The organism is Paenibacillus sp. ACRSA, assembly GCF_022346845.1.
Lineage (GTDB): Bacteria > Bacillota > Bacilli > Paenibacillales > Paenibacillaceae > Paenibacillus.
In genome coordinates this window covers 749,729-807,399 of record NZ_JAKRNP010000001.1, presented here as the reverse complement: position 1 = coordinate 807,399, position 57,671 = coordinate 749,729, and the positions used below count along the sequence as shown (strand labels likewise).

Here is a 57,671-nt window from a genome sequence, read left to right as displayed (position 1 = left end):
ATGATAAAGCTTCATGAGCGCCCTTTTCTCAATCCGCGACACATAAGAACGGGAGATGCCCAGTTCCTTGGCGATTTCACGCTGAGTCCGTTCTTCACCACCTGCTTCCAGGCCGAATCGACCAATAACGACTTCTTTCTCCCGATCATCGAGAATATCGAGATTACGATAAATTTTGCTTTTCTCAATTTTGAGTTGAACCCGATCTACGACATCATCTGCTTCTGTTCCTAGGATATCTATTAGTGTAATTTCATTGCCTTCCTTATCCGTACCGATGGGATCATGCAGGGATACGTCTTTACGTGTTTTTTTCAGGGAACGGAGATGCATCAGGATTTCATTCTCAATACAACGAGCCGCAAACGTAGCAAGCTTGGTTCCTTTTCCTTGCTGAAAGCTTTCAATAGCCTTAATCAAACCGATGGTTCCGATTGAAATCAGGTCCTCCTGATCTTCGCCGGTATTATCAAATTTCTTAACGATATGTGCGACGAGGCGCAAATTGTGTTCGATCAACAGATTTCGAGAATGGGCATTGCCTTCAGCCATGAGGCGTAAATGTTTGGCTTCGTCATCCTCAGCGAGTGGCTGAGGGAATGCATTATTTTTGACATACGAGACGAGCAACGTCAACTCTTTGATGAATAGGGCAATTGCAGTAAACAATCCGGGCACAGATGACACCTCCTGCAGTTTTACAACGATCTGGCCTGAGCACATAAGGGAACAGGGTCGATTTATTGTATGTAGGCTGTTGCCCAGAAGTGCACGTACACGTGAAAAAGGGTTTGAATCTCCAAGCAATCTTTGATATCTCTGCAGAAGGGATTCGACAGTCTTAAAAAATAATCAATCAGGGATTGTATTCTGCGCAGATTATTATATGATGGGGTATAACTATTTTAGCAACTTAGAGAGCATGAGCAGAAAGAGAGTGGTTGAGTACGATGCAAGAAGAAACATTAACGCGGGGGTTAAAAAATAGGCATGTGCAACTGATGGCCATTGGGGGAGCTATTGGTACGGGGCTGTTCTTAGGGGCAGGCAAAACCATTCAATTGGCTGGGCCGTCAATCCTACTTGCCTACATCATAACAGGAATCGTGCTGTTCCTGATCATGCGTGCATTAGGAGAATTGTTGTTAAGTAATTTGAACTATCATTCGTTTGTGGATTTTGTACGTGATTATCTTGGCGAGATGGCGGCTTTTGTTACCGGATGGACTTACTGGTTCTGCTGGATATCGATTGCGATGGCAGACGTTACAGCGGTTGGGCTATACACACAATTTTGGTTTCCGAACATCCCTCAATGGATGCCGGGCTTAATTGCACTGGTCCTTCTGTTGATTATGAATTTGGCTACAGTCAAATGGTTTGGAGAAATGGAGTTCTGGTTTGCTTTAATTAAAGTGATTGCCATTGTGGCGCTGATTGTCATTGGGCTCTTCATGATTGTCAAAGGATTCTCTACGGATTTAGGCCCAGCAAGCTTCACAAATATCTGGAGTCATGGTGGACTATTCCCACATGGGTTACATGGGTTCTTGCTATCGTTCCAGATGGTTGTCTTCGCCTTTGTCGGTATTGAACTTGTAGGTCTAACAGCTGGGGAGACAGAGAATCCAGAGAAAGTCATTCCTAAGGCCATTAACCAGATTCCGATTCGCGTATTGTTATTCTACGTAGGCGCTTTGCTGATCATTATGAGCATCTATCCTTGGAACGCTATCGTGCCGAGTGAGAGTCCATTTGTGCAAGTATTCGCTGCTGTCGGTATCGCAACAGCCGCAGGGATTGTAAACTTTGTCGTGCTTACGTCGGCGGCTTCAGCATGTAACAGTGCTATTTTTAGTACAAGTCGCATGGTATTTTCGATGGCGAAGGATCGCAATGCACCGTCTACATTTGCACGTGTTAATCGGAGAAAGGTACCGTCCAATGCGCTGTTTTTCTCGACGTTAATCATTCTGCTTGCGATTATATTGAATTATGTCATGCCTGAGGGTGTGTTTGTTCTAATTACGAGTGTGTCGACCGTTTGCTTTATTTTTGTGTGGGGCATCACCGTGATCAGTCACCTGAAATATCGCCGTACTCAGCCGGAACTTGCTAAGCGTGCGAAATTTAGATTACCGTTATATCCTTTCTCGAATTACATCATTCTCACTTTCCTGGTCTTTGTTCTGGTGATCCTCGGATTCGCAGAAGATACCCGGGTAGCGTTGTTTGTAACGCCGGTGTGGTTCATTCTGCTGGTGGGCGTATATCTTATGCAAAAGAGAAGACGTGGTGTGATTAAGAGCTGATTGGTAGAATAGGGCGTAACGTTAAGCAGTAATGTATTAAGAAGCGAAGCAATAAGCAAAAAAAGTGAAAATCAATAAAAGTAAAAAAGCCAAAAGTAAGCTGGAGTAAATAAAGAGTTGTCTCAAAAGTCGTTCATATGACTTGGGGCAACTTTTTTTGTTGAGTGCTAACCTCCATCCCTAACGAACTCAGTAGGCCTTATTGGCGGGAAAATTGCATTCCTGAAAAGATAACGAATCGCTGACACGCTAATACGCCTTTTGAGAGCGGAAATTGGATCCATTCTGTGATATTGCGTCATATAACGATTCTCACATTCCTTACTATTTCCATTCCTCGTGATCCGATCAAATAAGGTCTCTCAGATTCGTTAAAATCGACGGTGTATGCAGAGGAGATCGTTGATGAATATACTTTATCTGCTCGTTGCACGATTCGTTTGTTCTCAAATTACACTACATTATGTAATCCTTTTCAGACACGTATTACGTAGTAAAATCCCAAAGAAAAAAGAGCAGTGAGATTAACATCTCCTGCTCTTGTCATATAGCATTGCGTTGTCCAGCATATTAACTGATTAAATTCATTTCATAATTTAGCTATTTCAATCAAGATGAACATGCTTGTCATTGAATTGGGTTTTCATTCATTTGCTGCTGCATCTTTTCGATGCCATCAAGAATTTGATGCCCATAACCCCAGAACTGACCAAAATCAGTGACATAGATTTGTTTGTTCTTGATCGCATTCATACTTTGTAAGGCAGGGTTAGCATACAGATTCTGAATCAGTTTGTCGATATCCGGGGAACCGGTATACGCAGACAACAGCAGATAGTCTGGGTTAGCTGTGATCAATTGCTCTACACTTACTTCGCCCTGTACGCCATCGAACGTATTTTTCAATTTCAGCAGGCTGAGTGCATCCAGTTGATATGTATCATTTTGCATGCTGCTTACTGTAATGGAATCTTCTGAAGCAGGTACGATGTAAGCAAATGTATGCTCAGGCTGATCTGCAACACTTGCCTTGATCGCTTCAGCACGAGCTTTCAGGCTCTCAGTGAATGATTTGGCATTTTCCTGTACATCGAAGATCTGTCCAAGCTGTGCAATATCACTATAGAGGCTGTCCAATGTGCCTTTATGGTTCGTCGTTTGCAGGAATGTACGGATATTCATGTCGTTCAGTCCATCCACGGTACCCACGCCCCAGTCAGCATCTGCGAACAGGTCACCGCGACCCAACACGATGTCTGGGCTTGCGCCCACAACGAGCTCTTTACCTACATAGTTTTCGGATAGGACTGGAATTTTAGCGAAATCATCAGCAACATCTGGAGTTACTGAGCCATACAATGCAGCAACACCGACCATTTTGTCTGTTAGACCGAGCTTGATTAACATCTCAGCTACAGATTGTGTGTTGGCTACAACGCGCTCAGGTGCTTTTTCAAACGTCTGGGATTTCGGTTTCCATTCTCCGCCTTCACCGGAGATACTGAAGTTTTCGATCGTTAGTGGATAGGTTGTTTTATTGGTATCTCCAGCGGTAGTGGTTGATTCTGAGGTGCTGGTTGTATTTTCTCCTGATGCGGTGGTTTGCTCCGTATTGGAGGTTGTGGCATTGGAACAAGCAGCGAGAAGAAGTAGCATAAGACTTAGACAAGTGATGAGTACTTTTCTGGATGTAAATTTCATAATGAGAGAGAGCTCCTTTTCTGTAATGTAAATTGACAAAGATAATCATTCTCAATTATAATCCGAGAAAATACTTTGTAAATAGCTAAATTCTTTTTATTTTATTTTCGAAGGAAATGATGGGGGACAAGATGGCACAGACAGTTCAGCTTCAGACACCGCGTGTGGGGAAAAAAGAATCTCTTATTCACAGTAAATCTGGCTTTACATTATTAATCGCGCTTCTAATTGGTGTGATGGTTATTTCTGTTGGCGTTGCCGTATCCATTGGGCAGGTAAATATCCCACTTGCTGATTCCTATCGCATTCTTATATACAAATTAACAGGATTCCAAATCGGTCAAGCTCCGATCGAGGCAGGATCATTTACCGATATTATCTGGCAGATTCGTTTTCCACGTGTTCTGATGGCGATGTTTATTGGTGCGGGTCTCGCGATGTGTGGTGCAGTTATGCAGGCAGCTGTACAGAACCCGTTGGCGGATCCATACATACTAGGCATATCCTCGGGAGCTTCACTCGGAGCAACGTTTGCGATCTTAATCGGATTCGGTGCCATTAGTTGGTTAGGTCAGACGGGAGTGGCCTTCTGGGCATTTGCTGGAGCCATGGGAGCTTCCTTGTTGGTGCTGACGTTAGCAGGCATACGGGGCAAGATGACCTCAGTCAAGCTAGTGCTTGCTGGGATGGTTATTAATGCGCTGTGTACAGCCTTTTCTAATTTTATTATCTATTTTGCTAACAATGCTGAGGGGATCAAAACGGTAACGTTCTGGACGATGGGCAGTCTCGCGGCCTCGGGATGGAATAAGCTACCTTTGATCGGCATCGTGGTGATTGTGTCAATTGTGTTCTTCCTATTGCAATCTCGTGTGCTGAACACCATGTTACTGGGTGATGAAGCAGCAGTTACGCTTGGCATTAACTTGAGTGTGTACCGTAGGCTCTATATGTTATTAACGGCGCTGGTGACAGGCGTTATGGTGGCGAGCTGTGGCATGATTGGTTTTGTCGGACTCATTATCCCACATATCGTTAGAGGTCTGGTCGGTTCAGACCATCGCAAAGTCATGCCTGTATCCGTGCTCTTTGGTGCGATCTTCCTGATCTGGACAGACGTTATTGCAAGATCTCTGATATCCAGTGTAGAACTACCAATCGGGATCATTACAGCGATGATAGGTGCACCGATGTTTATGTATATGTTAGTCAAAAAAGGCTACGGTTTTGGAGGAAACTAACCATGGAACTGAATGTAGAGAACGTATCCATCACGGTGCAGAACACAGATATTATTCGTAATATTTCTTTGCAGGTAAAAGAAAAGCAGTTCGTTGGCTTGATCGGACCTAACGGTTGTGGCAAATCCACACTGCTCAAGAGCATCTATAAGGTCATTAAGCCCCAGCAGGGCAATGTATTTTTGGATCATACAGATATATTGAAGTCCAGTCCCAAAGTCGTGGCTCGGCATATGGGTGTAGTGGGTCAGTTTAACGAGTTAAGCTTCGATTTTACGGTGCGTGAGATGGTCATGATGGGACGTACCCCACATAAGAAGTTACTGGAGACAGATAATGGACGGGATCTTGAAATTGTAGAGCAGGCTTTGGAAAAGGTACATCTAACCGGACACGCAGACCGTAACTATATTTCGTTGTCCGGCGGGGAGAAGCAGCGTGTTGTTTTGGCTCGTGTGTTGGCTCAGCAACCCGAATTTCTGATATTGGACGAGCCTACCAATCATCTGGATATTAAATATCAGCTACAGATTCTCAATATCGTGAAAAGCCTCGATATCGGAATTCTGGCTGCGCTGCACGATCTTGAACTTGCCGCTTCGTATTGTGATCATCTCTACGTTGTGAAGCAGGGACAGATTGTGGTTCATGGTAAACCTGCCGATATATTAACCCGTGAGATGATTGGTGAAGTGTTTGAGGTAGATTGTGAAATCTACCAAAATCCCGTAACAGGAGGGCTTGGGATCGCTTATCTAAGCACGCGGTAAGCTCAAGAGGATAGATCATATTCATTCAAGTGTGACTATTAGACCATACATTACACAAGGAGTGAACTTATGAAGGTCAATCAGCTAACACCCGTAGCACAGACGATTACGAATCGCAGGACAATCAGGCAATTCAAGAGTACTCCCGTTCCTCAGGAGCTGTTGCTGTCGTTGTTAAATACAGCTAACTGGGCACCTAATCATGGCTTGCGTGAGCCTTGGCGTTATATTCAATTTTCGGGGGATTCCCGTCATTTATTTACAGAAGCAGTACTGGATGCCCTGTCAGCCGACGACCGTCGTAGATATGAAGAGTCACGTAGAGCCGAGTATGCGATTATTCCGCTGCACTTAATTGTGGTCATGAAGGAAGACCCTCGTCCCAAACAATGGATTGAGGATTTTGGCGCAGTATGTAGCTGGATACAGAGTTTTCAGTTGGCTGCGTGGGAGCAGGGACTTGGGGTTGTGTGGAAAACGAATGCGTACCAATTCTCTCCTAATTTCCGTGAGATGGCAGGGGTGCAGCCGGGTGAACGCATCGTAGGTGTACTGCACATTGGTTATCCCGAAGTCATTCCTCAGCCACGTCCGCGAACTGCTGCAGAAGATAAACTAACAATATTTAATTAGGGCGTGTCTCAAAACTCGCTGAAGTGCATCTTTTACCGCCTTTTCGCCCCCTGCTGCGTCACTTTCCCTTGACGTGCCCCGGCACGCCTGCGGAAAACTTTCTTGCTTGGAACGAAAATTCGTCAAAATCTGCTTCCTTCGGAGTTTTCAGACACACCCCTAGCTGGAGCCCTATGGCTTCGGCTTTTTTTCTGTTTATTAATTTTGAACGATACGGAGAAGAATGGAATGAACATAACAGCAAAAACCGTCCCGATTGCAATGTGGCGTTGCCTTGCTGGAATGGTCTATTTGGTCAGACTAGATGAGTCAGCGTAGCATGGGATCAACCGACTGTTGATGCTCACCATGACGAACTTCTTGGAAAATATCACTGGAATTATCCTGCTCTACTTTGGTATTCTGACCCTGAAGCAATACCTCTAAATCTCCAATCGTGACTGGACGCGCATGTCTTTTCAATACATAGCCCAATTGACCGTTTGGTTCTACAGTTGCCGTTTCCAGGTCTTCCACACTAGAGATGCCACTTTGGCGCAGATGCATCTCTAACTGATCCACGGTATAACGCATCTTTTTCAGATTGGGCACAATGATTTTGCCGTCTTCAACGACAATTTTGGAGCTACCACTCATCAGCCGTTCGAAAAAATTGAATTTCAACTGAAGCACCTCTACAACCAGTAAAGTCGCAATAAAAACAGTTGCTGATCCAATGGCTTTACCAAGCTCATGATTCGCAATAGGCTGTACAATCGTTGTTCCGATTGAGATCATAATGACCGTGGTTGCAACACTCATCTGTGAGATGGACTTACGTCCCGCAATGCGCAATAAAAGCATACCCACCAGAACAAGTAAGATCGATTTCCATATCCAATCCATGTACTTCGATCTCCTTTCTACTACAAGTCTTTTCCATCATTAGGATTAGCGTGTTCTGGACAAGGGGAATTTATACAAAAGGGAAAATACAAATCTACAATGTTCAACATGTTCTTTTTACTTGAATACCCGTTGCCTCATTCCCACTTCCTTATCGTTTGGGCACTAACCTCTAATAACTTGGATCCTGTTGTACAGTTCATTGCCTGGGAAATTTGAAGTTCAAACTGTTAGTGGAGATGGATTGTTATTTATTATAAACAGAAAAATCTAGTGTTCGTTAATGCGATCATGATAGGAATATGGCTTCATTTGTGAATAGACTTTGGAGAGTGATTGTATGTTTAGAATTATTTTGGAGACAGATGAGGGTAAGCAACTGGAGGAAATGCATGAGGAGAATAATGTAAACTATTTACCGCGAGAAGAAGAAGGTTTCTTCATTTTAGGCGAACTCTCAGTGCATAGTTATGATGTGTTCTCGTGCAAAGATATGGATCAATTGCAGTTGGAGCTTGAAAGATTAAGGAAAATACTTATACATCAGGATGATATAACTCACATAAATGAATTAATCGTGTTATCCGAAAAATGCAAATCAATTACAGGAAGTAGACTAATATTTACACCTTTTTAAATTTAAATGTTCTTTTCTAAAAGAAGATAATGTAACTTTGTCTGAAGTTCAGAACTACCAACAAAAAGAATGATTAGATAATTAGCATGAAAGGAGATGCCATATTAATATGCATTACGAAGATATCCGCAAATTACCTGATCATTGTGCTGCAGACTTTTTACATACGCTGTTCCATGACGCACTTCAACATTTTGAGAACGGTACAAACGATAAGCAAGAGTTCTTACTGATTCTTAGCGAGCTAACTGATCGACAAGCGATGACGTATGAGTTACTAGAAAAGGAACTACGAGATAATATAGACCAGGTGCTTCGAAAGCTGTGGAATACGGACTCCTATGATGAGGTAGACATCATGCTATCCCTAATAGTGAATCTAGGGTTAGAAGAATGCTTTGCACAAGTGCAAAATTCTTTACATCAGGATAATAAGCTAGACCCAGCCATTCGTAGTGAAATCGAAGAAACCATTGCAGAGGTTGGGGAACATATTGCCAATCCCCTTCATTCGTTAGAGAGATATAGGTAATAGGTCTTTGCATCCGCTATGCGATAAATAAGATATAAGCTGGATGGTTGAAGTATACATCATATGTTAACCTTTCTGTAAACACAATCTGACGGATCGATCCAATTATTAAGAGAGTTACACAATTGATGTAGAAGGAATTATTCAAAGGAGATCCATATGGAGAAGAACTACCCTAAGTATGTTACAGGACATGCAGTAAAGAGCCTGTGCAGTAAATTGAATCTTAAAGCACAGGGTGAATTTACACAGGACTGGGAGTATGAGGTTGCGGATGCTTCTAGGATAACTGAATTTCTGGATGCGTATGAACAATACCCATGGGATGTTGAAGAAAAGTTCGCGCTTATGATCATTATGATTGAATCTTGTAACGATGCTCTTGTGGAAGGAACGTGCAATCCAGAGATAATCAATGTACTGAAGCATCATCTCATTCTTGATGCGGACATTCACTACAATACGCTACGTTACTGGGCGCTATTAGACGAACCTGAATTGGACAACTGCTTCGCAATAACTCCCATTATAAGAGAGATCATATAATTACTTTTCTATGAACTATCATTAACTTTCAATCCACCCTGTAGTTCGTATACAATAGGGTATTGAACGTAAGCGAATAAGGGAGCGGGTAACGATGGCCAAATCTAAATATTATGTTGTCTGGGAAGGCAAACAGCCAGGTGTATATAGTACGTGGGCAGAATGCAAGGCACAGACAGATCAATATACTGGGGCTAAATATAAGTCATATGAATCCAAAGCTGCGGCAGAAGAAGCATACCGTGCAGGTTGGAAAGGCAATTGGGGCACTGGTGCTAAGGGTTCATCCAAGACGAAGGCAGGAAGCAGTGGACGTAGTGCTGGCATGGAAACTTCAGAAGAAGTCGATTATGACAGCATTTCGGTTGACGTAGGTACACGAGGTAATCCAGGGCCGGTCGAGTATAAGGGGGTTGATACCCGTACAGGTGAGATCATCTTCTCGGTTGGCCCAATCTCGAAAGGCACCAATAATCTTGGAGAATTTCTGGCGATTGTACATGCACTGGCTCATCTTAAGAAAGAGGGCAGTAATAAGACGGTGTACACCGACTCAGTCAATGCGATGAAATGGTTGAAGCAAAAGGCGGTATCGACCACATTGCCGCGAGATTCTTCGACTGAAGAAATTTGGCTGATGATTGACCGTGCAGAGCAATGGCTGCGAACCAACACATACAGCAATAAAGTACTGAAATGGCAGACTAAACAATGGGGCGAAATTAAGGCGGATTATGGCCGAAAATAACCTACTGATGCGCTCTCTAATCATGATATTCCTTGTCTATTAGAAACGATATTTACAATTTCCAATTTCCATTCTATAATCAGTCAATATGATAAGTTGCACATATGGAGGAGCCTGCCGTCTGCAGGCCCTCTTTATCTTTTTGGGTCGTTATTTTTACGGTTTATATGAAACAAATATGATGAAAATGGGTTATTTGAGTACACATTGCAGGAGGCAGACATGAGTTCCATTTACAGAAGTGAAGAAGGTAAGAGTTGTATTCTTGAGGAATACGAGGCATATGTAGATCAGTTGGGTGAAGGTATTACGCGTGAGTATGTTGAGACACGTTTTGGACAGACACATGTGTTATTGACTGGTCCTAAGGATGGCAAGCCGTTATTTATTCTCCAAGGCATGAATTGTGTGAATCCGATGACGCTGTCATGGTTCTCTTCCTTATTTAAGGATTACAGAATTATCGCACCGGATACGATTGGTCACCCAGGTTACAGTGAGGATACCCGAATCTCAGCGAGGTTTGATAGCTTGGCGATGTGGGTTACGGATCTGCTAGATCACTATGAGATTGATCAAAGTGCCTTTATCGGGCCTTCCTTTGGCGGCGGAATTATTCTGAGACTGGCGACGTATATCCCGGATCGAATTGCGTGCTCCGTTCTAGTTGCACCAGCGGGACTGATTGCTCGTTCCAAAATGAAAGTGGCTCAGGACTTCATGCTTCCGATTGTGACTTACCGAATGACTTCTTCACCAAATTCACTGCAAAAAATTGCAGACACCATGTCTTGTAACTGTATGAAGGAAGTAGATAAGAACATCATCGGCAAAATTTTCAAACATGTAAGTCTAGAACAGGATATGCCGAAGCTGACTGACCAAGAAGAATTGGTGAACTATACTGCTCCAACCCTGCTCTTGGCAGGTGAGAAGGATATCTTTTTCCCAGGAGATAAGTTGATTGAGAGAGCACGAAAGATTATCCCGAATGTAAGAACCGTGAAGTACGATACAGGACATTATCCATCCCAGGATGTGCTGGTTCAGATGAACGAGGAGATCAACCTGTTTTTACAAGAGAATTATTAAAGATTATATAAATGGTATAGAACATATAAACAGATGTATTTACATTTTTTCTTCAAATGCATTCATTAAATGTTCCGTTCTGTCGATAACATAAATAGAAGATAGAAACAATTATGGTATGAGTAAGGTATGAGTAGTATAAGAATGCAGCAAGTGTAGCACTAAGATAAAATAATTATATTTTTTTCGCAGGGATATGATTCATCTTGCATCATTTGGTTTATATATATGGTTAGCGATCCATTAGCTTGCTGACTGAACCAAATGATGCAACCTGCGGAAAGTTCCTCAGTTAGATAGGGGTGAGACGAAGGAAGTTATGAGAAAAAATAACTACAAAATGGCACTGCAACGCAATGTTATATTGAACGATACATATCAAGTAAGACAAGTCCTAGCTTGCAGCGAGCTGGCTATTGTATACATAGGAAGAGATCGGAATACAGGCGCAAAAGTGGCGATCAAAGAATTCTTCCCTCAAAGTCTGGCTTCTCGTCAGTCTGACAAACGGAGTGTGTACTGTTCCTCACGAGGATACAGTGGACAATATCAAGAATTACTAGCTTCTTTCCTGATTGAAGGAGAGCTGCTATCTGGTCTGAATCATCCTCATATTATTCAATATGTAGATCATTTTGAAGCGAATGATACTGGCTATCTTGTGATGGAATACTGTACGGGGATCATGCTGAATGATTATTTGAAAGAACGTAATCATGCATTAGATGCTGCTTTTATCAAAGGCACGCTTCTTCCTATTATCGATACAGTTGAACATATACATAAGCAAGGTATTCTGCATCGGGATCTGAAACCTTCTAACATTATGGTGATGGAGGATGGTACACCTAAATTACTAGATTTCGGTTCTGCTGTTCGCTGGCCGATGCCGTCCGGTGAGAAACAGGTCATTTTCACATCTGCTGGATATTCTCCGCTCGAATTTTATTCAGAAAAGTCCAGTCAAGGGCCGATGTCTGATATATATAGTTTAGCAGCACTGCTTCACTATTGGACATGCGGACAGCCACCGATGGATGTGAAGCAACGTCTGTTCCAGGATGAACTCCCGTCAGTGCGTTCGCACAATGAATATGTGAATCCATGGCTAGCGCATGTCATTCACTGGGGACTATCCGTTCGTTCTGAGAAGCGTTGTGCTTCTCTCAGGTGGGTGAGAAGATCATTGCAGATGCAGGCATTGGTGTGGAAAGTGCGTAAACCAGGGACGGTGGAGTGGTCATTGGCTGAAAATGAACATACTCAGGTCTATGAAGCGGAGTCAGGCAAACAACATGTGACCGCCTGAACCATATCGCGGGTATACGCTAAGTGTTACATATCATATGCATACGAAAAAAACAGGTTAGATTAACCCCGGTGGGTTGTATCTAACCTGTTTTATTTATAGGGTAGTCAATTTATAGTACCTATAGCTGCTTCAATCAGGATAAGTATCTGTGTGCAACAATCCTCGATTTCTCGAACGCTCAAGTCCTTCCGCTACGAATATCTCTAGTTGGTAGGTGAGTTACAATTCGTTCCCAACAGAGCACATCATAGTTAACTAAGACTGGTACGGTTCTCTCCGTTGCCCAACTGAAATATTAGTACTCGGTTTAATAGGCTTGTAACGAATTTCAATCTCGGTAATTCCATCCTCGAAGGTAACATACAACTTCTCATTATACTCCAGAGCCTCCGTATGGCGCCGTTTCACAGGTGTTCGACCTCGAACGACGGTGCAATTCGTATCATGCCGGATCAGCAATGTTTCTTTTTTACCTGCTTCCAGCCAGATTCGACCTGCTTCGGGTACCCTCACCCCGATATCCATTCGAGCAAAAAGCTCACTTAAGCTAACCTTTCGACTGTTCAGCGAAGTTAGAGGCCAATGGGTAACCGGAATATCTTCACCACTCGCTGTTGCAAGAAAATAACCCTCCAACCTGCCGCGAAACACAGGCTTAGGCTTCAACACAAACCAATACAAAGCAAAGATCCCACCTGCGGCAAGGATCCCCAAGCCAGTAAATAAGAAAATCTTTTCACGTAAAGAATGAATCCGCAATGGGATGTCTGTGGTCACACTCGCGCCTTCGGAATCCGTTGCTGTAATCTGAACGAACGAACTACCGGTGTGAAGAGAAGACAAGTGCAGCATATTTCCATTAATGCTCGCATTACCAAGGGTACTGGCATCCTGAACTGCACCGAGCGTATAAGTTAAAGGGTCATTATTGGCATCTTCAAAATATGTATTTAGATCCAGATAAGCATCCCCATCATCTTTGGACAAATCCATGGAAGTGCCTGTACTAACAGGGGCTTGGTTCGTAATATCTACTTCAACCGGAGTGATCTCTCGATAAAAGTCTGGACCGTCGATGCGGAGTCCCCACGTATATAGATCAGACTTCGGAAACGTATAATTCCCCGTAAACCCACTGCCTGTATTCGTTAGAGCTACGCGTTCACTCGTTCCTTCCGATGTGCTCACGATTAGCTCAGCTTCAAGACCTTTGTATACATCCAGATCCTGAATTGGCTTTGGCTCGGCAGCTTGATCGTATAACGCGGCGTTAAATGTAATGCTCTGTCCTTTGACTGGCAGCTCCGTTGCCATATTTGCAGATGCAGAAACGTTGTAATTGCCGAGCAGGTTAATCTTCACAAGATCTCCGCTACGTCCTTTGAATTTCAATTTGAACTGTCCTTTAACCGGACGAATGATCTTCATCAGAGCATATTTGTCTGAACGGATAAAGCTCACATTGCTGGATTGATAGTAGAGCTGAGCCTCAGAGACGGCATGATCCGAGAGCATAATGATATTAGCATCTGCCATACTTGAATTCGGAATGTCTACTGTGACCTCTTGCATTGCTCCGGTTGCCGTAACAGCAGCTACAGAAACGAGAACGGATTGAATCTGATCGGCAAAAATTCGATTGAAAATCTCGGGTAAGTCATCTGCACTTCCGGTGATAAAGGACGAACCACCTGTTTCTTTGGCAATTCGTTCAAGTTCAGCAGGATTTACAGTTCCATCTCGGTTAAGCCCAACCGTATAGATCGGGTAATCAGCTTGTTGTGCCATTTGAATTACCTTGTCGACATCTTTAGAAGAATCGGTAGGTGTTCGATTGGTTGAACCTCTTAGGTCTGTCTCCCCATCAGATAACAAAATCATAAATGGTTTACGTTGATCTGTCTTCGATTGTTCAAGCAAGCTGGCACCTCGGCGTAAACCGAGTCCAAGGTCTGTATAACCTGAACGTTTCAATCCATCCACACGGCTGCGAAGATTATTGCGAGCTCCGGAAGATGAGATATCCATTAACGGTACAGATGATGTGATCTTGTCGTTATAGGCTACAAAGCCAAGTCGGGTCTTAGGTCCACTACTCATATCCATAAACATATGTATAACTTCTTCGGCAATGCGATCTTTGTCAGTCTCATTCATCGAGTAGCTAACATCTAGAACAAACATAGCATCTAGGCCTTCATAAGCCTGGGTCTTGACGGATGAATCTGCGTGCACGTTTCCTGTGTACCAGTTGGGAAGTAAGATGCTCACCACCAATAGGGTAAGCCATGCTTTTTTGAATTTAATTAATATCATGTGAGGCTTCAAGTCTCCTTTCTGTTTGCACACAACTAGCTTATGTTGCTTGAAGTAAATCTACAAAATCTAATTTTTTTCTACTTTCACACGTTTCAACGTGGTTATGCGTAGTTTTGCATAGTCAAAAGAAGTGCAACCTCGCATAGATTATGTGTTTACATGCTCGAATAGGGGGAATACTCCATGGGTCTTAAATCCTTGAACAAGATCCAAATTATAGGATATTCTATATCATCGGTTCGACTTACAAGGAAATGAAGCGAATTCCAAAAATTAGTTCTATAGGTATATCGAAGGTTGTAAAATGAGCTTTTAGACCTATAGTGGGGAATATTGACAAAACATGTCGTTGATGATTAAGATGAATTCCATAAATCTCCAAAGCAAACGGCATAAACTGGTACATAAGTTCCAGTTACATGTTGACAGCTCGTTCTATCGATCGTCTTCCTTCTGCCTATTTTGATTCTTAAAGATCAAGACCAAAGGCGGAAAAGACGTGCGGAGTGTCAAAAATTGATGGAGGGGGGAAAGCATTCGCCCGAATTAAGTCTGCTCGTGGGGATGCTGCCTGAATGGACATTATTAATCAAACGAACCGAACGATGCTTTTTGAAGAGATCAATCCCGAGAAGTTGGATCTCATCACAATCGTTGGTGACGTGAAGGGCATTGATAGCCTGAGCGATGACAAAATCAAAGAGATTAACGAGCACTTGCTTGTTCGCAGCTTTGATGAGTTTCTGGATAAGTTCTCACCGAGCGTATATTCATTTTTCAATGCGGTGAACCAGAAAGTCATGTATACGCTTAAAAAACCGGAAGGTATTCCGGATGAAGCCATCTCGGAGATCAAAATTGATCAGAGTAACGATTTTCTAAGAATGTTGTTTACCCTGATCGATACGAAGCGTAGCCAAGGCATTACCAACGTAGATTTCAAGTTTGAGAATTTGCTCGACATGATCTCCCCGAAGAAAGTGATGGATGACATCCGCCAAGTGCGGAAGGAAATTCACTACATGTATGGCCAGCATGAGAAGCTGGATGATGGAGATCCGAAGAAGCTGGATATCGGCGACAAATTGAATGTGATGTTTGAGGAAGCTAGCCGGAATTACAACAACGTTATGGCTATGCTGCCACTGGCAATCGAAGATATCAAAACCCGTTTGTTATTGGGTCGTGCACAGGAAGAGACTTCTTCCGAAGCGATTCAAGTGGGTCAACTGACCATCGGTGAGAGCGGAGAATTGAAAATTATCGAAGCTCCTAAATCGGATAACAACGAGTTGATGTTATTGGATGAAGCGAGTAGTACAGATCTGACTCAGGTATTTGCCGAGGATTATCATTCATTGTCCGAGACACCTTCGCCTTATGTTCAGGATCTGGTTGTTCGTACATTCTCCCCACTTCCTGCGGTACAGACCGATGTGGATACATCCATGGAGGTACAGAACTACAATACATACCTGGAGTTTTACAAAAACGCCAAGGATGACTTTGTCAAAACAGTGAAGCCGTTGGTAGAGAAGATTTTGGGTGTCAAAATGTTCTTTGATCAATATGCAACGAAGAACAAAGGTATGGTTCCTTCCATGCTGATCTCCAACACGAAGCTGGATATGCTTGTGAAGAGCAGCAATATTCCACGGCTAGAGACGTACCTGAACACGGTTAACGCGAAGAATGACTTTTCGGATACGATCTGGTTCGGGATTGTACCTTCGGTTGAACTGGAGAATACAAGCCAAGTGAAAGTCAGTCGTACTCGTTTCCGTGGTAATGACAAGGTGGTTAAGCAGGACGGGAATAGCATGGAATCCCTGACAATGCTTCTGCAAGTCGTGAAGGACTACAAAGTCCAGGTCTTCTTCAGTTTTGAATCCGGGGAAGAGACGACGTTCAGTAGTATGGCTACCGCTGGCATTGATAAGTACATTGAGAAATGTTCTGTGCTAACCCGGAAGGAATACAGTGAGTTTGCGATTCCAAGTGCACCGAATTTCACCATTATTCCGAAGGAGAAGTCAGGTGTAGTCATCGATAGCCGTATGCTTCAAACCGAGCATGGTGTTGAGCTTTCGAAGGAAAAAGAAGATATCCTGAGACTTTGGATCGAAGGCGTTTATGTAGGAGCATCTTATGTATCTGCTGGTATTGTGGCAGCTTATCAATGTCCAGAGTACCTGCGTGGAGCATTCAAAACGGTCAACCGCGATTATCCGGGGGTACGTTTCGATATCGAAGCTGGCGATAACAGTCTGCGTGTCGTTACGACGATGACCAAGGAAATTTCGGGTTTCACGAATACCATTAAGGATTCCATTAACCGAAAGAACTTTGGATTTATTTTCTCATCGGAAAATGCTCAGATTCAGGACAGTGATATCAAACGAATCACCGTGTATAAAGCTAGAAGCATGGCGATGTCCGAAGATGGTTTTGACTCCTTGTATAAGACACTTGTTAGCACCTACATTGAGCGCTTGCTCCGTTTCCAAACCGGTGATTTCAAGCATGAAAATATCGTCAAATTCTTCAGCAACAATCCGAGCAGTCAAAAGAGCCGGTGGCTGGGGACTCGTGGATCGATCAATTCGATCATTCAAGAGGGTGATGACATGAGCTTTATCATCGATGAGAAGAGCAATATGTGCCATATCGACCTTGTCTTCAACGGCAACGTGAAGAACCTTGAGGTCATGATTACCAAAGGCACGAGTGCAATGAAAGTCTAGCTAGTTTAAATATATGAGTTTTAATAGTGTATATAGTTCTTTAAACAACGTATTAAAAACATTAATTTGGTGTTAGAGGCTGCCTTTACCGGCTTGCCTTTATACATATATTTCGTTGTCTTTCCTCAGATTTTGAAGCAGGATAGCGGACACATTTTTCCTAATCTTAAGGAGGTTTTTATTAATGGGTTTTGTATTGAAAGTAGAAGGCGCAGAAACAATCGAATTGGGAATGGATAATATCCGTACAGTCGTATACGACACAGATACGCCGGATGATTCCAATGCACGCTCCACAGATGTGGGCGCAACACTGCGCATTAGCGGCAAAATCATTACAGCAACGGATGGTGACAACGCAGATGACACGATGAAGCTGGCGCTGTGGTCCCTTGTTCCTGCTGAAAAAGCAGATTGCTATCGCAAAGTAACCCTTGAAGTTGTTGCAGCTGACCAAGTGGTACGCAAAATTTACATGCCTAACGCGTTTGTAGTGGATTACACAGAGCGTTTCGGAGATACCGAAGGTGTGGGCGAATTCAGTTTGTTCATCAAACAGAAAAAAGACAAAACGGAGTTCACGAAAATTGAAGGTGGATTCCCGGTTTAATAGGAAACATCTGATGTCCCAGACGAGTGCTACTGGCACTTGCATGGAACAAGCATCATAAGTTAAGGGGCCTTGTGCCCCTTAATCTTTATTTTGCACTGATAACAGTAAGGAGGGAGGAACAATCAAATGAGTGATTTTTATACTGTTCTTGGGGTAAGTCGAGATGCTTCGCCTGAACAGATTAAGAAGTCTTATCGCCAATTAGCCAAAAAGTATCATCCTGACGTGAATGGTGGCGATGCTCAGGCCGAAGCGCGCTTTAAGCAGATTCATGAAGCTTACAGCACACTTGGCAATCCAGAGCTTAAGGCTGCGTATGACCAACAATCTCGATCTGGAGGAAGTAGTAGCTCCAAGGGACCAGGCTCTAATCATGCAACAAGGGAAAACAAAGCGACTTCAGGCGGAAATCCGGTAACTGGCTGGTCAGATCCTTCGCGAATGCATGAGCAATTTGAACAATTTTTTGGGATCCGACCCAAGGGGAAAGAAAGTCCGAACAGTGGGAATAAAGCCGATTCTCATAAGGGAATGGATATGTCCGCCATGTTTGACCGTTATTTCGGAGTTCGAAAAAAGTAGGATGTTAACAATTTATAAGTGATTTTGGCTCAGGCGGAGGTTATGAAAGTGAGACAAGGAAGGTCGGTATTGACGATAGGGCTTGATGCATGTGTCGCCATCATTTCGTTAACCGTGCTCTATTACATATTTTTTGTGAACCGGGATATGGGTGCCCAGTGGATTACTGGAAGCATCGTGATTCTCTCGGGAGCGGCTTATCTGTTTTTTAAATACATGCCTGCTACCAAGGCGGAAAAGAAGAAACTATCCTCACGCGTTGTAAAACTTGTACTGCTCGATGATGACGGAACAAGTGTGAAGGAATGGTACATCCAGGGTGAGACCAGTGTGCTTATCGGTAAAAGTTCGAAACATAGTGAGGCAGATATCGATCTGTCAGATACACCATATGCATCTCTAATCAGCCAACAACATGCCGTGCTTAATAAAGCATCAGGCCAATGGTTTATCGAGGATATCGATTCAGCCAGTGGTGTAGGTGTGCGTAAGGGCAATCAGAGCCGAGCATCCAAATTGGAAATCGAGGAACCCAGTCTAATTGAGGCGGGGGATTTAATTTATATTGCCAATACCCGAATTCTGGTGAAATGACGTTGGCGTACCATCATACAAGCTTACGGGGGAATGAAACGAAATGAGTCTGACAAGATGCGGAAACGGACATATGTTCAGCACGAGACGGCACGGAAATACGTGTCCATATTGCAATCTAGCAGTGGAATCACCAGCTTCAAGTAGTAGTGATGGGGCGGGTGCAATCCCGCGGGCACCTCGTACATCTGAGGAAGACAAAACCATGCCGTATTTGGGAGAAACGACGGGGATTGAACCAGTCACAGGCTGGCTCGTGTGCATTGAAGGTGCACAGATGGGTCAGGATTATCGGATTATGGCAGAGAAGAACTTTATTGGACGTTCAGAAGAGATGCATGTTCGCATCCTCGGAGATAACACCATTTCTCGGCGTAATCATGCGGTGATCGTATATGATCCCAAAAAGAGAAATTTTTACTTGTTGCCCGGTGATGCCTCTGGCCTTGCGTATCATAACAATGAAGCGGTCTATTCTCCGGTGGAACTGGCTGCATACGATGTCATTCAATTAGGTCGAAGTAAATTCATCTTCATTCCATTGTGCGGAGTGCACTTTGAATGGGAGCAGCAGTGAATACGTTCATGATTCTCTGGAACGACAAGGAGCTAACCCCTTATTGGGTAATCTTAGCAGGCTGTCTGTCCATTGGATTACTATTATTCGTCCGAAGCCGGATTCCGGTAAGGCAGCGTGACGATAGACCGGTTGGAGTTCAGATTGGGAATGGACAGACCATTGGAGCCCGAAGTGAGCAAGACGATTATTTTGCCTGTGCTGTAGAGCCCTATGGCGTGCTTGCGGTACTTGCTGATGGAATTAGTGGATTATCGGGTGGAAAGGTTGCGAGTACCACAGCCGTTGAAACCTTCATCCGTGAGTTTGAGGCACTGGATCGATTCCCAGATCCGGACGAGTTCTGGAATGAGTCTGCGCACTTAGCGAATCAAGCTATTCTCCGTAATCTGCTTGGTGTTCCAGGAGGCACAACCCTAGTTTCGGTCATGATTCGGGGAAGAAATCTCTATTGGGGAGCCGTTGGAGATAGTATTTTATCTGTATTTCGCAAAGGTGAACTTATTCCGATCAATCACAAACATACGCTGGAAAGTCAGCTTGAAGAACAATATATGTCTGGAGAGATATCGGAGCAAGAAGCGCTCGATAACCCGCAGCGCAAAAGGCTGGTCAACTATTTGGGATACGACCATTTCAAGCAAATGGAAATCGCGGACGAGCCGTTTGCGTTGCATCCGGCGGACAAGATTGTGTTATGCAGTGATGGTGTATATAACTCGCTCACGGAGATGGAACTGGAAACCATATTGGCGCAAAGTATTCCGCCATTTGATGCTGCACAGGCCATTATTGATCTAATTGAAGAAAAACAGCTCGTGCATCAGGATAATGCCACGATTATCATTTTGGAGCAAGGATGGTAAGGGATAAGGCAGCGCACAGGGACGGGAAATGGGGAGACGGATGAGGAAGGAGAACAGTGAATTTAATACAGCGTTTGTCTCGGAAGCGGGATCTTTCCTGAAAAATCGAGATTTCTACGGTTGTGTAGAACTGGAGGATTGGGCTTGTTATGTCATGGCAGATGGACTGGACACGGACACAGAGGTGAACAGTGCACAGATCACGGTGCAGACCATTCTTGAATCCTTTCTAGACAAACCGACGATGTCGAAACGCAGACTCACCGAATATATCAAGATCGCCCATGAATGGTTACAGTATGAGAGCCGCCGGGTCAGACTCAAAGCGGGATTCGTCATTGTGGTCACAGATTATACACGTATGGTCTGGGCATCGGCTGGACATAGCCGCTTGTATCATTTTCGAGGCAACCGTATTGCTCTGAAAAGCAAGGATCATAGTGTGGCCGCCAAGCTTGCTGCGGAAGGACAGATTGCGGAGGATCGTGTAGATCAGCATGATGAACGCGGGAATCTGAATGAATATGCGGGCAAACCCGGTATGATTAAGCCTTATGTATCCGACAAAATCAAGCTTGCCGACGGAGATGTGCTTGTACTCTGTACGCCTGGTCTGTGGGAAGGTGTACAGGATGCCGAGATGATCGATGCCGTGGAGGGAGCCAATGATCCACAGACGCTGGCGGATACACTCGAAGAAGTGATGCTGAGCAAGCAGCGTGCGCGAATCGAGAATTACAGTGCGGCTGCTATTTATGTGAACAAAATCTTTCATGAAGAGCCTAAGAATCGGAAAAAGTGGATTAAGCGGATTGCGATTATGTTAATCATGCTTCTCATTTTTGGTGGGGCGGGCATATTCTATGCGGTAAAAAGCGCAGCCAAGAAGGCTGAGTTAGTTGTAGATATGCTGCAATACGAGCAGAATGCCGATCAGTATGTGAAGGAACAGGAGTATGCCAAGGCAGTCTCGGATTACAGTCTAGCGCGGAACAATTCTATTAAGGTCAAAGACCGGATACATAAGAAGTTGTTTACTGAAAAAATGGCTGCTGCTCAGACGCTCGTCGATGGAGACGCTCATCTGAAGGAAGGCGATATTACGAAGGCAACGGCTAGCTATACGAAGGCCCTCGAATTGACGGAGTCATACAGCATGTTCAATCGAGAAGTTATTTCAGAGCGACTGGAGCAAATGACGACCTTCCAACAAGTGCAGGATTGGATTACCGAAGGGGATCTGAAGCTTCAGAACGGGGACTATAGTGGGGCTATTATACTGTATAAACGGGCTCGAACAGCCGCAACGGAAACAGCTTATAAGGACGCCTTGAAGGAGATCGCCACCAAACTGGAGACGGCAGAGACGAAACGTGCAGATATCAAACGTCAGTCGCGCCAGCTTCAAGCAGATACATTGGAACAGAAGGGTGATCGATTCAATGAAGCGGGCGATTATGCGGGTGCGCTAACAGCCTACGAGAAAGCACAGGAAATATATCAGGAGATTGACATGCTGGAACGTGTGTTGGCGATGGAACGCAAAATTAACAAGCTGGACGAAAAGCTCAATCCGCCTGTACCAGCGGCTGACCTAAATACGGATACCGCGGGATTCGGATCAGCGGATATGTCAGGGATGAACACAGATCTGACTAACAACACAGGCGGGATGAACACGAATAATTCGGTGGGAAGCAGTTCTTCCAATACATCTAACACATCTAACACATCTAACACTACCAATGGTGACACGAATTCATCCGTAGGAACTGGAGCTACGAATGCGGTTAGCAATAATACAACTGAAATAGAGTCTGAAGAGCAGTCAACAACGGAAGGAGGAGATTCATAATGAAAGACATTATCCGTGACCGCCTCAATAAGATGGAGGATCTTGAACAACGCAGCATGCTAAAGAACCTTATGACGGGTGTTTTTCTGAATTTGGTGGAATATCAGGAGACGCTGAATAAGCAGATTGAGCAGCGTGTGTTCGATGAGGTTCTCCCACAAGAGGAACGTCATGATGTATATGTCACGTTATGTGCGCTGGAAGATGTAGATCCGATTCATGAATTCCTGTATCCGATTCTTCCCGAGGATGCTGTTCCTCAGAAGGTATATTTAAGCGAAGCATCAGAAGCCTTGTCACGCAAGGAAGAGATGAAGTTATTTACATGTTATATGGAGTGCGGACATCGTGAGCTGCAATCTCTGTTACATAGTAATCGCACATTTCGCGGGGAAATTGTAACGAGTGAGGGTAGACATGCGATAACCGTTCGATTGAAACCAAGCACCGCATATATATCCAAAGTTGAAGAATTGTACCGAGTATTTCGTAAAAACAGCCTTTCTTGGAAGTCAGTTAATGCACCCTATATATTCAAATTCGTTGATTGTGTTCTGGTCAGTTCGGATGACGGTGACGAATGGGACAAACAACAAACCGTCAAGGAACTCTCTATCCATCTAGAAGAATTTGAGTCCTACAAACGAACGAATATGATTCCACTGTGGAACATTCAGAAGCTTGATATGAAAACAGGTGGCTTCCCTGTACCAGCGTCGGATCGAATTAATTATGAGCATGTATTACCACTCCGCAAAACAGGAACAGAGCACGGATATCTGGTTGATGGAGAAGAATCGCACATCCGGTATATCAAAAGATCAGAAGAGGAGATTACCATCGTATCTCCACTAGAAAAGTCGGATTCTTGGACGGTACTTAAGGTAGCGGTGCCTGTTGCTACCCGAATTAGCAGGATGGACTACCCGCTATTTTCCAATAACAAACGGGAAGGTTTTGCTGGTAAGTATGCGCGTCAGGAGGGACGATCTGTTCGATCCAAGGGCGAGATTGCCCGCATGATTCATGCTTTTCAGTCGGCAGAAGGATTGGAACTAGAGGATGTGCAGGTTGTCGCACCTGGTTCGGGACTTGGGATAACGTATCCACTCAATGAATTTGTCAGTGATCATGTTCGTGTTGAGGCGGATAAACATCGAATGATTTTGAAGTTCAGCAAACATGGAATTCAGCCGGAGATGGCTATTTTCTTAGATGATTTGCTGAGCTTTCTCGTATCGGAAGTCCAGCTTGCCTTCCCGGAATACTGCTGTGAAGGGGAATGGGTGTGAGTATGGCATGAACTATATATGGGATCTCGTCATTCGAGCGAAGCGAAGTGGAGCTGATCTGCGCGATATTTCCTTTGTGCCTGCACGTGTGTACTCGCCTTACATGGAACTCAGTCATACCAATCTGAATGCTTCAGGGGTAGAACGGACGATCGAAGTGAATCCGTATTATCGTTTTTTTGATATATTCCGAGATTTGTTTGATATCAACAATGAAGAGCAGGTGGAATTACGGGAAGCGTTATTTGATCTGGTCATTCATTTTCTGGCGAATATGGATCTGATGCAGGGGATGAACAAGCGGGAGTACTACATTCGTTTCATTCTGAATGATATGCATTCGGGTGTATACGGGGAGCGAATTAAGCGGCGATTGGAGCTGTTTGGTCGAGAGGAGCAGGAAGTGATCGCTTGTAACATGCTCCGCTTGTACGATACGGGCGAGGCTGTACATCTTCTACGAGATACACTTGTTCGGATGTTTCCCCGCTCCACTCTTTATGCCAACTGTGAGGAGAAGGACGAATTGCTCTTATATATTGGACAGGCGGAACGCACGGAGGCGAAGGAGAAGTTGGAGCTGATTCTAGAATTATTTTTGCCGGTTCGCTTCGATACGGAAATCTATTGGGGTCATCATTTTGGCATATTGGATGTGGACTATACGATGATACAGGACGGTATTGCGCTATATTAGCAGCGGTAGCAGTTGTAAGGAGGAAACATAGATGAACGGTTATTCATACCGATTGTATCCTGACGCCACCGGCAGGGAGCGAGCCAGAGGCACGATGCGTTATACGCGTGAAGAACTAATGGATATGACGACATTCCAATTGCGGAACATTTGTTACAAAGAGCGTTTAGTTGAGGGATTGGGACCCAGAACGGAGCGCGAAGAGTTGATTCGAATCATTCTGAAATTTCTGGGGGCTGACGATGTATTATGGATCGATCAGTCGTATGATGGTGGATTTGAGCGCATCCAAAAGGCAATATCCCGTCATATGACAGCTCCGATGAGCAGTGATGGAGGAATCAGTGTTCCCGCAAGGCTTATTCTGTACGAAGGTTTGAAGGTGGATAAGCTGGATCAATACGTCGTCACCGCACCCGGAGGGTTAACGGAGTCTAATGTGCTGTTGGTCAATGAAAGCATGGAGCTGTGTGGCATCTTCAACCTCGTTAAGGATGACACTGTAGCTGGTACTTTTTATCTGACGGCAGGCAGTGGATCGACTTGGAAGCGTTCGGGAAACAGACAGTACAGTCTTCTCTTTTTCCGTAAACGCGATTCGGAATATTTGTACCAGACGTATTACTCCAACCGCCCTCTTCCTCCGGTTCATATTCAATATACTCAGATTCCACTGGCTGATCTGGATATTCGGGAGCTTGAGCCAACAGAAGCTGTGCTTGCGATAGATTTTGGCACCTCCAATACGACGGCAGGCGCCTTTTTGCATAACGGTTATATTCAAGCACCCAGCAGTCAGGATCTGTTGAATGGACGGGTTCGAATGGATGCCATTAACTATGTTGCATTTCCTGATCCCACTTACAAAGACACCGACTGGATTGAAGTGTTGCCTACGGCCATTGGTGTAGCAGATTGCTCCGATCCGGCAAATATTCGTTATGAATTCGGCTATGAAGCATTGCGAAGCATGCGTCGCGGAGGATACAGCAGCCGAGCCAGTGTGTTCCGGAGTATGAAGCGCTGGGTGAACAATTATACCAAGCTAGAAGAAATCGTCGATGTTCATGGAAATGCAGCTAACGTTTCTCGGATGGATCTGCTACGCGCGTACATGAGCTATATTATTCGAACCGCAGAGCATCAATTCAAGTGCAAGTTCCGCCATGTGCATTTTACGAGTCCGGTGAAGATGAAAACACAGTTTTTGCAGATGTTTGGGGAGATGCTTCCCGACTATCAGATTGAACAGACTTATGCGCTGGATGAGGGGATGGCTGTTCTCTATAACACGCTTGCGGATGGTATGGAACGCGGTGTGTTCATGGAAGGGCAGATGTATCATGCACTCGTGATTGATTGCGGCGGTGGAACGACCGACTTGTCATCCTGCGCATTTACGATGGAAGACGGACATATGGCGTATAAGCTGGACATCCATACCACGTACGAAAATGGGGATACCAACTTCGGGGGTCACAACATTACATATCGCATCATGCAGTTCATGAAAATTGTATTCGCCGATTATTACAGTGGCCGCCGCCAAGTAACGGATATCGATCATTTAATTGAAGCACCTGGTGCAGATGTATTTCGCCAAGTGGACGAAGAAGGCGTGAAGTCCGTGTATCAGAAGCTGGAGCAGCGTTACGAGGAGGCAGAACAGATCATACCTACTGCTTTTGCACGTAGGGAGAACCGTTCACGAGATGAATACTTGCGGGTAAGAGGCAACTTTTATTTTCTGTGGGAGATCGCCGAAGAGATGAAGCAGCAATTTTTCCGCAAAACAGGTATCCTACGCAATCGATTCCATTCCGAGATGGAAGATGATCGAGATAGTGATCTACAGATCACGACCATGGAACGATGGTTTCTGTCCGTGGAACGTGGCGGGGAACTGAAGGACGAGTATGAGTTTCCTGATGTTGTGTTCAACATCAAAGAGATTACTCAACTGATTAAAGCAGATATCTATGAGGTAGTCCGGAAGTTCCTGGATGACTTCTATCGGCAAGGAAAGATGAGTCAATACTCCATTATCAAGCTGACAGGTCAATCCTGCCGCATTGATGTATTTCGGGAAGCGTTGAAGGAGTTTGTTCCAGGCAGGAGCATTGAGTTTCGGCAAAAACCTGCGGAAGGACGTGTACCTGATCTCAAACTTGCCTGTCTCCGAGGTGCGATTCGTTATCTGAGTGCCCGCAAAACAGGTGCTGTTCAAGCAGAGATTACACATGATGCGGCTGTTATCCCGTATACCGTGAGTGCATACACCCACAATGGACGTGAAAAAGTGTTGATCAGTAGTCTGGATCGCAGTGACGGAATCCCTGGAAGCATATCTCGCCCGTTCGAGACAGCAGAAGTGGAATTATATCTGAGCGGAAACGATGGTCAACTGAGACAGAAATTTGTGTATTCCAATCGTCAGGATGCATATAAAGAGGTTCTGTACGAAGATATCCGTGCGCAATATGGAGACAAAATTCCGCAGGATGATACGGACTCCATCGTAAACGGAGAGACGAAGTTTTTTGTTTACCCGGATGATCGTCATTGGGGCTTCCACGTACTTCCTGTAGCTCGTAGAAATGAACGATTGTATCTCGGTTCGCAGAAGCTGCTGCCATTCGAGACGGATTTGTCCGAGCTGGATTTTTTTGACGGAATGAAATGAACATCGTCAGCAGAAAGGAGGGGAAACGTTCATGTTCACGTATTCCTATCCCCATTTTCATAAAGGCAGAATTCTAAAGACATCAATGCTGGAGGAACTACGGGACTATCCCCGAGACTACATGGAGTTGTACTACCGTAGTTACGCGGATGGTATCCTTGCAGGCGCAGAGGTGGAGGTATATCCTGACAAGCTGGTGGTTACTCCGGGAATGGTGCTGCACAAGGGAAGATTGTATATGTTAACCGAGTCTGCTGAACTGGAATATCAGGCTACGGGTAGGGTGAATGTGTTGAAACTTCGATTTACCGAGGATGAGAAGCTAAGTGACATGACAGCCAGTCATGCAGAACTTCGGCTGGATGAGGAGGCTACCTGTGATTCCAGTGAAATGGAGCTCGCACGGTTCAAGCTGAAGGAAGGCGCCAGACTCAGGCGGGATTATCAGACCTTTGCGGATCTCGCAACAGAGTTCAACACGCTTCATGTTATTCATGTCGCATATGCTGCGGAAGGTGTTAGCACACTATCTCCCCTCGTTATGAAAGATTATGCAGAGAGACTGCTTCGCACAGGAACCTCGGATCCCCAGGATCTGATCTTTGCCATGATGTGTCTGAACGAAGGTACTATTGCACGAAGCGTCATCCTGCATCACATTGCGAATCGGTTGGGACTCGAGTACCGGGAGTATGACAACGCACAGATTCATCGATACCTAGATCGCATATTGGCGAATGCTGGCCGCGGATCAGGTCGCTCAGGCATGCCGGTGGGCGGGCCACATCGGATGATTGTGGATTGAATTTGGAATAGCAAGGGAGGATGTAACCATGAAGCATTGGGATGAGAAGATTGTTGCAATGATGAACGGCATGAAAATGAATTCGGTTGAAGATGATGATTATGGGCATATCCCAGAAGACCCTGAGCCGGATTTGAAGGCAGCTTTTCTACAAATTGGCGGAAACCCGTATTCTTTTCAAGAAACAGAACTGCTGGAAGGCAAGCTGTGGATGATGCTGCCTCGAACGTTCAAACCGATGTCTGAACAAATGATGAATATGAAGTACCCTTCGCAGCATAGACCAAGCACAATCTACACCAATGCTGAGGGGACGATTAATATCGCAGTGAACCATACGATAAATCCATTACCTGCAGAGGATCTACCGTTATTTAAACAGAGCATGATTCAGATATTGCGGCGAACGCAGAAGCTCACCAAGTGGTACGGGGATGGAGATCGCAAGGTCGGAGGACGTGAAGCTGCGACTTGTGAATTTTTGACTCCTGTCGTAAACGCAAACTTATATCATTTGATGTTATTTACTTCTTTGGAGGATCGGGCACTAATCTGTACTTTCAATTGTACAGACCATGAACTGGATGACTGGCAGCGCGTGGCTTCAGCAATCATGAATTCGGTTCGATTTGAAGTCCATGACGAAAGGGATGCTGGAGAATGAGCATTGAAGCCTTATCTTACAAAAATGTGAGAGTGAGTCCATTTGAGGTAATTAGTCTTCGTGAGTTAACGATTACTAAACAGATGAATGAGCACGCTCGTGTGAGATTCACGGGAATTGTAGATGAAGAGAAGAAGGATTCTTATGTACGGTTAAGTGGTTCCGATACACTTGTGGAGATTAGCCAAGTCGATGATCAAGGCAGTACATCTGTATTGTTCAGCGGTCTAATCCTTAATGTTAGCGTTATGGTGCAGGGCGGCGTCTACTTACTTGAAGTCGAGGGTATCTCCCATACCCATGAACTCGATATCCGTAAGAAAAGTCGCTCTTTTCAAAACCACAGTATGACATATCCCCAGCTATTGGATCAGATTGCGGCTGGTTACCCTAATATCGATATTATGGATGCGGCGACGGACGGAGCAGCGATTGGAAAGTTTACTCTTCAGTATGAGGAGACGGATTGGCAATTTCTGAAGCGAATTGCATCTCGACTGCGGACAGGACTCATGCCTGCTTCCGTATTTGATACACCCAAATTTTATTTTGGTTTGTTCGATACTTCATCTAAAGGCAAGCTGCAGGATTTTAACTACAGAGTTCGCAAACGGATGGATAAGTTCCGATACACTTCTCAGAACACGAAGGTTGAGGTGGGTGAGGAGGACTATGTGTATTACGAGGTTGAGACGAACCGTGTACTTGATCTGGGAAATGCCATTGAATTTAAAGGCAAGCTGCTGTACGTATATGAAGCTTTTACGGAAATGAAAAATGGACTATTAAAGCACCGTTATACACTGAGTACTCACCGGGGTCTCAGACAAAATACATTTTATAACGATAAGATTATTGGGGTTTCCTTGCAAGGTGTCGTTATCGGTATTAGCAAAGATAAATTGAAGATACATCTGCAAATCGATCAAGCTCAGAATGAGGGTGAGGCACATGCTTTTCCTTACCAATCTGTGTATACCGCAGAAGGAAACAGTGGTTGGTACGTTATGCCGGAGAAAGGCGATCATGTGCGGGTGTATTTCCCTGGTAACAAGGAAGAGGAAGGGGTAGCTACAAGCTCGGTACGTCAGAACTCGGATGAGGGTGAGAGCAACAAGCTGAGCAACCCAGATCATAAATACTTCCGTACGGCAGCAGGGAAGGAATTGAAGATGACACCTGAAGAGGTAATTGTTACTGGCAAGGATGGGGAGATCTTTATTCGTCTCAGTGAAGGCGGGGGGATTGAGATTATTAGTAGCCAGCAGATCACGATCTCTGCTAAGGAAGATATTATGATGAATGCTGAGAAAAGCATTGTGTTCTCTGCGAAGGAAGAAATCAGTCTAACCTGCAAAGAGAGTAATATCAAAATGGACGGTACGACCTCTCTAGTAGGTACTGAATTGAAAACCAATTAAACGCTAGTAACAAAGAGTATAAAGTGAAAAATGTTTACAATATTCATCTGACAACGAATTAATAACATCCAAGGAAGAGGGGATGCTCGTGACTACTGCGCTTGAGCAGTTCAAGCAAGAGATCGTAATACCTCTGCGGAATCGTGTGATGCTGCAATGGGAGCAGGTCTATCAGCAGAATCGCGAACGACTGAAAGAAGAATTTATTCGGCATTTTGCCAAGCAGTGCCAGTTGGTACTGGACATGCAGAACATCGGTGAACATGGAGCGGTGGGACACTTCACGTATTCTCTACTTCGAACACAATTGCTAGAAGGGAAGGCTCTCTATTTGACCGAAGCTGCGGACGAAACGTGGTTATTCGATCCCTATCCTATTGAGGGAGCTTACGATGCTTCATGGGCCTTTGGCTACCTGGATATTATGCTGGCTTGCTGGAAGGAGGAATTGGAGCGACCGGGATCTTCCTATACAGGCTCCATTGCACAACCAGAACTGGAACGCTTGTTATTACGAGAAGCAGAGCATGGACATGCTTATGTAACTCATCTGATCCACCAAGCGATGCCGGAGGCCGTGCAATGCGAATCATTTATTCATCTAGAGAAGTGTCCTGCTATTGAAGTACGTGTAGGTGAATATTTGGATGTCAGTGAGTCGGTATACAAAACAGATGCTGAACCTGCGGATGAAGCCGAGATTCGAAAGTGGCTTGCTGAAAGAACAGAAGAAGTATATGGCTATGCAGCCTTAGAACATCTGGATCTGGCCGGAGGAGACTACAGTGGAATGGATTTCCGTTTCTCAGCGTTTCGCGATGTTGCGTTTGGCGGGAGTCAATTCGAAAATAGCAATCTGGTAAACACGGTGTGGGAAAAATGTGACTTAACGGACACTCGCTGGAATGGCAGCCAGATGTACGGGGCTCGGTTCCGAAACTGCAGGATGGTTGGCGCTCTATTTCATGGAATTGAAGCAAGGCAGGGGATGCCTAATCCAGAGATCTGGGATGCACCTGGATTCAACCCAGTTTCCTTCGCAGGGGCGGATCTAAGAGAAGCTGACTTTATACTGGCAGATCTTCAAGGAGCCGATTTTAGAGAAGCATCGTTTGAAAACACCGTGTTTGGCGTATGCAATTTGGCTGATACGGATTTTCGAGGTACAGATGTATCTAAAGTGGATTTCACAGGTTCCCGTTTGGACAGAGCGCAAATGGATTTTGGAACTTCTTGCCGCATTCTGGATCGCCCGGTAGTACGGATACGAGAAGGAATGGATCATATGGCTGGCATGATGGATCAACAGTTAGCGCAATTATTGGAGAAGAGCTCAGGGCGAGGAGGAAAGCTCGTATGAGGGACGATTGGTTCCAAGTCATGCAGGATACACGTGTAACAGGAGCGATTGAGCCCATGGGAGTCAAAGGTATTATTCAGCCTGAGTGGATGAGAGGCGAGCAATTAAATGAACTCGAACAATCGAATCTACAGTTTACCATCCGTCCGAATCGAAGGCCTGTAGCTGTAGATCTGATTGAACGCCCTTATCCATTGTGGTCGGATGAGCTTAAACGCCTGTTACATACCTTTGCCCCGCGTCTCATGTTTCGTTTGGTTGGATTGATGGACATGGAAAGACAGCAATTGCATCCGTATTGGTTCATGGTGCCTCCACGTCTGAATGCTCTATCTCGAAGCAGTACCTTTGACAATAGTGGCAAGTTAAATGTGCTTCAAGTTGATGCGGATCAATTAAGGAGCACATCTTGGCCGATTATTTATTTGGCGGATGAACGATTGCAAGAAACAGTGATATTGGTGAATCTTGCTCTGGCTGAAGCAATATTACGAAGGGACTATACTGGTTTGCGGTTGCAACGTGTGAATCAGGTTGAAGGGGAGAACCGTTTACTGAGTCTATAAAATCATCTGGGTGAAACCCAGCGGAGGAGGAAAATCAATGGCTGAAGCGATTGGAGCAACAAGACCGGATGTGGTGGATGAAGGGGCTGGAGGCCCAACGTATGTTGTGGCCGGAGCGATCTTAAGTTGTTCTTGTGGTACACAGTTGAATCGATTGAAAATACCTTACAGCCATGGCGTGCATCTAAAGGAAAAAGCACAACTGAACGTGGCCGATGCAACACCGATGATTCACATTATGCCGTTTGGTAACTGTACCAGTCAATTGAATCCTGTCGTGCAGACGGGCGAATTCGATATTGAAGGTGTCCAGAAGGCACCCTGTATTCCTTCCATCTCTACACCATGGATGGAGGGCAAAACAGATGTGCTCATTGAGAATGAACCTGCACTGTTAAGCACCTGCATGAATATGTGTCTCCACGGAGGCTACATCCAGATTGAAGATGATGGTCAAGAGCTTGGAGGGTCTTCCATAGGCGGCACAACCGGGTTTGGCGGTAACATCAGGTAATGAACATCTTAGAGCTATAGCTGAGACCTTTTTTCCGTGTGCTGACATTGCTAGGAAAGAAGTGAGACGATGAGTGTAGTGGAAGCGGCAGTGGGTATGGGGAATATCCGATGTATATCTCCTTACACGTTGCAGAACATACAACATTTGCGGATCGAGCGGAGTGCAGGAGAACATGCCCGCTTGTATCTACAAGGCATTATTCCAGAGGAACATCAGGATCAGGATCTGAACCGGCTCGCCAAAGATGAGACCGTGTCGTTGGTGGAGATCGGAGAACAGGGGCAGGAAGTTCGCAAGCTGTTCCAAGGACTTGTACTGGATGTCAGCATCCGCCGAGTACAAGGGATATACATATTGGAGCTGGAGGCAGTGTCTTACTCATATCTGCTAGACATTGAACCTCGTATTCGTTCGTTCCAGAACAAGGATCAGGACTGTGAGGACGTCATTCGGCAGGTATTGAAGGTTTATCCGAAATCAGATGTCATAGATTATGTGAGTGGAAGCTCGAAACTGGGAGCTTTGACGCTGCAATATCGAGAGACAGATTGGCAATTTTTACGCCGACTCGCGTCACGGTTCGGTGCAGCGATCATTCCGGAAATATCGGCTGACTCTCCTAAACTGTATATTGGCGTGCCAGATGGGCGGTATACAGAACTGCCAGACCAAGCATATACGCTAAGGAGAGATATGAAGGCGTTGAAAGAAGCTTGGTCGGTAGGTGCTACGGGCGTAACGGAGAAAGACTTCACGAGTTATATGATAGATACCCATCGCTGGTTGGCGCTTGGAGATACTGTGCTCTTCCACGAGGAGGAGCTGAAAGTAGCCGCTTGTGTAAGCCAAACGGTAGGAGGGTTGCTTCGACATACGGTTACGCTTAGTCCAGAAAGTGGCATTCGGCAAAATGAAATCAGGAACGATGACATTGCCGGAGCAGCACTAGAAGGCAAAATTATCGGTGTTACCAAAGACACGGTAAAAGTCCATCTGGATGTGGATGCCTCGCAATCGGAAGCGGAAGCAAGCTGGATGCCTTATTCGGCTGTATATGCCGGAGATGGCGGTGGATTCTACAGCATGCCAGAATCCGGCTCGGCTGTTCAAGTGTATTTTGCTAGTGGTCAAGAGAGCGACGCATTCGCGATGGGTTCTGTGCGTCGGGGCAGTCAGCCTTCTCCCAAGACCGCAGATCCAGCAACGAAGAGCTGGGGAACGAATTATGGCAAAGAAATGAAAATGACGGATTCGGAAATGTCTCTCATTGCGACAGAAGGCAGTCTATTCATTACACTGGACGGCGGCGGGGTCACCATTCAGAGTAATAGCGGAATTGTAGCATCCGGTGGGCAGGAGATTACGCTTGAGAGCGAGAAGAAGATAGGGATTGAGGCACAGGAAACTATTTTCCTACAGTGCGGAGACAGCAGTATGATTCTGGATGGCATGACCGACCTGAAGGGCAGTGAAGTGCTGCTCGATGGCCTAATCAAAATGCCTGTAACCGTGGAGGATCTTGAGCCAGTACCAGAAGCGCCATTTGTGTCTGAGGTACAGGTGGAAGAGGAACCCGAAGAGGAGAAGAAGGGCTTCTGGGGAAAAGTGTTGGATGTGACTCAGACCGTACTGGATGTTGTTGGTATGATTCCGGTGGTCGGTGAGGTCGCAGACCTTGCCAATGCAGCCATCTATGCGGCTCGAGGAGACTATACCAACGCGGCGTTGTCCGCTGCTGCGGCGATCCCGTTCGTAGGCTGGGCAGCAACGGGTGCCAAGTTCGCCATCAAAGGCGCCAAGCTAGTTAAAAAAGCGGGCAAAGTGGTCGAAAGTGTCGTAGGTGCAGCCACGAAGATTGCAGATAAGGCAGGTCAGGTCGCGAAGGCCATCGGTGATCTGGCCAATAAAGCTGGCGATGCGATCTCGGGTGCACTCGGTAAAGTCATGACCAAGGCGAAGGGACTTGCCAGTAACTTCAGTCCAGCAGATCTAGCGAACAAGCTCAAAGGCAAGCTGGATGCTCTGATGATGAAGTCGCCAATGCTTGAAAACGGACTTAAAATGGCGGGCGGCATGGCCAAAGGCTTCATGCAGAATCTACTCATGAGTGAAGCGATGAATTATGGCTTGGAGCAACTAAGCCAATACGTCGATTCGGATACGATAACTAAAGCCATGATTCTGATGAGTATGCTAAGTGGCAAGTCCAAGAAGAATCAGAACCAAGGGATTACTTCCAATAATAAAGGTTCTGGTGATAAGGATAAGAGCAAGAAAAATAAGGATTCAGGTAACAAGGATAAGGATAAATCGAAAGACACAGATAAGACGAAAGACAGAACCAAGGATGAACCAAACAAACCTAAACCGAAGGATCAGGAAACAGACAAATCTAAAGGGAAAACGGGAGATAATCCGAAGGATTCGTCGTCATCAGACTCTAAGAAGGATAAAGATGGTACTGATGGGACGGGGAAAGAAAACTCAACAAGTAAAGATAAAACAATGGTTGGCGAAAATGAACAATATACAAATGGAAGGAAAAATAGGTTAAAGCCTAATATTAGGTATAAAACAGGTGAATATGATTACTTTTATGAAACAGATGGTAAAGGTAGAATTACTAAATTCGAAACAGATAGTTTACAATTAACTAAGAGAACTGAAAGGTTATCTCACAGCAGAAATACACCAGGTAAAATAAAAGGACAAGACGAAGCAGGGCACTTAGCAGGTGATAGATTTGGAGGTTCACCAAAAGTTGATAATTTGGTGTCACAATTGTCAGATGTCAATCAGAAAAAATTTAAGAAACTTGAAAATAAATGGGCTGACGCTCTAAAGGAGAAACCGCCTAAGAAGGTAACCGTTGATGTTGAGATAGTTTATTTAGGAAATAATCTGAGGCCAGATAAATTTATAGTGAAATACACTATTGATGGTAAGCCAGGAAGTGCAGAATTTAAAAATTACTAAGGGAGTGTGTGAGTATGAAAGAATTTGAAGAACGGTTTAGTGAATTTCAGGCAGATATGATTGATATATGTATGGAGTATGTTGAAGATCGAACAGATAAAGTTTATATCTACGCTTCATGTGAAGAAGGTATGATATCGAGTAGTTTCTTTTATATGATTAATAACAAGTATGTAGAGTGTCATAAGGTAAATGATGCATTGGAAGATGCGGACAAAAGTTATGATGTGACTACAGAACGACAGTTTATGGTGTTAAGAATTATAAATGAAAATATTGAAAATATTGAAAAATTGTGCAATGAATATGAAACGGAGATGCCAACAGAGATGAAATTAATATATAATGCTACGAATGGTAAGTTTCAGGCTGAATACAAATATGATTTAGTGCATACAAATGATGAATTAAAAACAGCTGATGACTTTGCTGATGAATGGTTTGAAGAAATTAAAAGTAAACATTTATGAGTTTAATTCAGTGTGATTTTTGATAAATTGGTATACCATGATTCGCTTAAATTCAGACATACTTTTGTAAGTGTGACACTGTTACAAATTATAACAATTCAATGAACAACCACAATATGAGCTATCTGCCTATACTGTGGTTTTTTTGTTGGTAAGGGTATACAGAGTACACAAAAAAAATATTGAGCGAAAGCAGTGGAATTTTTCAAAAGGCTCTGGCCATGATTTTCTATGTTGGATTGGAAGTCTCTAAAACTGAGTGAACGTTATTGAAGGACAATACCTTGAAAAATAAAATGAGTCCAATTAATACCATTATGTATCCCGCAGTTGATCAGAATAAACTCGAAATTGCTAAGCGAGTGGTATCCTTGTTTGAAAATAGTGAAGCTTTCCAACCCTTGCTATGGGGTGATACAGAATCACTTAAACTTGAATATAATCGAGAAGAGATTTTGGAGTGATTGGAGAAGGGTTTATCTTCGAATATATATATTTATGGGGATAAAAAAAGTAAGTTGAATGGAGAGTCGACTTTTCATTTAATATTAGGTCCACTTTTAGTGTATCGGTAGGAAAAGCGTTCTCAAAAAAAATGGCCTGATTTTTTTGAATTATCAGCTGAATTAGCTAGAATATATCGACCTACCTTTGGTGTTGCCCATTTAGTCTGGCAGTCCAATCTTACATGGTCTAATCAAGATGAAGGTGATGGATTACCTGAATTCATCCAATGTGGTGGCAACCCCTGTTTTCAGCGAAAGATCGTGATTGGGTTGATTTTGGACCTTCTGAAGAATGGGATGTTTTCTTGAAAAATAATTGATAGGCAGGATACCACGATGAGTAATTCTTTGGATGAAATAAAGAATGAAATCCAAACTGCTATTATGAATGAAGAAATCTTAGATGGTTTAGAAATTGCAGAAATAGATCTTTCATTCAATGCAACGTTTGACGAAGGTGTGAAAGTAGAGGTAGAGAAATTACTTTAGTGTAATGTTACAGGGGTGTATACACTTTTTTACTTAGGAGGTATAAATATTGGAAATAAACGAAAAGTATATGACTTAATTGTGCATTTATGTAAAGAAGGAGATAAGCATGTTGAAAACGGGCAAACTTCTAAAGCGATTGAAAGTTACATAACTGCACTGGAGTTGGTTCCGCTACCTAAAAGTGACTGGGTTACAAGTACTTGGATTTACACCGCATTAGGAGATACTTATGTTCATATTGGTGATTTTGAAAATGCCAAAAATAGTTTTTATGATGCGTTAAACTGCCCTAATGGAATCTCAAACCCATTCATTTTGTTGAGACTTGGAGAGAGTTTGTTTGAGTGTGGGGAGCTCGAGAAAGCTAAGGAGTATTTGTTAAGAGCCTACATGTTAGAAGGATACAAAATTTTTTTTAACGAAGATGATAAATATATTGGATCAATTTTAGATATGATTTAGGAGGAAGATAAATGGCTACTTTACTACCGCAAATCAAGGAGAAATTTGAAAATATTATTAATGAAAGTAATGAAAAATTCAAGGATGCTAACTACGATGAATCCATTTTTTTGTTAGAAGAGGCATGGGACTTAATCCCTTCACCAAAAGGTCTTTACTCTGAAGAAAGCTATCATTTGGTAAAGGATATTATTGATACTTGTTTTATAAAAAACGACTTTAAAAAAGCAAAAGAATGGGCAGATAAAATATTTCTTACCGGATTTGATCGTATAGATTCCGGCGGTAAGGAATTTATTTCAGGAAAAGTTGCTTTTGAATTAGGAGATTTAGAGACAGCAAAAGAATTTTTTAGGATTGCCAATGACAAATCCGAAGGTAGATGTTTTGGGAGTCCAAAGAATGCTAAATATCTTAAGTTCTTTAAGAGTTAAAAAGTTGATGTTTGAACAACAAGGTTTGCCTATTAGGTTGGAAAATAAAAGATGGGTATACATACATAGCTAAGAGAAACGTTTCTTTGGAGGAGTACAAATTCTCAATTTATCTTTAAGGAGGAGTTTAATCTGAAAAATGAATTAAAACCGGAGTTTTTTCTAATTAGAATGTTTCCTACTGTAGCCATTAAAGGCGAGACTCTTAACAGAGTATTAGATGTTTTTGAAACTAGTGAGTACTTTATGCCAACTTTATGGGGAAACAGTGAAAAGTCCAAATATCAGTATGATCGGGGTACTCTTATCAATGAAGTTTCTTCGGATCAGATGCTTTCTGAGATATATCTACGAAGAAATAATTCCAACAAGTTTGAGGGGAGATTTTCAACAGAGTTGAGTCCAAGATCTTTTTTGAATTTTAAATTCGATAGTAAGATAACTCCTTCTCAATGGTCGGATATATTTGATCTATCAGATAAACTTGCAGAGATTATTAAGCCAAGCTATGGGGTAGCTCATGTTTTCTGGCCAATACCAGAAAAAATGGACATTGAATATAAAAAAACTTTCTTGTTAATGGATTATTGTGCCCAGCCTACTCCGGTAGACTTTGTACAAAGTGGGCCGGCTGGAGTTGCCATGAGGACATACTTTAGTGGCAAAGTTAAGGATTTGTTCGGGGATTATTTTATACAGAATATACCGGCGAAAGTAACTAAAACTGTATGGGGTGGCATACGTATTGATTTAGATGATGAGCCTTGGAAAACGGATATCTCTCAAGTTCTTTATAATTTCAAGGAAGTGATGGGGTATCTTGAACAAAAATCAATATTAGCTATACCGGAATATGATGAGCAGCTTAGAGGTATTACATTTAGTCCAAATATATCCTGGAAAAATCGAAAGAAATGAATTTTGTAGGAGAACCAGAGGAGGGATTAAAAAGATATGAGTGTAAGGGAGAAGTACTGACTAAAATTCAGAAAGCAATTAAACATAATGAGAAAGTAGATAATTTGGACATCAAGGGGGCTGATTTGTCTTTGTTAGATCTATCAGGAATTGTGGATGATAGCTGTCATTTAATTAGATGGGGTTACTGGTAGAAACTTTGAATCTAAAGAATAAATAATAAGGTGGCAGGAATAATAGTGAAACCAAATTTGTTCAACATATTAATGTATCCAACCGTCGATTTAAGAGAGAAAATGATTTTAGATCATTTATTGTGAACTTTTGAATGCAAGGAACACTTTATTCCAACTATTTGGGGGAATAGTGAAACCACTCGTGCAATTTATAATCGTGATGAAATTATACAAAAAGCGACTTATGATATGCCGCAAATAGCAGAAGTACATCTTCGACGTGATAAAATGACCAAATATTCAGGTTACTTTGATTTACATGCTAACTTACGATCTTTTCTAAATTTTTCGTTTGATAAATCTATGAATAGAAAGTATTGGGGAGATTTTTTTGAGTTATCAGATCAAATTGCTGAAATAGTAAAGCCACGTTATGGAGTAACTCATATATCTTGGAAAGCAGTAACTCCATGGCATACCGAAAAGGAAAGAATTCATAAATGGATGAATTTAAGTTCATATCCTGTGCCAGTAAAATTTTTTCCTAATGGACCTCTAGGTCTGGGAATGAGAACTTACTTGAGTGGAGATATATTAGAGATGTTTGGTAAGAAAGAATGTCATTATAAATACCCCAGCCTATATTAAAGAATTAAGTTGGGGAGGAATAAGAATTGATCTTGTCGACGATCCTTGGGAGTCTGATTTAGAGCATCTGTTAGAACGATGGTTAGAAGTTATGGAATATTTAAATAAAGCTGAAGTGATTGCTGTTCCAAATTTTGGAGATAACATGGGAGTTACTTTTAATCCGAACAGCAAGTGGAAAGAGTATTTAAGGAAGTAGATCGTATCATTGTGCAATGAAGGCGATGTTCATGCAGAAGAAGGGGAACTGAATCAAGCTGTACATAGATATTTAACTGCTTTGAATTTGGTGCCTGTTCCTAAGCACGTGTAGGAAGCAAGTACATGTATATATACTACATTAGGTGATGCATATTTTGACCTTGGAGAGAGTTTAGCAGAATGTAGAGAAATTAATAGAGCAAAGGAATATCTTTTAAAACTTATATGTTAGAAGGGTATGTGATTTTCTCAGAAGAAGATGAAAAATACTATGAGTTGATTAAAGACTCATTTGAAGGAGTGTAGACAATGGCTCAGTTAGAAGCAAATATTAAAGAAAAATTCGAAGTAATAATTAATGAGAGTAATGAACAATTTCATAATGGTAAGCAAAAAGAATCTATTGTATTACTTGAAGAGGCATGGGAACTAATACCAGAACCAAAAGGAATCTATAGTGAAAGTTATCATTTGGTAGAGGATATAATTGATACATTATTTCTTTTGCAAGATTTCAATAAAGCATATGAATGGTCAAAAAAAATATTTATTACAGGTTTCATGCGTTTTGATACAGGAACAAAAGAATTTATTTCGGCAAAAGCAGCTTTTGAATTAGGAAAATTTGATCTAGCCAGAGATTTTTTTAATTTTGCATTTAAAAAGTCTGAAGGCAGATGCTTTGAAGATGAGGATCCTAAATATCTTGAGTTTTTTAAAAGTTAAAAAAAATTTTAGTTTTAATTTAGATATTCTAAGTCTAATAAAGACAATTGGTTTTAGACATCACATCAACATTCTCTGGTTATTTTAATAATCGGAGAATGTTTTTTTTGAAATTTTAAGTAGTGAAATTTATGCGGCTCGAGGGGACTATACCAACGCGGCGTTGTCCGCTGCCGCGGCGATCCCGTTCGTAGGCTGGGCAGCAACGGGTGCCAAGTTTGCCATCAAAGGCGCCAAGCTAGTTAAAAAAGCGGACAAAGTGGTCGACAGTGTCGTAGGTGCAGCCACGAAGATTGCAGATAAGGCAGGTCAAGTTGCGAAGGCCATCGGTGATCTCGCCAATAAAGCTGGCGATGCGATCTCGGGTGCACTCGGTAAAGTCATGACCAAGGCGAAGGGACTTGCCAGTAACTTCAGTCCAGCAGATCTAGCGAACAAGCTCAAAGGCAAACTAGATGCTCTGATGATGAAGTCGCCGAAGCTTGCGAACGCGCTCACGAAAGCAACTGATTTCACACATGGTCTGATGGCAGATTTGATGTCGGATGCGATGTTCTCTGCCGCAATAGATATGCTTAGTAATTATGCGGATTCGAATATATTATTGTCGGCCATGATGATTGTGGGTAGCACAGGTGGTGGTGGCAAGAAAAATAAATCAAAAGGAAAAAGCCAGAAACAAATCAAAAAAGAAGTTGACGCTTTAGATCAGGAAATTAAGAAACGAGAAAAAGAAGGGGCAAGCAAAGAAGAACTCAAGAAATTAAAACGAGAACGAAGTAAGCTGGCCAATAGGCTGGATACACCAGATGATATTAGTCACAAGTATGATTTATCCAATGTAGAAGGGTATGAGCGTAAAATAGATAATTCAAAATATTATCATCATGATAAAGGTGACTTTGGAGAAGAAGTAGCCAAACAAATTGCTAAGGATAACAATTTAGGCAAAGATATTTCAGATTTATTCCAAGTTGGCCGAAATGGAGTAGATGGGACATTTTTATCAAAAGGCCCACCACCTAAATTAACGATGATTGAGGCCAAGACATCGGAATGGGGAAGCTTTTCATACTCTACAAATCAGAAGTTAGGAGGGGAAGGTTACTTCGAAAATATGTTGAAAAATAAAGATTCCAGATATTCTGATTTTAATGAAAGATACGAAAAATTGTTAAAGGAAAATCCAGGTTTGGAATTTGAGTATGTTAGAGTAGAAACAGATATTTCAAAAACAAAAGTTGGATTTGGAGTAGATATTGTGAAAGTAAAAGACTGGAGTAAAGCACTTAAATAATATTTAAGGAGAAACGAATGTTAAATTCAAAAAAACTACAATTAGCTTATAAAAGGTATGTTAAAAATTTCGCGGATAAATCAACTTTAGATAAAGTTCAGTTGAAATATGAAGAAGCTGAAAGTGAAAATACTCCAATAGTAGAAAGTCAAGATATTGAAAAAGATCATATTCTTTTAATTAATCTGTATAGAATCTCCTCCTATTGGCTATCTGTATGGAAAAATGAAGTCTTAATCAACGGTAATAACAGTTCTATAGGATTAAAACAAATGCAGCAAGTTACTTTATATCAATGTATGTGTAGACATATTTATAAAGATCGTTATCCGAAAATGAAATTGATCAATTATTCTTTTGAGTCCAACATAATCGCGCTAATTCACTTTAATATGTATGGATGGGCGAAGGAGGAAACATTATTCTTTAATTTTATAGAGGATTATTTTGGAGAGAACATTATGGAGGCCAATGATTGGAAACAACATATTTGGTTTTTGCTAGAGTTGTATCTACAATACACTAACAAAACGCTTTTAGGAACTAACGATCATGTTCATTTGGCTGCCAGATCAACATTAGAGGATCGGGATAAGCGTTGTGACTTGATTCCAGAGGAACTTGGTATCTATAGAGAAGTGTTGGATCGTTGGAATACACCTGATCTGGATGAGATCACACAGTTAATCGCTAAGATGTCAGATCATCATTCTACTTTGGCTTCAGAGTTAGGAGAGTCACTGGAGTTCGGCGATTTCGATTACGCGTTTTACCCCTATGAAATTCTCTTCTTACTTCATGTACGAAAAAAACGAGGACTACCTAATCCGGAGCACTTTGATGATTTTCTCATGAATACACCTGAAGCCAAAATGAATATACATGACCCTGAACCGTATCCTGAATTAGACCCACTGCTCAAAATGGTAGATGAATTCTATCGTAAGAATTACCCTGAATATATTCCTAATCAACATGGAGAACTATTTCAATAAGAGAGGAGGAGTACAACATGGATGAGGAAGAGTTGGTGCCTTTGATTTTCAAAGATCCCGATGACGTTGAACGTATCTTGAATGATCCAGAGGAGTCGCTTGCGTATTTCAGTATGCTGAACTATGGTCTGGAAACTAAAAGATTTTTGTTTTTGGATTACAAGGGAGAAGAGAGCCATGAGATCGTAAACTATATCTTAGATTACGAGTTCAATCACGACATTGAATTGGGAACCCCGGATGAACTGGAAGAGTTGGGAGAGTTTGACTACAAGTATCTTCCTGAGAAGATCAGAGAAGTTAACAAGTTGATCTCTCCAAAAGGATATGGTCTATACACCTATCCGACAACGGGTGATTTCTATGCGCTATTCATTGCTGAACTTGAACACAAGGATGCTTTAACGCAGGTGGATTTATTAGGGGATGAGGATATTCCTGAAAAAGAGCGACATATACAGTATTATGTCTAATAGTGATTAATAAAAGAAGGCAGGCAGGTTCTGGTTAGAATACGGAGCCTGCCTGTTTCGGTTGGTGAATAGAAGAATTACATAGTTAAAGACACTATTCTTTGAGGTGTTTATCGAATTTGCAAGGATTTGTTGACAATGTCAGGTGAAGTTCCGAATATTAAAGTTAGAGTTTAAATCATAGATTATTAAAATGTGGAAGGAATTCAGAATAAATTGTTTAGGAGGTAATGATATTAGAATTTTCTTGTTAAACTTAGAAGCGCAATCGATTCCAATGAAACCTTGCAATGAAGATGAAATCTCAATATTGAAGAATCTAAGTCCAACCAAAGAACTCCCCTTAACTTATTTGGAATTTATGTACAAAGCGGGTAATGGAGCCGATTTTCTGGCAGGAACAGATTATTCTATGAAATATATATTAGAGCTTAAGGAATGGGCAGTTGAACTTTTGGGAGAAAATAATTTTTCTGAGAAACTATCAGATAATGAGTTTGTATTTATGATGCATCAGGGATATATGTTCTGGTACTTTAATTTGGACGAGGGTGATGATCCGCCAGTGTTTCTTTATGATGAAAGTCTAGATCTAACTGAATTCAAGAAAGTTAGTGATACATTCTCGAAATTTTTAATTTCATTGTATGACTGATATTATGGTTTTAATAAAGATTCAATCTTTGATAATATAGGGTTGTATTTGTTTGAATCTTTATTAAAAAAAAGGGAAGTACAGAATACATATAGATAATACTTGAGTTTGTGTTTATATGTAATGATTTGTAAACTTATTCCATCATCTAAATATAATACTTAAAGAGTACTGGAAAGATTATCATAGAAAGATAAGAAGGCGGGTTTGATATTTTATGAAAGAGATTACTGTTAGTCAAGAGTTATTAAACGAGTTCGAGGATATTCAGTGGTTTGAAAATTGCGGAAAAATCGAAGCCATGGAGTTACTTTGTTCAATACAACAAGTGGAGGGCTGGGAGACAGCAGAAGAATTGGATGATAAGGAAGAATGGGAGGCGATAATCTCCAATAGTAGAGAACGTCTTGCGGAATTCATTCTGAGGAAATTAGGATATAGTGTTAGAGATTTTAATGCAGTTGTTGTTGCCGTAAGAGAGTCACAGCAATACAAAACGGCTATTGCTACACTTAACGATGTTATCGCAGAGAAGAATATAAAAGATGAATTTGCAGGAATAATAGCCTGGTTATTGCTTAATGCTGGTGTTGAGCGTGCGTTTGGCGAGTTTAAAGGTTGTCCAAGTTTCTTTGGACAAATGTTACTGGTTCTTAGATCAGGGCACTGCCCATGCGGATGGAAGGGAAGGTGGCCAAAAGGTACATTGTACATTTACTAACTATTTAAATCATAAAAATTTATTTCGGTTTTTAATTATAATACATGATGATTATTCCACAATAGATCGTGAGGTTCTGCATGAACAAATATATGTTATCTGTTACCCAAAAGATAGACCACTATTTTAACCAACAAGAAATTACAAATATCATTTATCTACAGGATGAAGAGGATCATGAACGATTAGACCAGGTTGTTTTCCTTGAAAAAAGTGATGGTGATGTCATAGGTATATACATCAGGGGAATGAATCCGTTAATATCGGCGAATCGAATAGATGATGTGGATGATTTTAATTTGTACGCTACATACGAAGGACTACTAGAATACAAAGAAAAGCTGAACTTCAAAATCGAATACATAGGTTTGGTTTTCGGTTCTCAATACAACGAATTACTGGGATTATATTTATCGAATGATGAAGCGTCTGAATCCATATTTATGTTATTTTTGCAGGATGAGATCCTTGTAGAACAGGGATGTAGTAAAGTTTACGCAACCAGGGTGCTTGATGCACGATTTTCAGCAAATGGGTATGTTACATATATTAAAGAGAGTGAAAAAGACTGGACTCCATCTTGCATGTAGATTCGAATTGCATCAGGGGAATGTTTTGTCACATTGATAAAAATTGAATGGATAAGGAGGATAACGCTATGAACAACCTTATTATGAAACATTGGTCTGCCGAACAACGCGAGTTGCCGGGGCTGAATTGTATTGTTTTCCCCAATGGGAACATCATCATGTTAAATGTCGAGACCTATTACGATCCCAACAACAATGAGCGCAGCATATACTGTTCTCCCCTCTGTGATACCACGATTGAGAGTGTGGGGAAATATAACGCTGACTGCTGGACTATTGTTGATCCGTGGACGAGTATTGATTATCAAGATGGAAAAATCTATGGCGGGGACGGGCAAATGGGAAATGAAGGCTTCATTGCTTGCACAGATGCAGACGACAATATGGTGTGGGGTATCTTTCTTGATGTAACCAATCCTATTAAACAGCTAGGTATTCAAGACACAATATTAACAGCCATTAACGAACACGAAGATATGAGAATTGAAATTAGTTTGCATAATCTTGTGGATATTCAAATGTCATATCTTAGATAAGTACTAACTTAAATGAGGAGATTGGGTATGAATTCGCAACTTAAAAGGACTATAGATCAAGTTAAAGAATTGTCGATGCAGGATCATGATAGTATAGTGTATGGTCAACTACATTCAGGTCTAGGATATACCCTACCTTCAGATTTTCCGCACTTGAGACAATATTATGATTTTCTTGGAATGAGTAATGGTGCCCGCTGTGGGGTGATTGATCTATGGTCATATGAAGAACTGGACAAGAAACAATATCGTCTGAACAATTGGGTGAATGATGTGGGTGAGTGGCTTGAGGCTGGGCAAATATTGTATGAGCCGTTAGTGATCAATCGAAAATCGGGTTTGCTATACGTTCTGAAAGAAGAACAGCACATAAAAGAAGAAGAAAACATAGGGGAATGGAATGACTTCCTATTCAACTATGTGTTTGGAGACAAGTACTATAGTATTGCTGCCGGTGTAGATGATTGGTGGCTACTTCTGAAGAGACTTCAATCTGTGTAGTCAGTAAATGAAAAAACTGGAACAAATCTAGCAAAATACTGATTTGAAATTCAGGAAGTTATCCAGAGAATTGTGAGTGAATTACTAAACCTAACATCTTCGCATCGATCCTATCATCATAAGAAACGACAGGGAGTGAGCACATGGAATTTGAGTTTCATATTACAGTGAATGATCTAAGTCTTGAAGAAAAAGCGAGCTTTATTGAACGTTGCCAGGCAGAACAGGTTAAACCGGTGATGATTGAGCTGGATCATGGGGATTACATTCATCAACCGATGATTACTGGCGTAATACATAGTACGAATTTTGATGAAGTACATAGTACGATTAAACAGATGGCTGCACGCTTCCAACATAGCGGGTTTACGGTCGTGCGAACCAAGGTAGAAGTTCCAGCGAAGGAAGAGACGTACTTTCATCAGCGAATGGTAGCTGACTCCACCCCCTATTTCGAATGGCACGGTAAAGTGAACGTAGATGATGTGAATCATTTAAAAGAACTATGCGAAGGTAACGGTGGACATATATCAAGAAACTCGCTTAATGCAAATGGCAAAATACGATTTGTAACAGTCCGAAAATATAACAGTTCTGAACAGTTCTACAACACAGTGAAGCAGATACATCATATCCTGCAACACAACGGAATCGAGCTCATCAAGGAACAGTACGAATTATGTGTCTATGACAGCAGAGAAGAACTGGATCGTGGCTGGATCTAATCACACATACATATAGGGAAAGAAGGAACTTTAGATGTCTGAAGTGAAGCATTTACACCAGTTCAACTGGGGAGAAAAATTAATCATTGCGTTAGAGGCACTGCTACGAAGAGCATCTCATGTAGGTATGCCATTTGTATTGAAAGGCAGCTTGTTAACGAGACAATATTTAAGCAACCGAGATATTCGGGATGCGGAGGATATCGACTTTTTGTACTTGGGTAAAGTCGAAGATGATCAGCAGGCCAAGAAACTTTTTACTGACTGGATGATCCAGGTCACGGAGCTTGATCTGAACGATGGTGTCATGTTTAGAAGTTTTCGCGAGAACGCATTTTGGCGAAGAATTGATTACGCGATGGCGGATGACTTTCCAACGATTAATACCGATCTAGCTTATTATTTCACGAGTGAACCTAGACAGGAAGATACCTATGAAGAGGAGCTATTTCTGGATATTTCATTTAATCTGGATATGGAGGTTGCGCCGATCCCACTCACGTATCAACCACTCATGGGAGAGCCTTTTGTGATTCCATATACTGTTCCATTATCGATTCAAGTTGCGTGGAAGCTGCATCAAACAATTGTTAGACCCCGGTTCAAAGACTTATACGATCTGAGCTTCCTGTTAACGCATCCCACATATGACAAGCAGACACTGCAACAAACGTTACAGGCACTAGTCAACGAATGTCATATCGATCCATCCATAACGGATGCAGCGATCAAGAAGGTATTGGTGGATGATCTAGTTGATCTAAGGGTAGCGTTATCCGAGTATGATCTGCGAGATTATGCGGGAAGTCTGAACGTAGACTATTATTATTCGGAGTTTGCAACGAAGCTGCGTGAGATCATGAACCAGGCGGGTATTAACATACATGCTTACGAAAATTTTCCTAGCCCTACCATTCATAAAAAATAGTTTATTGCTCGCGATATGAAATGAACCTTGTTCGCTCTTGCCCTTTTATTTCAATTCATAGCATCTATCGAGCATATTGATAGATTTGAACTGTTCGCCCTATCTCGTTACAATAGGGGCAAGTGATTCATAGAATGGATCCAAACTGGTTCAGAAATGGAGAATTACCTATGACTGATTTTATTAACGCTGATGATATTAATGATGTAATTATAGCTGCTGCAGCGAACGAGCTGGAGGAGATGGTGAATCGAATCTGCGAGCTGATTGGTACGCCGTTGGAGCAGACGACAGAACTGGAACGACAAGTTATTGCTGCATTTGGATTTGGCGCTGTATATGGCATCACCCATCGGGATCAGCTTCGAGAGCCACAGGCTCATGCTCTAAGTATTCGGATGCTAATTAAGCCGTTTCTTTACAGTGAACAACAGGCAGTAGACTTTGCAGATGACCTCATCCGAGTAGCTTCAGATCGTGAGGTTCATCCAGTCATGAATACGATTATTCATCGAGGCATTGATGGTCACTACCAATTTACACAGGATGATGACGAGGGACTTGCACGGAATATACAAGAGATCTTAACGGCTGTACGCTCCTAACGGTGTTTTACGTCGTAAGCCTAAGCTAACCCCGTTTTTCCCTTTGCAGAAGGAGTGCAAAAAAAACGGAGGTTAACAGCGACCTTTAAGTGCATGTTCAAAAAGGGCGGTTTTCAGTACCAAGAAGATGGGATGAAGATAGAAATGGAGTAGCGGAGCGTAGGCAAACCTACGTGAGCAACTACATTGTTTTCAAAGAAAACAAACTTCGTAAGAAGCCACTTATTTCGGCTGAATTCCATCTTCGACGCTGAGATGCCGCTCGTGCATCCTTCGTAATCAAAAGCGGACTTTTTGACAACCTCTTTAAGGTTTATTCTCTCATCGGAGTGAACAAGTGTAAATCTCTTTAGTTGAACCTATTAACCTACTTAGGAGTTGATTGCGATGGATCTGATGAAGCTGAGTAAAGAACTCTCTTATGCGTTGCGTCACGCTCCGTGGGAATATGAGCTGGAGTTAGACGAAGAGGGCTGGGTAGAGATCTCACAATTGCTTGTGGCGCTGCATGAGAGCCCGCATTGGAAGCATGTGACGGAAGCGGATCTAGAGAAGATGATCGCAGTCTCGGAGAAAAAGCGTCATGAGATTCAAGCTGGTCGGATTCGTGCTTTATATGGACATTCGACTCCGCACAAGATTGCGAAATTACCTGCAACTCCACCAAAGACGCTCTACCACGGCACGCCTTTACGTGCAGTAGAGTCCATTATGCAGCACGGTTTGCAGCCGAGACAACGGCAATACGTACATCTATCCGCAGATATGGATACGGCAACACAGGTCGGACGCAGACGAGATAATAAGCCTATCATTTTAACTATCCATGCTGCTAAGGCTGCTCAAGATGGAATACTATTCTATCACGGGAATGAAAATATATGGCTGGCTGATCACATTCCTGCGCAATACATTCAACAACCATGATCGGAGCATAAGAAAGAGCATGAGAGAACATACAAATGAGATATAAAAAGAGATGCAAACAGAACTACCAAAAGAGACAACACCGATCTATGATCGGGATCGCTCCACGGTGTATGCTCATTAAAATCGATCGTTATGACACAAATAGGGACACATCCAACCTTGAGTTGGTGTGTCCCTTTCTCGTAAGATCATGACATATTCTTAACAGAATCGATGTCGGTGAAACTCATCATCTCAACGGCTCATCGGATCTTATTGACCCACAATCGCTTGAATGCCCTCGCGAAGTGGCTGAGCTGGACGTCCAAGCAATTGCTCGAGTGTGTTGCTCTCTACTGCTAGTGCGCCATCTTTAATTGCAGCTTGCATATCCACTAACATGGATACGACAAAGTCTGGTAGACCTGCGCCTTTCATGATTTCAGCATAAGCAGCACCGTCTACGTTCTGGACGGGGATGTCCTTGCCCAGTACTTCACCAGCGATGGCAGCAAGTTCAGCTTGAGTTAGAAGTTTACCAGATAGTTCATAGACTGTGTTCTCATGACCTTCACCTGTAAGTACAGCAGCGGCAGCATGTGCGTAGTCACGACGGGTTGCCCAGCCTACTTTGCTGGAATCTGTAGCATGAACCCAAGGTGCGCCTTGAATCGCTGCTTGCACGGAGCCAGCTTCATTTTCCAGATACCAGTTATTACGCAGGAAGGAGTAAGGAATACCTGACTCCACAATGGCTTGTTCTGTAGCGCGGTGAACTTCAGCCAGGGAGAGAGAGCTATGCGCTGCATTTACAATACTAGTGTAAGCGATGAAACCAACGCCAGCTTCCTTCGCCGCCTGAACAGCAGCCTTGTGCTGACGAATACGCGTTTCGTTATCTGCATCTGCAGAGATCAAGAGCAGACGATCTACACCGGCAAAGGCTTGTGCCAATGTTTCTGGTTGATCAAAATCACCATGACGCACGTCCACACCTTGGGAGCGTAGATGCTCTGCTTTTTCTGGATTACGAACACTTACTGCCAGATTCGAAGCCGGAACGGATTGTAGCAAAGCTTCTACGACGAGTGAACCGAGATGTCCTGTTGCGCCAGTAACTAAAATTGTCATTTTTAATTCCTCCAATGGGTATGTTGTAGAATCATAGGGAAATGCCTAAGTAAATGTGTTGATATAGCTTTCCTGGTGTAAAAGTATTGATGTAACCATATACGTTATAACAGGTGTGATTACAACGAAGGGATAAAAAAAGCTCAACCCTGAGCTTTTTTTATGTTCACCAGAGTAGCCAGTTAACTTCACCGAACCATCCGAAAAATCGAAAGTGAATCATAGTGTACTGGCTATTCATCTGGTTGAACCTGATCCATCAACTGCTGAATTGTTACACGCTTCAATCTTTCCTCCATGGCAAGCTGAGCCTCTACCAGTTCGGCACGCAATGTATGCTCAATCATGCTACCTACCGAACAGGCTGGATTCGGATGTTTGTGAAAGTTAAACAGCTGACCATCCTCCACGACATCAAGCGCATGATAGATATCCAACAACGTGATCTCCGCAGGCGGCTTGAGCAGATACGCACCACCAACGCCAGGTCTGACATCAATCAAGCCTGCTTTCTTCAGCGTGGACATGATCCGGCGAATGATGACGGGATTCGTATTCACACTTTTAGCTATAAAATCTCCGGTGCACTCTGTAGGTACAACGGCAATCAGAGATAATGTATGAACTGCAATGGAGAAACGACTGCTGATTTGTTTCATTGTTAATCACCACCGTTGTAACCATATTAGTTACAAAGTGCGTCGAAGTCAACTGAAATTTTTACGTGGTCTTCCACAACTTGTTTTGGATTCAAGTGGGTCACATTCCATTTTCAATTATTTCTATCATCTCCACAATCCCCATGACTCCAGTCATATCAACCTTTGACAGCTCCGGAAGTGAGCCCGCCTACAATATACTTTTGCCCAATGAGGAACACAATTAACACAGGCAACGATGTAAGTACAATATCCGCACTAACCAGATTCCACTGTGCACTGAACTGTCCGAAGAAATTATATACAGCCAGCGTCATAGGCCACATCTCGACCGTATTCAGCATGTAGAGCGGCGCGGTGAATTCATTCCACACACTGAGGAAATTCAACACAAATACCGTAACCAGCACGGAGGTGAGCAGGGGGACAATAACTTTTAAGAAAAGCTTGATCCCGTTGCATCCATCCATGATGGCAGCCTCATCTAACTCTCTTGGAATATTTGATACAAACGCAAACGTAATGAACAGGGAGATGGGAATGCCCATCGCTGTGTAGAGTAGAACCATGCCCACATGTGAATTAATCATGCCTAGCGTCTTCATCACTTCCATCAATGGAATATAGTTCAGAGGCAATGTAATGCCTAGAATGAGGAAGAAGTATAGGAACTTACTCCACCGGGAGTGATTCCGAGATAGCGTGAAAGCCGAGAAGGCCACGACAAATACGAGTAAAAGGGAGGATGCTCCCGCATGTAACAGGCTGTTGAAGAAGGAGCTACCCAGATGCCCTTGCTCATATACAATTTTATAATTTTCGAAAATAAATGTCTCGGGAAGAGTTAGTTTCAGCACTTTGGCTTCCGCATCAGATTTGAATGAGTTCAAGACGATGACGGCAAAAGGAATCAACACGATTAGACTAAGGATCCATGCCAGCACATTTAGACATATAGAGAGAAGTCGTTTCTTCAAGCGCATCTAGAATTCCACCTTTCGGTTCATCAAGCGAATAATGAAGAAGGAGATGATCGCCATAATGACAAACAAGATGGTGGATAGCGCACTACCGAGTCCCCAATATCCTTTGGCAAAAGACGAATACACTGCTGTATTAATGACATCTGTAGCATTACCCGGGCCGCCGTTGGTGAGCACATAAACAGCATCAAATACCCGTAAGCCATACGTAATATTTAATACTGTTGCGATGGTGATGGTAGGCATCAGCATCGGCAGGGTGATCTTGAAAAGCTTCTGCCAGAAACCTGCGCCGTCAATGGATGCTGCTTCGTAATAATCACGAGGAATGGCGAGCAATCCCGCAATGAACAGCACCATAATATAGCCCATCCCTTTCCACGTATCCACAGCCATAATGGACGGCATCGCCCATGTCAGTGAGCCAAGCCAGTTCTGCGCGAGAAAATCGAGTCCGAGTGACCGCAGCGTAACGTTAACAAAGCCATTGTTTGGATCAAGCAGACTTTTGAATACTAAACCAATGATGAGGAAGGACAGCACCTGCGGTGAGAAAATAATCATCCGATGCAGATTTGCTGCCTTCACCCCACTAACGAGCAGCAAGGCGAGAAATAGGCCCAATACTGTTTTGGCAATCGATGTAACTAGCGTAAATAAGACGGTATTTTTGATAAAAAGTAGATAGGTTGGATCACCCGCCAAAATGGTGCGAAAATGCTCCAGTCCAACAAAGTTCTTCTCCGAGCTATAGCTGTTCCAGTCGGTGAAGGAATAATATATACCCAGCAGGGCGGGAGCGACGATGAATAGGAGGTAAAGCACAATCGCTCCGGATGAGAAGTACCAAGGATAAATTTTGTTCGCATTCATAACATGTAACACCTGTCCTTCCTGCCGCTTGCTTCACTGTAGTGACACGACATAACTACTGCCATGCCTCATCTTTCAACACTTTGGCTTGTTCCGCCCGACGTTTATCGATATTTTGCAAAATTTGATCAGGAGTCATCGCACCGGCAAACATACCCGAGATATCTTTGCCGATATCCATCCATTGAGGATCGATATACTTCACGGCTGCTTGCATAACTGTTCCTTTTTCATGATTTTTCTCATAATCGATATAATCCTGCGTCAGCTTAGGTTCAATCTCCGGCCAGCAGATGGTCAGATTGCCCTCGCCTCCGTCAAATACACGTTGTAGGTTGTCATGCTCCGTAATCCAGCGGAAGAACTTCAGCACTTCTTCAGGATGCTTACTGTTTTTGTTGCCAAACATCGCTGCGGAACCACCTGGATTGACACCAATTGTTTGGTTATCACCCCAAGGCATGACGAAGAATCCCATATTGTCTTCCATCTCAGGGTAAGCTTCGGAGACTTCTTTTTCAGTACCAGGCACACGCAGCAGCATTGCTGCTTTTTCCTGACCGAAGGCTTCGATACCAGCTTCAACGGTGTTGGACAAGAAGTCTTTGCCGAAATAGCCGAGATCTGCGAATTCTTTTAATTGCTCAATAACGGTCTTTAACTGCGTCAGATCTGCGACCTTCATCTCATTGTTGTTGAGCTTTTCGTAGGTTCCTGGTGTCGTATGTTCATAGTTAGGTCCTGTCTCGAACAGGGGGAGTACTTGGTACCATCCACTTGCAGGTGCTTGATAGAATGGGATGATATCTTGAGCCTTAATTTTCTCGCTAATGGCCTTAAACTCAGCGTATGTGGTTGGGGGCTCGATGCCCAGCTCATTAAATATCCGTTTGTTATAGTACACATACCAGATTTTCGATGGGGCAAAGGAAACGCCGTAAACTTTATCGTTATGGCTGACAGTTGGCAGAATTTCTTCAGACATTCGTCCGGCAAATTCCTCATTGGTCAGGTCAATCGCATTCTCTTCTGGTCGCACATTAGCTGGCATGCTTAGTGGATCTACATCCACATTGAAGATATCCGGTGCTTCTCCGGAAGCAAGTTTAACTTTGATCAGATCACGCCACTGGGCATCAGGCACGACCTGAAAGTCAATTTTTACACCCGTTTCTTGTTCATACTCCTTCGCCATCGTTTGCATAATCCCGGTGCGTGGAATACCACTTTGGCTGGTTCCAAACGTAAGGGTTACTTTACCTGAACCTTCCGATGTTTTAGCCGAGTTACAACCAGCAAGCAGCAATCCAGATACGAGTAACAAGCTGGCGAGTGATACCAAAAATCTTTTTTTCATCATTGAACCTCCTGGAAGAATAAGATATGATGTCTTGCAGTACAACGTAATGTAAGCGTATTCTTATGTGTTCAACATTACGCTGATTGAGGAATGGGCTCAATAGACAAAAGCGGTCTGTTGGGTGGACATTTTCGAACCCATAGATTGAGGTGTAACATGATTCGATACCGTTTTCGAACACTACAGCAAAGTCTCTTTATCTATTACTCGGCAGTATTTATTGTGTTTGCGCTTATTGTGGCAGGGCTACTGTACGTTTTCCTAGCCAATGATATTCGCAGTCGTAGCGAAGAACAGCAGAAACAGCTTGGTGCATCTCTTGTGAGTAATCTGGATCAGGAAGTGGTCAAGATGAACAATTTCTCCATGAATATTGTTTATTCCAATCTGGTTAAGGAGCACTTTAGTCACTACTTGTCTCCTGCGGAAGGAAGCGAGCAGGGGCTTGCGGCAGATCCAGCATTCTACAAAGATACAACCACGCTGATCGACGTCATATTAGCCATCATTAGCAGCTCGAATACAGCCAAGCAGGCTAACATCTATGATGTGAATGGCAAAATGCTAGGGGCGGGGGCTTTTAACGGACAGATGAATGTCGACTTAACGCAGAGACCTTGGTACAACGAAACCTGGAATCGCAATGGCTGGCGAGTTATCACGATGTTAGATGGAGGCAGTCTGCCCATGCCTACAGGTGAAGGAGAGTCGGATAGCCGATATGTCTCACTTACACGGGTGTACAAGAACGGGAATTACGTTAGCCAAGGCGTCGTCGAAATTTTGCAGGATGCTCAGACGATGTTCAACTATTTACATGAAATACAGGCTGGCAATGAAGAGCTGCATATTGATGTAATCGATGAGCGAGGATTGTTACTGTACCCCTTCTCCCGCTCTTCCTCGGAGGATGTTGAGGCAACAATGATGATTAGTTCAGAGGATCTGGCTATGATTCGCACGGGACAATACCCGCCAGGGGAAATGCAAGAGGTCGTTCACACAGGCAACTCTCCTCAGATGATGACATACATGACCTCAGCCGAAACGGGCTGGACAGTGATTGTGACACAATCGAAGCAATCGTTGTTCACCAACCTGAACCGGATGGCTACGCTATTTATAGGCGCTACGTTAGGCATGTTACTGCTCATCCTAGTGTTATCGTATCTGATCTCCAAAAGAGTCACGTTACCCCTGCATCGGTTACAGCGCATCATTCAAAAGATCGGTGTACAAGACCTCGCCACAGGCCAGGATTCGGGTCATTTGTTTAAGCTGGATCATCCAAGCTCCATCCGCGAGATGGATGAACTAAATGATACATTTGTTCTTTTGAATCAACAACTTATGCAGTCCTTCCAGGACATGCTTGCGCTCAAGTCGCAGGAAACGGATACACGCCTATTCGCGTTGCAATCCCAGATGAATCCTCACTTCCTTTACAATAACATCACGAATATCAGCATCATGGCCGAAGAGGGCATGAATGACCAGATCGTTGCTTTTTGTGGTCATATTACAGCGATGCTTCGTTACATCTCAGCACCTAACCCTGAAGGGGTGACCTTATCAGAGGAGATGAATTATTGCGAGCGGTATTTGGAGTGTATGAAAATTCGGTTCGAAGAGGATCTGCATTATACGTTCCATATTCAAGAGGCCATGCACCATATACGTATTCCTATGCTGCTGATCCAGCCCTTGCTGGAGAACACCATCAAATATGGATTAGGCGATTCACCGCCATGGAAACTGTATGTTGGGGGAGAGTTGAACGAAGCGGAAGAAACCTGGCAGATTATCGTTGAAGACAACGGGCCGGGCATGGAGCCAGAGGTATTAACATCCATACAAGCGTATATTGCATCTTCAGAGGAATGGGAGCGTATTCCTGAGCTTGCGATTAACGGCATGGGACTGAGAAATATTTGGGTTCGACTGAAATTATGGTATGGATCAAGAGCACAGATGCACATTGAAAACAGGCCTAACGGCGGGGTCAGAATTACCGTGGTTGGATTGATTCGAAAGGAGCGTGGCTGAACATGTCAGTGAACTACAGAACCATTATTGTGGAGGATGAAGCACTAATCCGCCGTAACGTGTCGCGGAAGTTCAGTGAGCTTAGCACACGATTCGAGGTCATTGGCGAAGCGAGGAATGGGCAGGAAGCACTGCAATTGATTGAACAGACGGTTCCTGATCTCGTTGTCACCGATATTCAGATGCCCGTGATGAATGGACTGGAACTGGCGAAGCATCTGTATTTTGCCTATCCTCAAGTGAAAATTGTAATCCTGAGCGGCCATCATGAATTTGAGTATGCGCGTCAGGCGATCAGCTATAAAGTGGAGGATTATTTGCTCAAGCCGATCTCAGAAGAACAGATTCGTGGGCTGCTGGACGCGATGGAGCTGAAGCTTGGGAATGTGGTTGATTCTCTCACGCATGTGAGTGCGGCTGTGGAGGAACAGAGGAAGCCAGAGGATATCGCAGAGGCGGTCAAACTGTACGTGAAGCAGCATTACATGCACGAGATTAGCCTTCAGGATATGGCGGGACAGATGCACTTTAGCGTGGATTATCTAGGTAAGTGTTTCAAGAAGGTAACGGGCGAAACTCCGCTCAAATATATGACAGGACTACGAATTAACGAAGCGAAGCGGTTGCTGGTTGCGCACCAGAACCTGGACATTCAATCGATAGGCAAAGCGGTTGGTTACGCGGACTCCCATTATTTCAGCCGTATTTTCAAAAATAAAACAGGGATATATCCGAGTGAATATCGGCAACAGTGTGCAGAACGAAAAAAAGCTCTGTCCCTGGATCACGAGAGCCATGGCGACTTGAGCTGATTATTCGGCGAGTGCCTCTTCAGTTATTTTACGAATATCAATCGGGGAACGGATGCCTTCCTGAATAATGTCGGGGAGGATGTGATGGAGGAAATAGTGAACACAATGGAGGTCGATGTTCTTGATTTTGATCAGGGCATATCGATACATCACAATGAATTCTTTCTCCGTATTTCCGCGTTGTAATTCTGCAAAGGCTTCATACACCTGATCCATCTTGTCGGCGACTTCAAGAATAAGTCCTTCAACGGATTGATCTTTACCTTCACGCAGTTGACAGCGGAATATGGCTTGGAACT

At 43.1% G+C, this 57,671-nt stretch carries 57 protein-coding genes and 1 pseudogene (2 of these 58 running past the window's edge); 48 read left to right on the top strand and 10 right to left on the bottom strand.

Going from position 1 to position 57,671, the window contains the following annotated elements:
- Positions 1–678: the 5' portion of an RNA polymerase sporulation sigma factor SigK gene (gene sigK, locus MH215_RS03745; protein ID WP_056695710.1), read on the bottom strand. The gene continues 24 nt to the left of window position 1, outside the view; 678 of the gene's 702 nt are visible here — the first part of the coding sequence; the start codon lies at positions 676–678; the stop codon falls past the left edge of the window.
- Positions 679–950: 272 nt separating this feature from the next.
- Between sigK and MH215_RS03740 the strand changes: the two genes are divergently transcribed.
- Positions 951–2,312 carry an amino acid permease gene (locus MH215_RS03740; RefSeq protein WP_239288673.1) on the top strand — a complete coding sequence of 454 codons (1,362 nt, stop codon included), beginning with the start codon at positions 951–953 and terminating at the stop codon, positions 2,310–2,312.
- A gap of 627 nt (positions 2,313–2,939) precedes the next feature.
- Here the strand turns inward: MH215_RS03740 and MH215_RS03735 are convergent.
- Entirely contained in the window at positions 2,940–4,013 is a 1,074-nt protein-coding gene (locus MH215_RS03735) for an ABC transporter substrate-binding protein (RefSeq protein WP_239288229.1), read from the bottom strand.
- 131 nt (positions 4,014–4,144) lie between these two features.
- On the opposite strand from MH215_RS03735, the gene MH215_RS03730 reads away from it, so the two are divergent.
- The 3 genes from MH215_RS03730 (at position 4,145) to MH215_RS03720 (ending at position 6,657) form a co-directional block, all read left to right on the top strand.
- On the top strand, positions 4,145–5,254 hold the full coding sequence (locus MH215_RS03730; protein WP_239288225.1) for a FecCD family ABC transporter permease: 1,110 nt from the start codon (positions 4,145–4,147) through the stop codon (positions 5,252–5,254).
- Positions 5,255–5,256: 2 nt separating this feature from the next.
- Positions 5,257–6,024 (top strand): ABC transporter ATP-binding protein, encoded by a 768-nt coding sequence (locus tag MH215_RS03725; protein WP_239288223.1) that lies wholly within the window; start codon positions 5,257–5,259, stop codon positions 6,022–6,024.
- Between the two features lie 69 nt (positions 6,025–6,093).
- Complete coding sequence (locus tag MH215_RS03720; RefSeq protein ID WP_239288222.1) at positions 6,094–6,657, top strand: nitroreductase family protein; 564 nt, start codon at positions 6,094–6,096, stop codon at positions 6,655–6,657.
- A gap of 309 nt (positions 6,658–6,966) precedes the next feature.
- On the opposite strand, the gene MH215_RS03715 is transcribed toward MH215_RS03720, so the two are convergent.
- Positions 6,967–7,542, bottom strand: coding sequence for a DUF421 domain-containing protein (locus MH215_RS03715; protein ID WP_239288220.1), 576 nt, complete (start codon positions 7,540–7,542; stop codon positions 6,967–6,969).
- Between the two features lie 340 nt (positions 7,543–7,882).
- On the opposite strand from MH215_RS03715, the gene MH215_RS03710 reads away from it, so the two are divergent.
- The 6 genes from MH215_RS03710 to MH215_RS03685 all read left to right on the top strand — a co-directional run bounded on the left by MH215_RS03710 (position 7,883) and on the right by MH215_RS03685 (position 12,406).
- Positions 7,883–8,179, top strand: a complete 297-nt coding sequence (locus MH215_RS03710; protein WP_239288219.1) for a hypothetical protein — start codon at positions 7,883–7,885, stop codon at positions 8,177–8,179.
- Positions 8,180–8,288: 109 nt separating this feature from the next.
- Positions 8,289–8,711, top strand: coding sequence for a hypothetical protein (locus tag MH215_RS03705; protein WP_239288218.1), 423 nt, complete (start codon positions 8,289–8,291; stop codon positions 8,709–8,711).
- 159 nt (positions 8,712–8,870) lie between these two features.
- Entirely contained in the window at positions 8,871–9,257 is a 387-nt protein-coding gene (locus MH215_RS03700; RefSeq protein ID WP_239288217.1) for a hypothetical protein, read from the top strand.
- A gap of 94 nt (positions 9,258–9,351) precedes the next feature.
- Positions 9,352–10,005, top strand: a complete 654-nt coding sequence (gene rnhA / locus MH215_RS03695; protein WP_239288216.1) for a ribonuclease H — start codon at positions 9,352–9,354, stop codon at positions 10,003–10,005.
- A 222-nt stretch (positions 10,006–10,227) separates the two neighbouring features.
- Positions 10,228–11,097, top strand: a complete 870-nt coding sequence (locus MH215_RS03690) for an alpha/beta fold hydrolase (RefSeq protein ID WP_239288215.1) — start codon at positions 10,228–10,230, stop codon at positions 11,095–11,097.
- Between the two features lie 319 nt (positions 11,098–11,416).
- Positions 11,417–12,406, top strand: coding sequence for a serine/threonine protein kinase (locus MH215_RS03685; protein ID WP_239288214.1), 990 nt, complete (start codon positions 11,417–11,419; stop codon positions 12,404–12,406).
- A gap of 258 nt (positions 12,407–12,664) precedes the next feature.
- On the opposite strand, the gene MH215_RS03680 is transcribed toward MH215_RS03685, so the two are convergent.
- Positions 12,665–14,725 carry a vWA domain-containing protein gene (locus MH215_RS03680; RefSeq protein WP_239288213.1) on the bottom strand — a complete coding sequence of 687 codons (2,061 nt, stop codon included), beginning with the start codon at positions 14,723–14,725 and terminating at the stop codon, positions 12,665–12,667.
- 578 nt (positions 14,726–15,303) lie between these two features.
- Between MH215_RS03680 and MH215_RS03675 the strand changes: the two genes are divergently transcribed.
- The 36 genes and pseudogenes from MH215_RS03675 (at position 15,304) to MH215_RS03495 (ending at position 49,526) form a co-directional block, all read left to right on the top strand.
- Positions 15,304–17,472 carry a transcriptional regulator gene (locus tag MH215_RS03675; RefSeq protein WP_239288211.1) on the top strand — a complete coding sequence of 723 codons (2,169 nt, stop codon included), beginning with the start codon at positions 15,304–15,306 and terminating at the stop codon, positions 17,470–17,472.
- 184 nt (positions 17,473–17,656) lie between these two features.
- Entirely contained in the window at positions 17,657–18,082 is a 426-nt protein-coding gene (locus MH215_RS03670) for a hypothetical protein (RefSeq protein WP_056695746.1), read from the top strand.
- A 129-nt stretch (positions 18,083–18,211) separates the two neighbouring features.
- Complete coding sequence (locus MH215_RS03665; protein ID WP_239288210.1) at positions 18,212–18,667, top strand: J domain-containing protein; 456 nt, start codon at positions 18,212–18,214, stop codon at positions 18,665–18,667.
- 42 nt (positions 18,668–18,709) lie between these two features.
- Complete coding sequence (locus MH215_RS03660) at positions 18,710–19,261, top strand: FHA domain-containing protein (protein ID WP_239288208.1); 552 nt, start codon at positions 18,710–18,712, stop codon at positions 19,259–19,261.
- Positions 19,262–19,304: 43 nt separating this feature from the next.
- Entirely contained in the window at positions 19,305–19,838 is a 534-nt protein-coding gene (locus MH215_RS03655; RefSeq protein WP_145046582.1) for an FHA domain-containing protein, read from the top strand.
- Positions 19,823–20,704 (top strand): PP2C family protein-serine/threonine phosphatase, encoded by an 882-nt coding sequence (locus MH215_RS03650; protein WP_239288203.1) that lies wholly within the window; start codon positions 19,823–19,825, stop codon positions 20,702–20,704. Before MH215_RS03655 ends, MH215_RS03650 begins: the two co-directional genes overlap by 16 nt.
- A 40-nt stretch (positions 20,705–20,744) precedes the next feature.
- A complete protein-coding gene (locus tag MH215_RS03645) occupies positions 20,745–22,559 on the top strand; it encodes a SpoIIE family protein phosphatase (RefSeq protein ID WP_239288198.1) in 1,815 nt (604 codons plus the stop codon).
- Entirely contained in the window at positions 22,559–23,851 is a 1,293-nt protein-coding gene (locus tag MH215_RS03640) for a normocyte-binding protein (RefSeq protein WP_239288191.1), read from the top strand. Before MH215_RS03645 ends, MH215_RS03640 begins: the two co-directional genes overlap by 1 nt.
- 7 nt (positions 23,852–23,858) lie before the next feature.
- A complete protein-coding gene (locus MH215_RS03635; RefSeq protein ID WP_145409975.1) occupies positions 23,859–24,548 on the top strand; it encodes an iron-dependent peroxidase in 690 nt (229 codons plus the stop codon).
- Positions 24,549–24,579: 31 nt separating this feature from the next.
- Positions 24,580–27,231, top strand: a complete 2,652-nt coding sequence (locus MH215_RS03630; protein ID WP_128102991.1) for an acetate and sugar kinases/Hsc70/actin family protein — start codon at positions 24,580–24,582, stop codon at positions 27,229–27,231.
- 31 nt (positions 27,232–27,262) lie between these two features.
- Positions 27,263–28,036, top strand: a complete 774-nt coding sequence (locus MH215_RS03625) for a DNA and RNA helicase (RefSeq protein WP_128102990.1) — start codon at positions 27,263–27,265, stop codon at positions 28,034–28,036.
- Positions 28,037–28,064: 28 nt separating this feature from the next.
- Positions 28,065–28,700 carry a hypothetical protein gene (locus MH215_RS03620; RefSeq protein WP_239288189.1) on the top strand — a complete coding sequence of 212 codons (636 nt, stop codon included), beginning with the start codon at positions 28,065–28,067 and terminating at the stop codon, positions 28,698–28,700.
- Positions 28,697–30,121 carry a contractile injection system protein, VgrG/Pvc8 family gene (locus tag MH215_RS03615; RefSeq protein ID WP_128102988.1) on the top strand — a complete coding sequence of 475 codons (1,425 nt, stop codon included), beginning with the start codon at positions 28,697–28,699 and terminating at the stop codon, positions 30,119–30,121. The genes MH215_RS03620 and MH215_RS03615 overlap by 4 nt, the downstream gene beginning before the upstream one ends.
- 88 nt (positions 30,122–30,209) lie before the next feature.
- Positions 30,210–31,481: a pentapeptide repeat-containing protein gene (locus MH215_RS29185; RefSeq protein ID WP_239288187.1), complete on the top strand. Its 1,272-nt coding sequence runs from the start codon at positions 30,210–30,212 to the stop codon at positions 31,479–31,481.
- Positions 31,478–32,047, top strand: coding sequence for a hypothetical protein (locus tag MH215_RS03605; protein WP_239288185.1), 570 nt, complete (start codon positions 31,478–31,480; stop codon positions 32,045–32,047). The genes MH215_RS29185 and MH215_RS03605 overlap by 4 nt, the downstream gene beginning before the upstream one ends.
- Before the next feature lie 37 nt (positions 32,048–32,084).
- A complete protein-coding gene (locus tag MH215_RS03600; RefSeq protein ID WP_056695786.1) occupies positions 32,085–32,561 on the top strand; it encodes a DUF4280 domain-containing protein in 477 nt (158 codons plus the stop codon).
- 69 nt (positions 32,562–32,630) lie between these two features.
- Complete coding sequence (locus MH215_RS03595) at positions 32,631–35,540, top strand: DNA/RNA non-specific endonuclease (RefSeq protein ID WP_239288183.1); 2,910 nt, start codon at positions 32,631–32,633, stop codon at positions 35,538–35,540.
- A 14-nt stretch (positions 35,541–35,554) separates the two neighbouring features.
- Positions 35,555–36,010, top strand: coding sequence for an immunity protein YezG family protein (locus MH215_RS03590; RefSeq protein WP_239288179.1), 456 nt, complete (start codon positions 35,555–35,557; stop codon positions 36,008–36,010).
- Between the two features lie 842 nt (positions 36,011–36,852).
- Positions 36,853–37,005 (top strand): hypothetical protein, encoded by a 153-nt coding sequence (locus tag MH215_RS03585; protein WP_239288178.1) that lies wholly within the window; start codon positions 36,853–36,855, stop codon positions 37,003–37,005.
- A 15-nt stretch (positions 37,006–37,020) separates the two neighbouring features.
- Complete coding sequence (locus MH215_RS03580) at positions 37,021–37,470, top strand: tetratricopeptide repeat protein (protein ID WP_239288177.1); 450 nt, start codon at positions 37,021–37,023, stop codon at positions 37,468–37,470.
- A gap of 11 nt (positions 37,471–37,481) precedes the next feature.
- Positions 37,482–37,904 carry a hypothetical protein gene (locus MH215_RS03575; protein WP_239288176.1) on the top strand — a complete coding sequence of 141 codons (423 nt, stop codon included), beginning with the start codon at positions 37,482–37,484 and terminating at the stop codon, positions 37,902–37,904.
- A gap of 171 nt (positions 37,905–38,075) precedes the next feature.
- Entirely contained in the window at positions 38,076–38,822 is a 747-nt protein-coding gene (locus tag MH215_RS03570; protein ID WP_239288174.1) for a hypothetical protein, read from the top strand.
- Positions 38,823–39,061: 239 nt separating this feature from the next.
- Positions 39,062–39,845: pseudogene (locus MH215_RS03565) on the top strand (hypothetical protein).
- A 311-nt stretch (positions 39,846–40,156) separates the two neighbouring features.
- Entirely contained in the window at positions 40,157–40,573 is a 417-nt protein-coding gene (locus tag MH215_RS03555; protein WP_239288172.1) for a hypothetical protein, read from the top strand.
- A gap of 163 nt (positions 40,574–40,736) precedes the next feature.
- Entirely contained in the window at positions 40,737–41,870 is a 1,134-nt protein-coding gene (locus MH215_RS03550) for a hypothetical protein (RefSeq protein WP_239288170.1), read from the top strand.
- 17 nt (positions 41,871–41,887) lie between these two features.
- Positions 41,888–42,865: a hypothetical protein gene (locus MH215_RS03545; RefSeq protein WP_239288168.1), complete on the top strand. Its 978-nt coding sequence runs from the start codon at positions 41,888–41,890 to the stop codon at positions 42,863–42,865.
- A gap of 17 nt (positions 42,866–42,882) precedes the next feature.
- Complete coding sequence (locus MH215_RS03540; RefSeq protein WP_239288166.1) at positions 42,883–43,338, top strand: DUF6630 family protein; 456 nt, start codon at positions 42,883–42,885, stop codon at positions 43,336–43,338.
- A gap of 247 nt (positions 43,339–43,585) precedes the next feature.
- Positions 43,586–43,993, top strand: coding sequence for an SMI1/KNR4 family protein (locus MH215_RS03535; RefSeq protein ID WP_239288164.1), 408 nt, complete (start codon positions 43,586–43,588; stop codon positions 43,991–43,993).
- A gap of 217 nt (positions 43,994–44,210) precedes the next feature.
- On the top strand, positions 44,211–44,714 hold the full coding sequence (locus tag MH215_RS03530) for a hypothetical protein (protein ID WP_239288162.1): 504 nt from the start codon (positions 44,211–44,213) through the stop codon (positions 44,712–44,714).
- 80 nt (positions 44,715–44,794) lie between these two features.
- A complete protein-coding gene (locus MH215_RS03525) occupies positions 44,795–45,304 on the top strand; it encodes a hypothetical protein (RefSeq protein ID WP_239288160.1) in 510 nt (169 codons plus the stop codon).
- A gap of 68 nt (positions 45,305–45,372) precedes the next feature.
- Entirely contained in the window at positions 45,373–45,840 is a 468-nt protein-coding gene (locus tag MH215_RS03520; protein ID WP_239288158.1) for a hypothetical protein, read from the top strand.
- A gap of 27 nt (positions 45,841–45,867) precedes the next feature.
- A complete protein-coding gene (locus MH215_RS03515; RefSeq protein WP_239288157.1) occupies positions 45,868–46,341 on the top strand; it encodes a hypothetical protein in 474 nt (157 codons plus the stop codon).
- Positions 46,342–46,484: 143 nt separating this feature from the next.
- Complete coding sequence (locus MH215_RS03510; RefSeq protein WP_239288153.1) at positions 46,485–47,066, top strand: hypothetical protein; 582 nt, start codon at positions 46,485–46,487, stop codon at positions 47,064–47,066.
- 34 nt (positions 47,067–47,100) lie between these two features.
- Entirely contained in the window at positions 47,101–47,994 is an 894-nt protein-coding gene (locus MH215_RS03505; protein ID WP_239288151.1) for a nucleotidyl transferase AbiEii/AbiGii toxin family protein, read from the top strand.
- A gap of 170 nt (positions 47,995–48,164) precedes the next feature.
- Complete coding sequence (imm48, locus tag MH215_RS03500; protein ID WP_239288149.1) at positions 48,165–48,599, top strand: Imm48 family immunity protein; 435 nt, start codon at positions 48,165–48,167, stop codon at positions 48,597–48,599.
- A 387-nt stretch (positions 48,600–48,986) separates the two neighbouring features.
- Positions 48,987–49,526, top strand: a complete 540-nt coding sequence (locus MH215_RS03495; RefSeq protein ID WP_239288146.1) for an RNA 2'-phosphotransferase — start codon at positions 48,987–48,989, stop codon at positions 49,524–49,526.
- Between the two features lie 255 nt (positions 49,527–49,781).
- On the opposite strand, the gene MH215_RS03490 is transcribed toward MH215_RS03495, so the two are convergent.
- From MH215_RS03490 to MH215_RS03470, 5 genes are all read right to left on the bottom strand, one after another.
- Positions 49,782–50,639, bottom strand: coding sequence for an SDR family oxidoreductase (locus MH215_RS03490; RefSeq protein WP_239288145.1), 858 nt, complete (start codon positions 50,637–50,639; stop codon positions 49,782–49,784).
- Positions 50,640–50,872: 233 nt separating this feature from the next.
- Complete coding sequence (locus tag MH215_RS03485) at positions 50,873–51,298, bottom strand: Rrf2 family transcriptional regulator (RefSeq protein WP_239288144.1); 426 nt, start codon at positions 51,296–51,298, stop codon at positions 50,873–50,875.
- Positions 51,299–51,456: 158 nt separating this feature from the next.
- Positions 51,457–52,281 carry a carbohydrate ABC transporter permease gene (locus MH215_RS03480; RefSeq protein ID WP_239288142.1) on the bottom strand — a complete coding sequence of 275 codons (825 nt, stop codon included), beginning with the start codon at positions 52,279–52,281 and terminating at the stop codon, positions 51,457–51,459.
- Positions 52,282–53,154, bottom strand: a complete 873-nt coding sequence (locus MH215_RS03475; RefSeq protein ID WP_145045791.1) for a carbohydrate ABC transporter permease — start codon at positions 53,152–53,154, stop codon at positions 52,282–52,284.
- Positions 53,155–53,209: 55 nt separating this feature from the next.
- Positions 53,210–54,514, bottom strand: a complete 1,305-nt coding sequence (locus tag MH215_RS03470) for an ABC transporter substrate-binding protein (protein WP_239288140.1) — start codon at positions 54,512–54,514, stop codon at positions 53,210–53,212.
- Between the two features lie 156 nt (positions 54,515–54,670).
- Here MH215_RS03470 and MH215_RS03465 point away from each other — a divergent pair, with 156 nt between their 5' ends.
- Both MH215_RS03465 and MH215_RS03460 read left to right on the top strand, forming a co-directional pair.
- Complete coding sequence (locus MH215_RS03465) at positions 54,671–56,560, top strand: cache domain-containing sensor histidine kinase (protein WP_239288138.1); 1,890 nt, start codon at positions 54,671–54,673, stop codon at positions 56,558–56,560.
- Positions 56,561–56,562: 2 nt separating this feature from the next.
- Positions 56,563–57,372 (top strand): response regulator transcription factor, encoded by an 810-nt coding sequence (locus MH215_RS03460; RefSeq protein ID WP_239288132.1) that lies wholly within the window; start codon positions 56,563–56,565, stop codon positions 57,370–57,372.
- On the opposite strand, the gene MH215_RS03455 is transcribed toward MH215_RS03460, so the two are convergent.
- On the bottom strand, positions 57,373–57,671 hold the 3' end of the coding sequence (locus MH215_RS03455; protein ID WP_239288131.1) for a YfbR-like 5'-deoxynucleotidase. Its footprint extends 331 nt past the window's final position; the window shows 299 of its 630 coding nt (coding positions 332–630); its start codon lies beyond the right edge, outside the window; the stop codon is at positions 57,373–57,375.

Bases quoted from the DNA above. Each gene is read 5' to 3' on its own strand.
- MH215_RS03740 (WP_239288673.1), top strand. From the start codon at position 951: ATGCAAGAAGAAACATTAACGCGGGGGTTAAAAAATAGGCATGTGCAA.
- MH215_RS03735 (WP_239288229.1), bottom strand. From the start codon at position 4,013: ATGAAATTTACATCCAGAAAAGTACTCATCACTTGTCTAAGTCTTATG.
- MH215_RS03730 (WP_239288225.1), top strand. From the start codon at position 4,145: ATGGCACAGACAGTTCAGCTTCAGACACCGCGTGTGGGGAAAAAAGAA.
- MH215_RS03725 (WP_239288223.1), top strand. From the start codon at position 5,257: ATGGAACTGAATGTAGAGAACGTATCCATCACGGTGCAGAACACAGAT.
- MH215_RS03720 (WP_239288222.1), top strand. From the start codon at position 6,094: ATGAAGGTCAATCAGCTAACACCCGTAGCACAGACGATTACGAATCGC.
- MH215_RS03715 (WP_239288220.1), bottom strand. From the start codon at position 7,542: ATGGATTGGATATGGAAATCGATCTTACTTGTTCTGGTGGGTATGCTT.
- MH215_RS03710 (WP_239288219.1), top strand. From the start codon at position 7,883: ATGTTTAGAATTATTTTGGAGACAGATGAGGGTAAGCAACTGGAGGAA.
- MH215_RS03705 (WP_239288218.1), top strand. From the start codon at position 8,289: ATGCATTACGAAGATATCCGCAAATTACCTGATCATTGTGCTGCAGAC.
- MH215_RS03700 (WP_239288217.1), top strand. From the start codon at position 8,871: ATGGAGAAGAACTACCCTAAGTATGTTACAGGACATGCAGTAAAGAGC.
- rnhA (WP_239288216.1), top strand. From the start codon at position 9,352: ATGGCCAAATCTAAATATTATGTTGTCTGGGAAGGCAAACAGCCAGGT.
- MH215_RS03690 (WP_239288215.1), top strand. From the start codon at position 10,228: ATGAGTTCCATTTACAGAAGTGAAGAAGGTAAGAGTTGTATTCTTGAG.
- MH215_RS03685 (WP_239288214.1), top strand. From the start codon at position 11,417: ATGAGAAAAAATAACTACAAAATGGCACTGCAACGCAATGTTATATTG.
- MH215_RS03680 (WP_239288213.1), bottom strand. From the start codon at position 14,725: ATGATATTAATTAAATTCAAAAAAGCATGGCTTACCCTATTGGTGGTG.
- MH215_RS03675 (WP_239288211.1), top strand. From the start codon at position 15,304: ATGGACATTATTAATCAAACGAACCGAACGATGCTTTTTGAAGAGATC.
- MH215_RS03670 (WP_056695746.1), top strand. From the start codon at position 17,657: ATGGGTTTTGTATTGAAAGTAGAAGGCGCAGAAACAATCGAATTGGGA.
- MH215_RS03665 (WP_239288210.1), top strand. From the start codon at position 18,212: ATGAGTGATTTTTATACTGTTCTTGGGGTAAGTCGAGATGCTTCGCCT.
- MH215_RS03660 (WP_239288208.1), top strand. From the start codon at position 18,710: ATGAAAGTGAGACAAGGAAGGTCGGTATTGACGATAGGGCTTGATGCA.
- MH215_RS03655 (WP_145046582.1), top strand. From the start codon at position 19,305: ATGAGTCTGACAAGATGCGGAAACGGACATATGTTCAGCACGAGACGG.
- MH215_RS03650 (WP_239288203.1), top strand. From the start codon at position 19,823: ATGGGAGCAGCAGTGAATACGTTCATGATTCTCTGGAACGACAAGGAG.
- MH215_RS03645 (WP_239288198.1), top strand. From the start codon at position 20,745: ATGAGGAAGGAGAACAGTGAATTTAATACAGCGTTTGTCTCGGAAGCG.
- MH215_RS03640 (WP_239288191.1), top strand. From the start codon at position 22,559: ATGAAAGACATTATCCGTGACCGCCTCAATAAGATGGAGGATCTTGAA.
- MH215_RS03635 (WP_145409975.1), top strand. From the start codon at position 23,859: ATGAACTATATATGGGATCTCGTCATTCGAGCGAAGCGAAGTGGAGCT.
- MH215_RS03630 (WP_128102991.1), top strand. From the start codon at position 24,580: ATGAACGGTTATTCATACCGATTGTATCCTGACGCCACCGGCAGGGAG.
- MH215_RS03625 (WP_128102990.1), top strand. From the start codon at position 27,263: ATGTTCACGTATTCCTATCCCCATTTTCATAAAGGCAGAATTCTAAAG.
- MH215_RS03620 (WP_239288189.1), top strand. From the start codon at position 28,065: ATGAAGCATTGGGATGAGAAGATTGTTGCAATGATGAACGGCATGAAA.
- MH215_RS03615 (WP_128102988.1), top strand. From the start codon at position 28,697: ATGAGCATTGAAGCCTTATCTTACAAAAATGTGAGAGTGAGTCCATTT.
- MH215_RS03605 (WP_239288185.1), top strand. From the start codon at position 31,478: ATGAGGGACGATTGGTTCCAAGTCATGCAGGATACACGTGTAACAGGA.
- MH215_RS03600 (WP_056695786.1), top strand. From the start codon at position 32,085: ATGGCTGAAGCGATTGGAGCAACAAGACCGGATGTGGTGGATGAAGGG.
- MH215_RS03595 (WP_239288183.1), top strand. From the start codon at position 32,631: ATGAGTGTAGTGGAAGCGGCAGTGGGTATGGGGAATATCCGATGTATA.
- MH215_RS03590 (WP_239288179.1), top strand. From the start codon at position 35,555: ATGAAAGAATTTGAAGAACGGTTTAGTGAATTTCAGGCAGATATGATT.
- MH215_RS03585 (WP_239288178.1), top strand. From the start codon at position 36,853: ATGAGTAATTCTTTGGATGAAATAAAGAATGAAATCCAAACTGCTATT.
- MH215_RS03575 (WP_239288176.1), top strand. From the start codon at position 37,482: ATGGCTACTTTACTACCGCAAATCAAGGAGAAATTTGAAAATATTATT.
- MH215_RS03570 (WP_239288174.1), top strand. From the start codon at position 38,076: ATGTTTCCTACTGTAGCCATTAAAGGCGAGACTCTTAACAGAGTATTA.
- MH215_RS03555 (WP_239288172.1), top strand. From the start codon at position 40,157: ATGGCTCAGTTAGAAGCAAATATTAAAGAAAAATTCGAAGTAATAATT.
- MH215_RS03545 (WP_239288168.1), top strand. From the start codon at position 41,888: ATGTTAAATTCAAAAAAACTACAATTAGCTTATAAAAGGTATGTTAAA.
- MH215_RS03540 (WP_239288166.1), top strand. From the start codon at position 42,883: ATGGATGAGGAAGAGTTGGTGCCTTTGATTTTCAAAGATCCCGATGAC.
- MH215_RS03530 (WP_239288162.1), top strand. From the start codon at position 44,211: ATGAAAGAGATTACTGTTAGTCAAGAGTTATTAAACGAGTTCGAGGAT.
- MH215_RS03525 (WP_239288160.1), top strand. From the start codon at position 44,795: ATGAACAAATATATGTTATCTGTTACCCAAAAGATAGACCACTATTTT.
- MH215_RS03520 (WP_239288158.1), top strand. From the start codon at position 45,373: ATGAACAACCTTATTATGAAACATTGGTCTGCCGAACAACGCGAGTTG.
- MH215_RS03515 (WP_239288157.1), top strand. From the start codon at position 45,868: ATGAATTCGCAACTTAAAAGGACTATAGATCAAGTTAAAGAATTGTCG.
- MH215_RS03510 (WP_239288153.1), top strand. From the start codon at position 46,485: ATGGAATTTGAGTTTCATATTACAGTGAATGATCTAAGTCTTGAAGAA.
- MH215_RS03505 (WP_239288151.1), top strand. From the start codon at position 47,101: ATGTCTGAAGTGAAGCATTTACACCAGTTCAACTGGGGAGAAAAATTA.
- imm48 (WP_239288149.1), top strand. From the start codon at position 48,165: ATGACTGATTTTATTAACGCTGATGATATTAATGATGTAATTATAGCT.
- MH215_RS03495 (WP_239288146.1), top strand. From the start codon at position 48,987: ATGGATCTGATGAAGCTGAGTAAAGAACTCTCTTATGCGTTGCGTCAC.
- MH215_RS03490 (WP_239288145.1), bottom strand. From the start codon at position 50,639: ATGACAATTTTAGTTACTGGCGCAACAGGACATCTCGGTTCACTCGTC.
- MH215_RS03485 (WP_239288144.1), bottom strand. From the start codon at position 51,298: ATGAAACAAATCAGCAGTCGTTTCTCCATTGCAGTTCATACATTATCT.
- MH215_RS03480 (WP_239288142.1), bottom strand. From the start codon at position 52,281: ATGCGCTTGAAGAAACGACTTCTCTCTATATGTCTAAATGTGCTGGCA.
- MH215_RS03475 (WP_145045791.1), bottom strand. From the start codon at position 53,154: ATGAATGCGAACAAAATTTATCCTTGGTACTTCTCATCCGGAGCGATT.
- MH215_RS03470 (WP_239288140.1), bottom strand. From the start codon at position 54,514: ATGATGAAAAAAAGATTTTTGGTATCACTCGCCAGCTTGTTACTCGTA.
- MH215_RS03465 (WP_239288138.1), top strand. From the start codon at position 54,671: ATGATTCGATACCGTTTTCGAACACTACAGCAAAGTCTCTTTATCTAT.
- MH215_RS03460 (WP_239288132.1), top strand. From the start codon at position 56,563: ATGTCAGTGAACTACAGAACCATTATTGTGGAGGATGAAGCACTAATC.